Annotated in this window: 39 protein-coding genes, 2 tRNA genes and 3 CRISPR repeat arrays (1 of these 44 running past the window's edge); of the genes, 13 read left to right on the top strand and 28 right to left on the bottom strand. The window is 68.5% G+C overall.

Annotated elements, in window-relative coordinates; translation table 11 throughout:
• Positions 1-2617 carry the 3' portion of an isoleucine--tRNA ligase gene (gene ileS / locus EII34_RS09635; protein ID WP_124844949.1) on the top strand. Its footprint begins 503 nt before the window's first position, so 2617 of the gene's 3120 nt are visible here — the last part of the coding sequence; its start codon lies beyond the left edge, outside the window; its stop codon occupies positions 2615-2617.
• 227 nt (positions 2618-2844) lie between these two features.
• On the opposite strand, the gene EII34_RS09630 is transcribed toward ileS, so the two are convergent.
• Positions 2845-3762 (bottom strand): type IV toxin-antitoxin system AbiEi family antitoxin domain-containing protein, encoded by a 918-nt coding sequence (locus EII34_RS09630; protein ID WP_124844948.1) that lies wholly within the window; start codon positions 3760-3762, stop codon positions 2845-2847.
• Between the two features lie 390 nt (positions 3763-4152).
• Positions 4153-5367, bottom strand: a complete 1215-nt coding sequence (locus EII34_RS09625; RefSeq protein ID WP_185711273.1) for a YibE/F family protein — start codon at positions 5365-5367, stop codon at positions 4153-4155.
• 977 nt (positions 5368-6344) lie between these two features.
• Here EII34_RS09625 and EII34_RS09620 point away from each other — a divergent pair.
• Entirely contained in the window at positions 6345-7247 is a 903-nt protein-coding gene (locus EII34_RS09620) for a rhomboid family intramembrane serine protease (RefSeq protein WP_260425115.1), read from the top strand.
• Here EII34_RS09620 and EII34_RS09615 read toward each other — a convergent pair.
• On the bottom strand, positions 7240-9165 hold the full coding sequence (locus tag EII34_RS09615; protein ID WP_124844946.1) for a penicillin-binding transpeptidase domain-containing protein: 1926 nt from the start codon (positions 9163-9165) through the stop codon (positions 7240-7242). The two genes, EII34_RS09620 and EII34_RS09615, sit on opposite strands and share 8 nt — an antisense overlap.
• Before the next feature lie 154 nt (positions 9166-9319).
• Here EII34_RS09615 and EII34_RS09610 point away from each other — a divergent pair, with 154 nt between their 5' ends.
• Complete coding sequence (locus tag EII34_RS09610) at positions 9320-10498, top strand: TerC family protein (protein WP_124844945.1); 1179 nt, start codon at positions 9320-9322, stop codon at positions 10496-10498.
• Position 10499: 1 nt separating this feature from the next.
• On the top strand, positions 10500-11819 hold the full coding sequence (locus EII34_RS09605; protein ID WP_124844944.1) for an MFS transporter: 1320 nt from the start codon (positions 10500-10502) through the stop codon (positions 11817-11819).
• A gap of 57 nt (positions 11820-11876) precedes the next feature.
• On the opposite strand, the gene EII34_RS09600 is transcribed toward EII34_RS09605, so the two are convergent.
• From EII34_RS09600 to EII34_RS09580, 6 genes are all read right to left on the bottom strand, one after another.
• A complete protein-coding gene (locus EII34_RS09600; protein WP_124844943.1) occupies positions 11877-12119 on the bottom strand; it encodes a ribbon-helix-helix domain-containing protein in 243 nt (80 codons plus the stop codon).
• 95 nt (positions 12120-12214) lie between these two features.
• Positions 12215-12607: a hypothetical protein gene (locus EII34_RS09595; RefSeq protein WP_124844942.1), complete on the bottom strand. Its 393-nt coding sequence runs from the start codon at positions 12605-12607 to the stop codon at positions 12215-12217.
• 31 nt (positions 12608-12638) lie between these two features.
• A complete protein-coding gene (locus EII34_RS09590; protein WP_124844941.1) occupies positions 12639-13259 on the bottom strand; it encodes a DUF417 family protein in 621 nt (206 codons plus the stop codon).
• 94 nt (positions 13260-13353) lie between these two features.
• Positions 13354-15498, bottom strand: a complete 2145-nt coding sequence (locus EII34_RS09585) for a transcriptional regulator (RefSeq protein WP_124844940.1) — start codon at positions 15496-15498, stop codon at positions 13354-13356.
• A gap of 21 nt (positions 15499-15519) precedes the next feature.
• A tRNA-OTHER gene (locus EII34_RS15970) sits at positions 15520-15592 on the bottom strand.
• 12 nt (positions 15593-15604) lie between these two features.
• Entirely contained in the window at positions 15605-16546 is a 942-nt protein-coding gene (locus EII34_RS09580; RefSeq protein ID WP_124844939.1) for an alpha/beta fold hydrolase, read from the bottom strand.
• Between the two features lie 112 nt (positions 16547-16658).
• Here EII34_RS09580 and EII34_RS09575 point away from each other — a divergent pair, with 112 nt between their 5' ends.
• The gene (locus EII34_RS09575) at positions 16659-17330 is read left to right on the top strand and encodes a TetR/AcrR family transcriptional regulator (protein ID WP_221620261.1); all 672 of its coding nucleotides are present in this window, start codon (positions 16659-16661) and stop codon (positions 17328-17330) included.
• A gap of 128 nt (positions 17331-17458) precedes the next feature.
• Here the strand turns inward: EII34_RS09575 and EII34_RS09570 are convergent.
• A tRNA-Ala gene (locus EII34_RS09570) sits at positions 17459-17531 on the bottom strand.
• A gap of 67 nt (positions 17532-17598) precedes the next feature.
• Positions 17599-19968, bottom strand: a complete 2370-nt coding sequence (locus EII34_RS09565) for a DUF7824 domain-containing protein (protein ID WP_124844937.1) — start codon at positions 19966-19968, stop codon at positions 17599-17601.
• 95 nt (positions 19969-20063) lie between these two features.
• Between EII34_RS09565 and EII34_RS09560 the strand changes: the two genes are divergently transcribed.
• Positions 20064-21620, top strand: coding sequence for a GDSL-type esterase/lipase family protein (locus EII34_RS09560; protein WP_124844936.1), 1557 nt, complete (start codon positions 20064-20066; stop codon positions 21618-21620).
• A 111-nt stretch (positions 21621-21731) separates the two neighbouring features.
• On the opposite strand, the gene EII34_RS09555 is transcribed toward EII34_RS09560, so the two are convergent.
• The 4 genes from EII34_RS09555 to EII34_RS09540 all read right to left on the bottom strand — a co-directional run bounded on the left by EII34_RS09555 (position 21732) and on the right by EII34_RS09540 (position 29791).
• Positions 21732-24509: a DUF7824 domain-containing protein gene (locus tag EII34_RS09555; protein WP_124844935.1), complete on the bottom strand. Its 2778-nt coding sequence runs from the start codon at positions 24507-24509 to the stop codon at positions 21732-21734.
• Positions 24510-24588: 79 nt separating this feature from the next.
• The gene (locus EII34_RS09550) at positions 24589-27369 is read right to left on the bottom strand and encodes a hypothetical protein (protein ID WP_124844934.1); all 2781 of its coding nucleotides are present in this window, start codon (positions 27367-27369) and stop codon (positions 24589-24591) included.
• A 480-nt stretch (positions 27370-27849) separates the two neighbouring features.
• Complete coding sequence (locus EII34_RS09545; protein WP_124844933.1) at positions 27850-28767, bottom strand: hypothetical protein; 918 nt, start codon at positions 28765-28767, stop codon at positions 27850-27852.
• Between the two features lie 115 nt (positions 28768-28882).
• Positions 28883-29791: a hypothetical protein gene (locus tag EII34_RS09540; RefSeq protein WP_124844932.1), complete on the bottom strand. Its 909-nt coding sequence runs from the start codon at positions 29789-29791 to the stop codon at positions 28883-28885.
• A 174-nt stretch (positions 29792-29965) separates the two neighbouring features.
• On the opposite strand from EII34_RS09540, the gene EII34_RS09535 reads away from it, so the two are divergent.
• Entirely contained in the window at positions 29966-31324 is a 1359-nt protein-coding gene (locus EII34_RS09535) for a hypothetical protein (protein WP_124844931.1), read from the top strand.
• Complete coding sequence (locus EII34_RS09530) at positions 31321-32664, top strand: hypothetical protein (RefSeq protein WP_124844930.1); 1344 nt, start codon at positions 31321-31323, stop codon at positions 32662-32664. Before EII34_RS09535 ends, EII34_RS09530 begins: the two co-directional genes overlap by 4 nt.
• A gap of 1638 nt (positions 32665-34302) precedes the next feature.
• Here the strand turns inward: EII34_RS09530 and cas2 are convergent.
• The 10 genes from cas2 to cmr1 all read right to left on the bottom strand — a co-directional run bounded on the left by cas2 (position 34303) and on the right by cmr1 (position 45854).
• On the bottom strand, positions 34303-34587 hold the full coding sequence (gene cas2, locus EII34_RS09525; protein ID WP_124844929.1) for a CRISPR-associated endonuclease Cas2: 285 nt from the start codon (positions 34585-34587) through the stop codon (positions 34303-34305).
• On the bottom strand, positions 34578-36620 hold the full coding sequence (cas1, locus tag EII34_RS09520) for a CRISPR-associated endonuclease Cas1 (protein WP_124844928.1): 2043 nt from the start codon (positions 36618-36620) through the stop codon (positions 34578-34580). The genes cas2 and cas1 overlap by 10 nt, the downstream gene beginning before the upstream one ends.
• Before the next feature lie 76 nt (positions 36621-36696).
• Positions 36697-37447: a CRISPR direct-repeat array (repeat unit 37 nt; unit sequence GTTTCAATCCGCTTTGGTTCTCGCGGGTGTCTCAGAC).
• Between the two features lie 147 nt (positions 37448-37594).
• Positions 37595-38314: a CRISPR system precrRNA processing endoribonuclease RAMP protein Cas6 gene (gene cas6, locus EII34_RS09515; protein ID WP_185711272.1), complete on the bottom strand. Its 720-nt coding sequence runs from the start codon at positions 38312-38314 to the stop codon at positions 37595-37597.
• Between the two features lie 167 nt (positions 38315-38481).
• Positions 38482-40368, bottom strand: a complete 1887-nt coding sequence (locus EII34_RS09510; RefSeq protein ID WP_124844926.1) for an SAVED domain-containing protein — start codon at positions 40366-40368, stop codon at positions 38482-38484.
• Entirely contained in the window at positions 40368-41090 is a 723-nt protein-coding gene (gene cmr6 / locus EII34_RS09505) for a type III-B CRISPR module RAMP protein Cmr6 (RefSeq protein WP_124844925.1), read from the bottom strand. Before cmr6 ends, EII34_RS09510 begins: the two co-directional genes overlap by 1 nt.
• Positions 41090-41488, bottom strand: a complete 399-nt coding sequence (cmr5, locus tag EII34_RS09500) for a type III-B CRISPR module-associated protein Cmr5 (RefSeq protein ID WP_185711271.1) — start codon at positions 41486-41488, stop codon at positions 41090-41092. Before cmr5 ends, cmr6 begins: the two co-directional genes overlap by 1 nt.
• On the bottom strand, positions 41488-42291 hold the full coding sequence (gene cmr4, locus EII34_RS09495; protein WP_185711270.1) for a type III-B CRISPR module RAMP protein Cmr4: 804 nt from the start codon (positions 42289-42291) through the stop codon (positions 41488-41490). The genes cmr5 and cmr4 overlap by 1 nt, the downstream gene beginning before the upstream one ends.
• A 17-nt stretch (positions 42292-42308) precedes the next feature.
• Positions 42309-43391, bottom strand: coding sequence for a type III-B CRISPR module-associated Cmr3 family protein (locus EII34_RS09490; protein ID WP_124844922.1), 1083 nt, complete (start codon positions 43389-43391; stop codon positions 42309-42311).
• Entirely contained in the window at positions 43388-44896 is a 1509-nt protein-coding gene (cas10, locus tag EII34_RS09485; protein ID WP_124844921.1) for a type III-B CRISPR-associated protein Cas10/Cmr2, read from the bottom strand. The genes EII34_RS09490 and cas10 overlap by 4 nt, the downstream gene beginning before the upstream one ends.
• Positions 44889-45854: a type III-B CRISPR module RAMP protein Cmr1 gene (cmr1, locus tag EII34_RS09480; RefSeq protein WP_124844920.1), complete on the bottom strand. Its 966-nt coding sequence runs from the start codon at positions 45852-45854 to the stop codon at positions 44889-44891. Before cmr1 ends, cas10 begins: the two co-directional genes overlap by 8 nt.
• Positions 45855-46209: 355 nt before the next feature.
• Positions 46210-47039: direct repeats of the CRISPR family, unit length 37 nt; unit sequence GTCTGAGACACCCGCGAGAACCGAAGCGGATTGAAAC.
• A gap of 229 nt (positions 47040-47268) precedes the next feature.
• Between cmr1 and EII34_RS09475 the strand changes: the two genes are divergently transcribed.
• Both EII34_RS09475 and EII34_RS09470 read left to right on the top strand, forming a co-directional pair.
• Positions 47269-48012, top strand: coding sequence for a hypothetical protein (locus EII34_RS09475; protein WP_124844919.1), 744 nt, complete (start codon positions 47269-47271; stop codon positions 48010-48012).
• A gap of 439 nt (positions 48013-48451) precedes the next feature.
• Positions 48452-49067: a CRISPR direct-repeat array (repeat unit 37 nt; unit sequence GTCTGAGACACCCGCGAGAACCGAAGCGGATTGAAAC).
• 198 nt (positions 49068-49265) lie between these two features.
• Positions 49266-51797 carry a hypothetical protein gene (locus EII34_RS09470; RefSeq protein WP_124844918.1) on the top strand — a complete coding sequence of 844 codons (2532 nt, stop codon included), beginning with the start codon at positions 49266-49268 and terminating at the stop codon, positions 51795-51797.
• On the opposite strand, the gene EII34_RS09465 is transcribed toward EII34_RS09470, so the two are convergent.
• Positions 51761-53326: a hypothetical protein gene (locus EII34_RS09465; protein WP_124844917.1), complete on the bottom strand. Its 1566-nt coding sequence runs from the start codon at positions 53324-53326 to the stop codon at positions 51761-51763. The genes EII34_RS09470 and EII34_RS09465 overlap by 37 nt on opposite strands.
• Positions 53327-53363: 37 nt before the next feature.
• On the opposite strand from EII34_RS09465, the gene EII34_RS09460 reads away from it, so the two are divergent.
• A complete protein-coding gene (locus EII34_RS09460; RefSeq protein WP_124844916.1) occupies positions 53364-54539 on the top strand; it encodes a CHAT domain-containing protein in 1176 nt (391 codons plus the stop codon).
• Here EII34_RS09460 and EII34_RS09455 read toward each other — a convergent pair.
• Positions 54501-56045 (bottom strand): hypothetical protein, encoded by a 1545-nt coding sequence (locus EII34_RS09455; RefSeq protein WP_124844915.1) that lies wholly within the window; start codon positions 56043-56045, stop codon positions 54501-54503. The two genes, EII34_RS09460 and EII34_RS09455, sit on opposite strands and share 39 nt — an antisense overlap.
• 117 nt (positions 56046-56162) lie before the next feature.
• Positions 56163-56705, bottom strand: a complete 543-nt coding sequence (locus tag EII34_RS09450; RefSeq protein WP_124844914.1) for an NADAR family protein — start codon at positions 56703-56705, stop codon at positions 56163-56165.
• A 178-nt stretch (positions 56706-56883) separates the two neighbouring features.
• On the opposite strand from EII34_RS09450, the gene EII34_RS09445 reads away from it, so the two are divergent.
• Together EII34_RS09445 and EII34_RS09440 are read left to right on the top strand one after the other, a co-directional pair.
• Positions 56884-57324, top strand: a complete 441-nt coding sequence (locus tag EII34_RS09445) for a helix-turn-helix domain-containing protein (RefSeq protein WP_124844913.1) — start codon at positions 56884-56886, stop codon at positions 57322-57324.
• Positions 57325-57330: 6 nt separating this feature from the next.
• Positions 57331-57528 carry a hypothetical protein gene (locus EII34_RS09440; protein ID WP_124844912.1) on the top strand — a complete coding sequence of 66 codons (198 nt, stop codon included), beginning with the start codon at positions 57331-57333 and terminating at the stop codon, positions 57526-57528.
• The last annotated feature ends 143 nt before the right edge of the window (positions 57529-57671 follow it).

The following is a 57671-nucleotide window of genomic DNA, read 5'->3' as shown; positions in this document are numbered from 1 at the left end:
CTTCGACAAGGGGCTGCTGCAGGAGGACCACCGCGTCGCCCCCTACTGCCCGCGCTGCGGCACCACCCTGTCCGACCACGAACTGGCCCAGGGCTACGAGGACGTCACCGACCCGTCGGTCTACGTCCGGTTCCCCGTCACCTCGGGTCCGCTCGCCGGGTCGGCCGACCTGCTGGTGTGGACGACGACGCCGTGGACGCTGGTCTCCAACACCGCCGTCGCCGTGCACCCCGAGGTGGACTACGTGGTCGGCACCCATCCTGAGCTGGGCCGCCTCGTCGTGGCGGAACCGCTGTTCGACGCCGTGCTGGGCGAGGAGTGGAGCCGTGGCGAGACCTTCCGCGGCACCGAGATGGAACGCTGGACCTATCAGCGGCCCTTCGACCTGGTGGAGTTCCCCGAGGCCGCGCACCTGGTGGTGCTGGCCGACTACGTCACCACCTCGGACGGCACCGGTCTGGTCCACCAGGCACCGGCCTTCGGCGAGGACGACATGCAGGTCTGCCGCGCCTACGGGCTGCCGTTCGTCAACCCGATCCGGGCGAACGGCACCTTCGACGAGGACCTCCCGCTGGTGGGTGGGGTGTTCTTCAAGACCGCCGACGCCACCCTCGTGACGGACCTCGAGGCCCGCGGCCTGCTGTTCCGCAGGCTCGACTACCTCCACTCCTACCCGCACTGCTGGCGCTGCCACACCGCGCTGCTGTACTACGCCCAGCCGTCGTGGTACATCCGCACCACGCGCATCAAGGACCAGCTGCTGGCCGAGAACGAGGCGACGACCTGGTACCCCGCCTCCATCAAGCACGGCCGCTACGGCGACTGGCTCGACAACAACATCGACTGGGCGCTGTCGCGCAGCCGCTACTGGGGCACCCCGTTGCCGATCTGGCGCAACGTCGACGACCCCTCGGACCTGATCTGCGTCGGCTCCCTGGCGGAACTCGGTGAGCTGGCCGGTCGCGATCTCAGTGGGCTCGACCCGCACCGTCCCTTCATCGACGACGTGGAGATCGTCCAGGACGGCGCCACCTACCGTCGCGTCCCGGAGGTGATCGACGCGTGGTTCGACTCCGGGGCGATGCCGTTCGCGCAGTGGGGCTACCCGCACGTTCCGGGGTCGGCGGAGAAGCTCGAGGCCAACTACCCGGCCGACTTCATCTGCGAGGCCATCGACCAGACCCGTGGCTGGTTCTACTCGCTCATGGCGGTCGGCACGCTGGTGTTCGAGCAGTCCAGCTACCGCAACGTCGTGTGTCTCGGGCACATCCTCGCCGAGGACGGCCGGAAGATGAGCAAGCATCTCGGCAACATCCTGGAGCCGATCCCGCTGATGGACTCCCACGGGGCGGACGCGGTGCGCTGGTTCATGGCCTGCTCCGGGTCGCCGTGGATGGCGCGCCGGGTGGGGCACTCGACGATCGCGGAGACGGTGCGGAAGGTGCTGCTGACCTACTGGAACACCGTCGCCTTCCAGTCGCTGTACGCGCGGGCCGCCGGGTGGGGCCCGAGTGGTGAGCGGGCGACCAGTCAGCACGTGCTGGACCGGTGGCTGGTCTCGGCGACCAATGAGCTGATCCGCGACGTCACCGTCGCGTTGGAGGACTTCGACACGCAGAAGGCGGGGTCGCATCTCGCGGCCTTCGTCGACGACCTGTCGAACTGGTACGTGCGCCGGTCGCGTCGTCGGTTCTGGGCGGGGGACGCCGGGGCGCTCGCGACGCTGCACGAGACGTTGAACGTCGTGACCAGGCTCATGGCCCCGATCATGCCGTTCGTCACTGAACGGGTGTGGCAGGACCTGTTCGTCACCACGGACCCGTCGGGTCCGGAGTCGGTGCACCTGGCCTCGTGGCCGAGCTTCGATCCCTCCCTCATCGACGAGAGGCTGTCGGCCTCGATGGCGACGGCACGTCGCGTCGTGGAGCTGGGGCGTTCCGCCCGGGCGGAGTCGAAGCGGAAGGTGAGGCAGGTGCTGCGTCGGATGCTCATCCCGACGGCGGCTCTGGAGCAGTTGTCCGACGAGCTGCGCGCCGAGGTGCGTGCGGAGCTGAACGTGCAGGAGATCGACTCGTTCACCTCGGCCGGTGATCTCGTGGACCACTCGGCGAAGGGCAACTTCCGCAGCCTCGGCAAGCGGTTCGGCAAGCGGACCCCGCTGGTGGCGGCGGCGATCGCCGCGGCGGATGCGGCCAGGTTGGCGTTGGAGCTGCGTCGTGACGGCCGGAGCGTCGTCGAGGTCGAGGGCGAGCAGGTGGAGGTGGGCACCGAGGAGGTGCTGCTGAGCGAGCGTCCCCGTGAGGGCTGGTCCGTGGTCAACGAGCAGGGTGAGACGGTGGCGCTTGACCTGGAGCTGACCCCGGAGCTGGTGCGGGCGGGCCTGGCCCGGGAGGTGATCCGGGTGGTGCAGGAGGCCCGGAAGTCGTCGGGGCTGGAGGTGACCGACCGGATCACGCTGCTGCTCCAGGCCGAGGGCGAGCTGGCCGAGGCCATCACCGAGCATGCGGGACTGATCGCCGACGAGGTGCTGGCGGTCCGGCTGAGCCAGGGCGAGGTCTCCGCGGTGACGGCCGAGGAGCAGGAGCTGGGTCTGAGGGTGCAGGTCGTCAAGGCCTGAGGTGTCGGGGACGGGGGCCGCCCGGCGGCCCACCGTCGCCCCCGGAACCTTCCTCCACTCCATCCTCACCCGTCGCCCTGCTTGGTTCGCCTGTCTTGTGAGGGGTTTGCCTGTCCTGAGTCCGGTTCGCCTGCCTTAAATCGAATTGCCTGTCTAATAAGACAGGCAATTCGATTTAAGGCAGGCGAACCCGTCCCAGGACAGGCGAAACTGGTGGGGCTGGGAGGTCAGGCGCGACGATTGAGCGATGTCCTGAGCGCCGGGCCGAGCAGGTGGGCCAGGGTGCTGGCGTTCGTCGCCTCTGCCCATCCCCAGTGGATCACCCGATAACCGTGCTGCTCCAGCTTCACGTCGCGGCGTTTCTCGGCGAGGATCACCGTTGACGGGGCCTGTCCCGGTTTGAGGAGGTCGCGGTACTTGATCATCCCGTCCACCTCTCCGGCCACGCCGAACTCCGGCCACAGGAAGTCCGGACGGGCGATGACCTCACCGTTTGCGTCGATGATCTCGACCTGGAGCTGAGGCTCTGGCAGCCCGGCACGCATGATGTTCAGGCGACTGAAGGACTCCGCAGGGGACTCCGCCCGCTCGTCGGCGAGATGGATCACCCGGCGGGCCTGACTCGTCCCGTGCAGTCGAGGATGCAGAGCCAGCTGGTTCAGCAGGTCCTGCCTGGTCGCGCCCCGAGCCAGGGCGGCATCGGCGACGACGAGCGCCCAACCGAAGTCCGAGGTCCGGGCGAGGTCGGTCGTGGTGCGGGCGAGCGTGGTCACCGGAAGGTTGTCGATCGAGGTGATCTCTGCATCCTCGATGGCGGTGCGGCGCACGAGCAGGCGGAGGGTTCGGTCCCCATGGCCCGGCGAGCGACGGGTCATCGTCACGGTCTCCAGTGCTTCGAACGGAACCGGGAGTCCGTGCAGCACGGCCGCTGAGACATGACTGAAGACGCTCGTGTCGTCAACCTGCTCTGCGGTCGCACGGATTCGTCGTAGATGTCCCTCTCGGGAGTCGAGGGCCTCGGTGTGGGAGTAGAAACCTCGACGCAGCCGGGTCAGGGTTCCGTCCTCGAGTTGTCGGTCGAGCTGGGAGGGGGTGAGTCCCAGCGAGGTCAGGTGGGCGCGGGTCCATACGTCGTTGTTGGTCATGCGTCCAGTTCAGCCCATGGGAACTGATGCCTGTCAAGAGGCTGGCGACAAGCTGTGGAAAACTCTGGCCTGCTGACGCGTCGTCGTCTCTGTGCCGCAGCCTGTGCGTCCGTCGTCCCCCGCCATTTCGCCTGTCTTGGGCGCGGTTTGCCTGTCTTAAATCGAATTGCCTGTCTTATTGGACAGGCAATTCGATTTTGGGCAGGCGTTTCCTCCTCAAGACAGGCGAACCCGTCACAAGACAGGCGAACCGCTCATAAGACAGGCGAAATCAAGGTATGGCTGCAGAGAGTGGGACGGGTGAGGAGAGGGTGGGTGGCTGAGAAGAGAACGGGGTGGGTGGAGACAGGGCGGGGGATGGAGAGAGCGGATGGGATGGGCGGGGGAGGGTCAGGCCGGGGCGGCGTGCTTGGCCGGTTCCTCGTCGGGCTTCGGACCGGCGACGGTGAGTGCTGCGATCCCCGTCGTGATGGGGACACTCAGGATCAGGCCGATGGCCGAACCCAGGGTGCGGACGATCTCACTGGAGAACATCTCCTTGTTGATGAGCAACAGGGCCGGCTCGGTGCTGTAGTACAGCATCAGCAGCACGGCCAACGTGCTGCCCGCATAGGCGAAGACGATGGTGTAGATGGTGGAGGCGATGTGATCACGACCGATCCGCATCCCCGCCGCGAACAACTTCCGACGACTCATCGTCGGGGCCGCCGCCCGCAGCTCCCACACCGCTGAGCTCTGCGTGATGGTCACGTCGTTGAGCACACCCAGACCACCGATGATGATCGCGACCATGAGCAGCTCCCGGAAGTCCAGGACGGTGGCGATGCTCGCCAGGTCGAAGTCGCTCTCCTCCGCGAAACCGGACAGCCTCGCCAACTCCACCGAGAGCGCACCCAGCCCCGTCGTGATCGCCACCCCGAGCAGCGTGCCCGCCAACGCCGTCGAGGTGCGGATCGAGACCCCGTGTGCGACGTAGAGCACCACGAACATGATGGCCGTGCCACCGACCAGCGCGACGGCGATGCCCGGTTTGCCGGCCAACAGCGCCGGCAGCATGAAACCGATGAGCACCGCCCCGGCGAAACCCAGTCCGAGCAGCGCGAACAATCCCTTCCACCGGGCCACCGCCGCCACCACCGCGATGAACAGCACCGCCAACGCGATGATGAACGGCAGCCGTGACGCATCGGTGTAGTGGTACAACGGCCCCGCCTCGGCGGCGATCCGGCCGACGGTGATGTCGTCGCCGGCCCGCAGCCCCGCCTGCGCCGGGGGACCCTCCAGCTGCACCGACACCTGCTGCCCGGCCTCCGGGCCCGACGTCAGCTCCACCGTCGCCGTGGCACAGGTCACACGGCTCGGGTTGGTGTTCCCGCACCCTTCCACGACCTCGGTGATCCTGCCCTGCTGGTAGGAGAAATTGGGCGCGTCCGGGATCCGGTCGATGTGGGTGGACAGCTCCTTGCCGCTCGGCCACAACCAGATCATCCCGGCAACCGCCAGCACCCCGATGACCGCCAGGAAGACCACCAACACGGTTCGCGCCCGGGCCCCGACCTCGACGTGGTCCAGGTCCTCGTGGTTGTGTGAGTGTCCAGCTCCCATGCCAGAGGACGATACCTCGTCGTCAGGTTCGAAGTGGTTCTCATCGCCGTGATGGTGCCACTGACCTCGGCGGTTCCTGCCCAGGCTGCTCCTCGGGGAGGAGGCGCCCATCCCGTGTTCCTGCACCGTGTGTCAGGGGACCCAAACGCGAACCGGCGGGGTGCCTGCGCGACACAACGCCCCTCCCACCCGGTCCTTCGACAACACCGTCCCCGCCTTGTGAGCCACGCTCCGCACCGTCGAAGGGCACCCGACTCCTGCGCGATCAAGTGATGACTGGCCCAGTCCCAAGGTGGAGGGTCTGGTGGCGGGGGTGGTTGTTCCATCAGGTGCCCCCGGCACATGGTGTGGAGCTCGACCTCGAAGGCGCTGGGCCATTGGTCCGGCGGGCTTCGGCAAGCCCGCGCTTGAGGCGCTCGTTCTGCTCCTGCAGGCTCTCGGCCACAGGCGTTGGCCCCACCTCCTGGCCGTGTCGGTTGCACCACAACCGCAAGGTCTCCTCACCGGTGCTGACCTGCGGGGCGATGGCCCGGATCAAGTGCGAACGCGGAGCTCCCCCGGCCGCTTGATGTTCCAGGACCAATCGGACCACGCGCTCACGCAACTCGGGAGGGACTTCTCGGGCATGTTCCGATTCTCCTTCAGCTGGATCGGAACCAAACCCAGGAGGTTCCATGACGCCTCGCCTGCCGCCTCGTGATGTATCCCGGGGACACCGTGGTCGGCTGCATGGAGCCGTACCGACCCAGCGGTGAGGACGCGGCCCTGAAACTTGAGGCACGGCGTTTTGGCGGCCCGGCTCCGTGGCGAGAAACGCCGACGCGGGCACACACACCACCCACACCGCCTGACGTTGCCGGACGAGCAGGACGACGATTCGTCCCCGGATCGGGGCGATGCCCGGCGGAGTCGGGGAGAGGACCGGGCCGGCGAGGTGGGATGCCCGACACCTCCACATGGACGGTAGCCTGAACCCCATGACCTCGAGCGCGTGCTACCGGCATCCCGGTGAACTCACCGGCATCTCCTGCCAGCGTTGCCAGCGTCCGATCTGCCCGCGTTGCATGATCCCCGGAGCCGTCGGCTTCCAGTGCCCGCTGTGCGTGCAGACCGGCATCCGGCAGACCCGGCAGGCAGAACTGCCCTACGGTGGCACCCGCAGCCGCCAACCGGAACTCACCTCGTGGGTGCTCATCGGCATCAACCTGGCGGTGTGGCTGCTGATCCTCGCGACGGGGAGTTCCACCAGTCCACTGCTCCACCTGCTGGCCCTCCAGTCCGACGGCATGTGCGTCATCGACGGCCGCTACGTGGTGGATGCCGCGGCCTCACAGTGCGCCGGGGTCGGGGGACAGTGGTGGACCGGTGTCGCCAGCGGTGGCTGGTGGCAGGTCCTCACCAGCGCGTTCGTCCACCTGCACCTGGTCCACCTGGGATTCAACATGGTGGCGTTGTACTTCCTCGGCCCACAGCTGGAACGTGTCCTCGGCCGGATCCGGTTCCTGGCGCTGTACCTGATCTCCGCCGTCGCCGGGTCCGCCCTGGTGATGTGGCTCACCGAACCCCACGTCACCACCCTCGGTGCCTCCGGTGCCATCTTCGGGATGATGGCGGCACTGCTGTTGCTGGCCTGGAAGCTCGGTGGCAACTACCAGCAGATCCTCCTGTGGATCGGCATCAACATCGCCATCACCGTCTTCGGTGCGGGCACGATCTCCTGGCAGGGCCACCTCGGTGGGTTCCTGGGCGGCCTGGCCGTCACCGCGGCGCTGGTGTTCCTGCCGAAGAAACTCCGTCGCACCTGGCAGTGGCCGCTGGTCGGGGCGGTGGCGCTGCTCTGCCTCGCCGCCGTCGTCGTGCGGGTCCTGGCACTCAGCTGAACAACTGCTCGATCAGTGGGGCCGCGGTCCCGGACCCCGAATCACCGTCCTCCACGAACGCCGCCACCGCGTACTCCTCGTTCCACGTGATCATCCAGGCGTGCGCGGTCTGACCGGCCGCGTCACCGTACTCGGCGGTACCGGTCTTGCCCCCCGTCATCACCTGACCCAGCCTGGAGCCCCGTGAACGATCGAGCACCGCCTTCATCACCGCCTGCAGCTCCTTCGTCTCCGCCTCGGTCAACGGTGTCGCCGTGGAGCTGGCCTCATGCCCCTTGACCAGCCACGGGATCGTGGTGCGTCCGGAGGCGACGCTGGCCGCCACCGAGGCCATCCCCAGCGGCGACATCCGGACCTGACCCTGACCGATCATGCTGGCCGCCAGGTCGATCTTCGAGTTGCGCGGCTCCACCGTCCCGAAGTTGGAGGTGAAGCCGGCGTCGTGGTCGACCCCGACCCCGAGACTGGCGGCCGCGCTCTGCAGCTCCTCCGCACTGATGCGGTCGTGGTTCAGACCGAACGCGGTGTTGCAGGAGTACGCGACGGCGTCGGCCAGCGTGATGCTGCCGGTCTGGGAACTCGGATACCCCGGATAGTTGTTCTGCGTGTAGTCGCCGAGGGTGAAGCTCGGCGGGCACTCGACGGTGGAACTCGCCGTCGCCCCCTTGCGGATCATCGCCAACGAGGTGACGATCTTGAACGTCGAGCCCGGTGCGAAGGCCCCGTAGGTGGCATGCGGGTACTCACCCGCGGCCGGGGAGGTGGCCGCCGCCAGCACCCCACCGGTCCGCACGTCGAGCACCACCATCGCAGCCACCCCCGAGGTCGGGAAGTTGGTGGCCAGCACCGTCTCCGCCTTCTCCTGGAGGGTGCGGTCCAGGGACAGCTCCAAGGGCTGGCCGATGCTCGGCTCCTGCGTGAACAACGGCACCTCGGTGAACTGCACGCCCTTCCTGCCGACCTGGTCGATGCTGATCCCGGCCACACCCCGCAGCTGTTCGTCGTAGCGGGACTGGAGCCCGCTCAACCCCACCAGGTCGGAGGCGACGACGGCACCCTCGGCCTTGTCGATCTGCTCCTGGGACGGATTGCCGACCTTCCCCAGCAATCCGATGGCGAACGTCTCCGACTGCCCGGCCACCGACTTCACGTCGATGATGCCCACCCCCGGGATGTTCCCGATGGCGGCGGGGATGTCCTCCTGCCGGACCGTCCTGGCCACGACGAACTGCTTCGGGCCGCCCTGGAGCACCTTCTGGGTGTAGGCCTCCGGGTCGATGCCGAGCAGCTGGGCCAGCTGCTGTGCGGCCTGCGGCCACGACGCCTCCTCGAGCGTCCCCTTGTCGATACCCAGCTGGTGGAGGGTCAGCTCCTCCACCAGGGCCAGGCCGTCGCGGTCGTTGATCGGGGCACGACGGGGCTGGGTGCGGCGATGCCTGAGACGGGTCTCGGCGGTCAGCTGCGGATGCACCACCGTCGGCGACCACACCGCCAACCAGGTCCCGTTCACCAGCTCCAGCGGCACCGTCGTCTGGAAGGACCATCCCTCCTCACCGACGGGGTAGGAGTGGGCCAGGACCGCCGTCGCCGTGGTGCCGTCGGGGTCGTAGGTGATCTCACCGGGGGTCACCGTGGGGGTGATCCCGTCCATCCCCGCGAAGATGGTCGTCAACTCGGTGGTGGCATCCGACGGCGACGAGGTGAGCTGCACGCCGCTCAGGTCCGACGTCTGCAGCCCCTGCGCCAGCCTCGCCACCAGGGGGGCCGCGTCGGGAGCCCCCTTCGGCGGGACCGACGGATCCTGACCCGACTGCGGGGAATCGCCCGCCGGGGCACACGAGACGAGGAGGAACGCCGTGACGAGCAGGGCCGTCACCCAACGATGCATGACCGATCGGCCGAACCCCGTCCTCGACATGGCTACACCTTCCTCCGAGTTCACACACGAGGGTACCGGGAGGAGGTGACAAAATCGTCAGTTGGTCAAGCCCCCTGCTGCCGGTACCCTTGACGGGAGCCCCGCAGCCCGCGGGAACCCAGCTCAACCCCCACCTCCCAAGGAGTGAATTCGGTTGTCCGTTCCCCTGTGGGTCTGGGCCCTGACCATCGTCGTCATCGTCGGTCTGCTCGCCTTTGACTTCTTCTTCCACGTCCGCAAGGCCCACTCGCCGACCCTCAAGGAAGCAGCCGTCTGGTCTGCGATCTACGTCGGACTGGCCATCGTCTTCGGCATCTTCGTCCTCGTCTTCGGCGGACACGAGATGGGTGCCGACTACTTCACCGGATGGCTGGTGGAGAAGGCACTGAGTGTGGACAACCTGTTCGTCTTCCTCATCATCATGGGGTCCTTCGCGGTGCCACGTGAGGACCAGCAGAAGGTGCTGCTGTTCGGCATCGTCTTCGCCCTCATCGCCCGCTCCGCGTTCATCGCCGCGGGCAAGGCCATGGTCGAGGCCTGGTCGTGGACCTTCTACTTCTTCGGTCTGATCCTCATCGTGACCGCCGGGAAGCTGCTGGTGCCGGAGGGAGCGGAGTCCGACGAGGCGGACAACTTCGTCATCCGCCTGGCCCGCAAGTACCTGCACACCTCCAACCACTACGACGGCGACAAGCTGTTCACGATCGAGAACGGTCGCCGCGTCCTCACCCCGATGCTGCTGGTGATGGTGGCGATCGGTGGCACCGACATCCTCTTCGCCGTCGATTCCGTCCCGGCCATCTACGGCATCACCACCAACGTCTACATCGTGTTCACGGCCACGGCCTTCTCCATGATGGGGCTCAGGCAGCTGTACTTCCTCATCGACGACCTGCTCGACCGGCTCATCTACCTCAAGTACGGGCTGGCCGCGATCCTCGGGTTCATCGGTGTCAAGCTGATCCTGGAGGCCCTCCACACCAACACCCTGCCCTTCATCAACGGTGGCCAGCACGTCCCGGTGTTCGTCTTCGACAAGATCCAGGCGCTGCTGGTGGTGGTCGGGCTGCTGACCATCACGGTCGTCGCCTCCCTGTTCAGCCGCAAGGGCGCCGTCGCCAGCGTCGTCAAGACCCTTGACCGGAAGTGTCACGCCTACCTCCACGACGAGTACCACGGTGCGGAGGAGGAACGGACGGCCCTCTACGAGGACATCCTGCGGCGTGAGGCGAAGCTGAAGACCCTCGACCCGGAGCTCGTCGAGCACTACATGAAGGTCACCGGCGCGGAGCTGGCGCTCGCCAAGGTGCATTCCGTGCACGGCGACGTCTGAGATGGGGGCTGGCGCAGCACTGCGACGACTCTGGCGGCACGCCGGGTTCCGGCGGCTCCTGACGCTGCGTGCACTGTCCCAGTCGGCCGACGGGACGGTGCAGGTGGGGATGGCCGCCTACCTGCTGTTCTCACCCGCGAGTCAGCCCGACGCCTGGTCGATCGCCGCGATCCTGGCGATCACGTTCCTGCCGTTCACGCTGCTCGGACCGTTCGTCTCGCCGCTGCTGGACACCTGGTCGAGGCGGCAGGTGGTGGTGGTCTCGGACCTGCTCCGGGCCGCCCTGTCCGTGCTGGTCGGGGCGCTGATCCTCGTGGGGGCGACGACGAGCGGATGGCAGGTGGCGCTGTTCGCGGGGCTGCTGGCCCTGCTCAGCATCAACCGGTTCATGCTGGCGGGCCTGACCGCGGGGCTGCAGCACGTCGTCGACGAGGACGAGTACCTCACGGCGTCGTCGATCCTGCCGATGGTCGGGCCGATGGGGGTGGTCGTCGGGGCGCTGCTCGGGATGGCGGCCCGGCTGGGGCTTGCCCCGTGGCTGGGGGTGGATCCGGCGAATGCGGTGGTGTTCTGGGTGGCGGCGGCACTGTTCCTGGGGTCGGTGGCCCTGGGTCTCGGGTTCCGGCGTGACGCCCTCGGTCCGGTGCCGGGAGCGGCGCGGGTTCGGGCGCGGCAGGTGGGGCGTGAACTCGCCGTCGCGCTGCAGCACCTGGCCGGGCGGCCGGTGGCGGGCCTGGCGATCGGGGTGCTGTTCGGGGTGCGGATGCTGTTCGGGCTGTTCTCGGTGGCCGTGATCCTGGCGTTCCGGAACCTCCTCAACGACGATCCGGTGGCGGCCCTGGCGGACCTCACGTTGTGGGGGACGCTGGCCGGGGTCGGGTTCATCGGGGCGAGCGCCGTCGTGCCGCCGCTGGTCAGGCGTCTCGGGCTGCGGTGGAGCGCCGTGGTGGTGCTGGTGGTGGCCGCGGTGGCGACGGGGGGTGCGCTGAGCGGGGTACGGCCCCTTCTGCTGGGGTTGTCGGTGCTGGTGGGGCTGGGGACCCAGTGCTACAAGATCGCGGCCGACACCTTCGTGCAGGCGCACGTGGCGGAGGAGTTCAAGGGTCGGGCGTTCACGTTCTACGACATGGCCTTCAACGGGGCGTTCGTGCTGGCGGCGGTCGTCGCGGCCGTGCTGCTGCCGACGACGGGCATCGGGCCGGGGGTCGCGCCGGGGCTGGCGGCGGCGTGGCTGCTGCTCGCGGCCGTGTTCTGGTGGGCCTCGGGCAGGACCGGCGCGGCGGAGTTCGAGAAGGGCACCGAGGACCTCCTCCGGCGGTGACCGGCGTCATGGATCCTGCAGGGTACATCACCACGAGGTGAGGCAGTGGGGGACAGCTCACAGGGGAGGCTGCCAACGCGGCGGGTCCGTGGCGATTCCGGTGGTGTCGGCGATGTTGGTGACGTCTCCCTTCAGTCCCACGTCGGCCGTGCGTTGCTCGAAACGGGTGGTCTGTTTCTTGTGCGACAGGCCGGCTCGGGCCAGCTCGTTCACGGCTTCGCCCAGGCCGATGTGACGCTGCGCGCGCATGTGCTCCACTGCGGCGGCCACTTCAGGGTCCAAGCGCACAGTCGTTCTCATGCACAAAGCATAGGTCGATGATCCTGACACGCCGACGTCGGTGATGAGGACCTCAGCCAGTCTCGAGTTGGCAGTGTGACCGGTGGGTGCCCTTTTCAGGGCAGTTGGGGCGAGGGCCGCAGCGCCACGGCCTGGCTCACGGCGAACAGGGCGATGTCGATGGCGACGGCGAGGACAGCGATCACGACGAGGGGAGTGGCAGCGGCCACCGACACCAGGCCGACGGCGATGGCAGCCACGGTGTTGGCGACCATGACGACTCGAAGGGCCAAGGACAGGCTCAGTCGTTTCAGCATCCACACGATGCCCGCCGCCCAGATCACCACCGCCACACCGATGACGACGATCAGTGGAGGAGGGAGGGGGAGACCGTGGGTGATCCAGCCTGAGGAACAGACGAGGGCGACTCCCAGCACGGTGCAGTAGCCAGCGTCGAGGCGAAGGCTCCACCGCCCCAGCCGGTCGCGGTTGATGCGTCGTGGCGTCATGGTGCCATTGTATGAGCGACCGAAAGTCCTGTCAGGCCGCCTTGGCCTCGCGGCGCTTGAGGGCCAGCCTTGCGGAGTCGACCAGGAGCACGAAACCGGCCCCGATCTGGATGCAGTCCTTGAGCACCAGGCGACCCCTGCCCGACAGGAAGGGGAAGCCGAGATCCGCGTCGGCTGCGCCCTGGGCCGGGGCCGCCACCCAGACCTGTGGGGTGGTGACCAGGAACGAGAGGGTGACGACGCTGAAGCCGATGAGGGCGACGGCGCCGATCACGCCGATCTCGGCACGCACCCAGTGCAGGGCGATGAGGACACCGATGCCGACGATGCACACCCCGACGAAGATGGACATCGGGTAGGTGCCGTTCGCCTCGTGCCAGGCTCGGTTCGCGTCGATGAGGGCACCCTCGGGGTTCATGTGGGCCTTGTAGTTCGCGGGATCCCCGAGCATCCACTTCATCAGCGGTGAGTTCGCGACGAACGGGACGATGCCGTCCGCCTCGTACTTGAACCACTTCAACCCGCCGATCCAGAACAGGACGACGAGGACACCGATCCTGAGCAGGGTCATCGACAGTCGGTCCCAACCCGCGATGGTCCTCAGCACGGCGTTGATGCGGCCAGGGGAGGCAGGGGCCAGGGTATCGGACATGTGTTTCCTCCCACGTGGCGGAGAACGCAGGTGCTCCGCGTCGACAGTCCGGTCAGGCTACCGGGAAGGCATCACGACGCGTCGGATCCGGGGGTCACCGACGGTGGAACCGGACCCCACCGACATCCCACCCCGTGAGCGGGACCACCGTCTCACCGCGACGACACGCCGCCAGTCCCGCGACCACCTCGCTGGGCGGCCACCGCCGGGCCAGCGGATCCGCCATGATCGCGTCGACGACGGCGTCGTCACCGGACATGGCCTGGAAGAACAGGGCCTGCCGCCAGGCGATGGCGGCATTCTTGACGGTGGTCTGCGGGTACTCCTGGCGCTGTGCCAGGCGGAGCAGCCGGAACGCGTGCCGCGCCGCCCGCAGCGCGAGCTCTCCCCACCCGTCGCGAGGCTCGACCCCGAGGCTCACCAGCACCGCCAGGTTCCCGGCGGTGAGGATCTGCTGCCGCTCGATGATCCGGCCGTTGTCGGCCAGGGAGCGCCTGGGCACGGCGTCGCGACGACACAGCTCGTCGAAGGCGGGAACCTCCCTGCCGACCGGTTCCGGCAGCGCCTCGACCCGAGCGAGGTCGAGACCGTGGTAGCGCTCGTACAGGGTGCCCTGCAGCAGGTCCGCCGCGACCTTCGCGGCCCGCTGGAACTTCGGTGTGAAACGGCCCATGAAGATGTCGACCGCCAACTCCTCCGTGAGTGGCAGCTCCACCCCACCGAGGCGCAGCAGCACCCCGAGTTCGCGGACCAGCGGGTTCGGCAGCAGCGTGCCGGGGAAGTGCTCCACCGCCAGTGTCGCCAGCCGACGGGCGACCACCACCGGGTCGTCGGCCACTCCCGCCGTGCCCTCGAGCAGGGCCGCCACCCACGGGAACTCCTCGAACCGGGTCTGTGACTCCAGGTTCAGCAACAACAGGCTGCGGGTGCGACGGAAGGCCCGGTAGGTCGCGGCCAGCAACGCCCCGACGTCACCGTCGCCGACGTGGGCGGAGACCTGGGCCGCGGTGAGTTGCGGCACCAGCTGGGCCAGGGTCTCCGCGGAGGGAAGCACCCCGAGCTCCACCAGCGAGCCGATCTCCGCGACCGCACCCTGCCGGATGACGCGCACCGCACCCGGCGGCACCTTCGTGCCCGCGGGCACCCGGTCGGTCGCCTCGTCGGCCCGGATCGGGGCGAGCGCATCGGCCAGATCCGTGATCCCGATGTCACCGCGCAGCCGGTCCAGCCGCGCGGCCAGCACCACCGCGACCTCCTGGTGCAGGGGCCGGGCGGTGGTGGCGGCCTGGCGCTGCCGCAGCGTCGTGTTCGTGGTGCTGCCGGGCAGTCCCCGTTTGGCGTCGACGCGGGCCAGCCGGTGCCGGACCCGGTCACGGACACCGTCGGTCAGGGTGCCCGCGACGAGGTGCCGCAGGGCCTGGAGCAGGACGGGCAGGGTCTCGCCGTCCCGCCGGTACCGGCGGCAACGGGTGTGGTGTCGCAGGGCGGTCTCGTACGAGTCGATGAGGCCGCCCGCGGCATCCAGATCGGAGGCGGTGGGCGCGGGGTCGTCGATGATGCGGGCCCACAGCGCCACCACCTCGTCGGTCAACGGCGCCCACACCGTCAACGCCTCGTGCTCGGCCGCGACCTGTCGTCTCGGGCGCATCGCCCGGAGCGCGTCGCGGACCTCGGCGGTCGTCGCCCGGAACACGTGACCGTCGGGAAGGCTCACGGGGGCCGCGGGTGGGGGAGCGAACCGCAGCGAGTCGACGAAGGGCTCCACCTCGTCGAGCAGCCGACGGGCCGCCTCGTGGTCGCCGCGACGCAGCAGCACGGCGACGGCGGGCAGCATCGCGTGCTGCGGCCAGTGGATGCCGTACCCGCGGGTGGTGAGCATCTCCTCGAGCTCGGCCAGGCCGTCGGCGGTCAGCCAGGACTCGAAGATCGCCCGGCGCTCGGCGGGGATGCCGAGGCGTTCGGCACGCAGTTTCTCGTCGTGTTGCGGTGGTACCGCCGCCACGGCCCGCCCGGTGCTGAACCCGCCCCGCAGGACCCGCTGGGTCACCCAGACCGGGACTCCGGCGACCGGGGTGCGGCTGCCGATGGTCAGGGTGCCGTCGGCCATGCCGTCGATGACCTGCTGCCACTGCGCCACCCGGTCCCGGGCCGCGCTGCGGATGGTCTCGTCCGGGTGGGCGGCAGCGGTGTGGGCGGCCCTGTCCTGCTGCCCTCCGGCATACCCGGGGTTGATCTCCATGGTGGTCTCCGCGTCGTCGGGTCGGCGTGGCAGGTGCTGCCCCTGCTCCCTTCGGGTCCCAGCCCGATGCTCTGGACTGTTGAGCTACACGCCGTGGGGCAGGAGTCTACCGGGTCTGGTGCTCTCCGGGCGGTCCTGGTCGTTTCGTCCGGTCGAGGAATTCCAGGACCGCCCGGGCCGCCGCATCGGGTTGTTCCAGGGGCAGCAGGTGGCCGGCGTTCGGGATCACCCGGAGTTCCGCGTCGGTGAGCAGGGAGACGGCGTGGGCCATCTCCTCCTGGCTGACGAGGGTGCTCTCGGCGCCGCGCAGCCACAGGGTGGGGCAGCGCAGGGCCGGTATCTCGTCGAGGAGATTCCAGGAGAGTCGGAGAGCTCCGATCGCGTCGACCTGCCAGTCGTCCAGATCGGCCTCGGCGTACCTGCCCTTGCCGTCGATCTCCTCCTTGAGGATCTGAGCGAGCCGCTCGGGGGCGGTCGGCGTCGTGCCCCTGGTGAAGAACGAGGCGAGGGTGCGCATCAAGGCGGTGGTGTCCTTGCCCCGGTGCAGCCGGTTGAACACCCGTCGGGTGCCCGGGGTGTGGAGGTAGAGCCAGAGGGGGAAGTGGTGCCTGAGGCGACGCCCGAGTCCGCCCGGCTCGACCAGCACCATGCTGTCGACCTGGCGGGGGTGGCTGGCGGCGTGACCGATCGCGAGGGCCCCTCCCATGGACAGGCCGACCAGGTGGAAGGTGTCGAGGGCCAGGTGGTGGAAGGTCGCCTCGAGGATCGTCAGGAGGCGACGGTGCGTCAGGCGTCCTGCCCAGGGGCGCGAGGAACCGTGGCGGGGGGTGTCCACGGCATACACGTGGTGGTGCTCGGCGAGCGTGGGGAAGAGCTGATCCCAGGAGAAACGCGCCTCGTCGTACATAGCGCCGTGCAGCAGCACCACGACGGGGCGTCCTTCCACTCCTGCCTCATGGACCGACATCGGTCCTCCGGCGACCTCGAACAGGTGGTGTCGCCAGCCGGGTGTGGCGACGACGCCTCCGGTGTCGTTTCTCGTGGACATCGGGTCCTCCCATCGTAGTGACCAGAAGTTTACATCAGGTCACTACATGGGGGAAGACCATCGCGTGGATAATGACGTGGATGGAACAGAGTGCGACCGGGAGTGGCCAGTGATGCCGCGTCCAACGATTCCCAACCGGCGATCGGTGCTGCTGGATGTCGCCGAGGAGCAGATCCTGCAGCAGGGATTCGACGCGGTCCGGATCGCTGACGTCGCCCGTCAGGCCGGGGTCGGGAAGGGGGCCGTCTATCTGGAGTTCCGGTCCAAGGGGGCCCTGCTGGAGGCGTTGCTGACCCGCGCCATGGGACGGATGATCCGCCACAGCCAGCGCGCCCTCGACGAGGTGCCCGACGGTGAGCTGAGTTTCGCGCTCCTGTACCGGGTGGGCATCGAGGCGCTGCTGTCGGATCGACTCGCGACGGCGGCACTGCTGAGCGATCGGGACGTCCTCGGGAGCCAGGTCGAGGCGATGGGATCGCAGCGCTATGCGTCGCGACTCGGCTGGGTGCGGGTGCTGCTGGGGGTCTTCGCGGAGTCCGGGGCCATCCCGCCGGACCTTGACCTCGACGGGCTCGCCGTCGCCCTGAGTGCGACCACCCTGGGGCTGCTCCAGGCCTCGTCGGCCTTCGGGCCGCTGTCGAAGGAGCAACTCGAGGGGGCGCTGGCGGCCCTCACCCTGGTGGTGGAACGGGGCATCTTGTCCGGACCGGTCCGCAACCCCCGGGCCCTGCGGCAGGCGGTCGTCGAGTTCCTGGGACGGCTCCGGGACCAGGTCGAGCGGTGAGTACGGTGTTTTCTGCCATTCCTCGGCCGTCATGGGGGCCTCGGGGCTCGAGGAATGGCAGAAAACACCAGAACCCATGGAAGGAACAGGAGGAGCCCCCGGCCGGAGGTGATCGGCCAAGGGCTCTGTGGAGCATAGGGGACTCGAACCCCTAACTTCCACCTTGCAAAGGTGGCACTCTACCAATTGAGTTAATGCCCCGAGGACCACGACAGCATAGCCGGTGCCGGGCTGAAGTGGGAACTTCGCAGGTCGGCCGGGTCGTGACTCAGGTCCTCGCGATCTGCTTGGCGGCCCGGACGGCCTTCGACGACGACCGCCGCCTCGCCAGGGCCGCGACGGCGGGCATCGGTGGGACCTCCGGGACCTCCGGCAGGTAGCGGAGCACGGCCTCGAGCACCGCGAAGGCGTCCTCGGGGAGGGGGTCCATCGCGGCGATCTCCTCCGCCGCCGTGACGAGCAGCGGCCACGCCAGCTGCAGCCCACCGGACTCGGCCACCATGATGAGTACCCGGGCCAACGGCCTCGGGTCCCGCTGGCCACGCCACCACCACTCCTGCCACCACGGCGACCGCCAGGCAGTCATGAGATCATCGGCGGTGACCCGGCCCTCGTCCCAGGCCTCGACCAGGGCCGTCGCCATCTCCTCCTCCCTCTCCCGGTGCCCGATCACCGTGATGACCAGCGCGACGAAGCTGCCCAGTGCCCCGAATCGGGGCACCGTCCCCCCGATGGTTCCCAGCCACGACGCAGCGGACCACGATCTGCGGGACTTCAGCAGATACCCCCACGCCTGGCCGGGATGCCGCGGCAGCAGCCGGGTCCCCCAGCCCCAGTCGGCCAGCTGTGGCCGCCACCACGGCGAGCGATCCCACGGCGATCCCAGCCCCAACACCTTCACCAGCGGCGACTCATCACCTGTCACCTTGATGCCGCGACGCTGCCCCTTGAGCATCCGCATCAGCACCGACTGCTCCGCGACCACCGGCTCCGGCTCCCCGGGCGGGGTGGCCCGCCACGCCCGGACGGCCTCCTCGGCGATGGGCACCGGCGACCCGTCATCGTCGAAGACCCGCCCCAGCGCGACGTAGAGGTCCGAGGCGACGGGCTCCACCCCCGCAGCCTCGTACCTCCCGAGCCGCTCCACCAACACCTGCCAGGCGAGATGACCATCGCTGTGGGTCGGGGTGGACAGCAGACACGGCACCCGGCCCACCGCGCCCAGCGCGTCGAGGATCCGCGCCTCAGCCCACAGGTCCAGTCCCTTGCGCCACCCGACGGGGGAGAGCTTTCTGGCCTCGTGCTCGGCCGCGACCCAGTCGTCGAGGATCTTTCGCGGCAACGACAGGTCGAGGCCGCGCTCGAAGGTGGTGGAGACCACGGTGACGGTGTCCGCCCGGCCGTGCTCGTACCCGTGGGCGACGAGCGCCGCCAGGACCTGCTCCAGCCACGTGAAGTTCTCGACGGGAACGTGCAGATCACCCTCGACCGGCTCCTGGAGCAGCAGCCGGGGCAGGTCCGTCGCCGTCGTCTCGGCCAGCTCCGTCGCCTGCGGCAGCGACGGATCCTGCCACAGCCCGAGCCCGGAGGCCACCTCGGCACCCCAGCGCTGACTGAGTCCGACGGCGAGTGCCGCGATCTCGGCATCCGGGTCCGAGGCGGCCAGCGTCACGGCATCCACCAGCTCCGGCGAGGGCTGATCGAGGCGCTCCAGGGCACGCAACACCTGCCGTCGCATCGTCTTCTCCCTGCGGCTCAGCACCTCCGGGGCCAGACGCCCCAGGTACTCCGGCGAGGCGTCGCGCAGGGTCTGGGCCAGCAGCTCCTTCACCACCGTCGAGTCCAGCAGCGGCACCGCCCCGACCAGCAGGTCGGCCTTCTCGTGGAGGCGGGGCAGCAGACCGAGGTCCTCCAGCCAGATCATGAGGTGCCGTTGGTTGGCGGGCCGCTCACCCCGGACGAGGGCGGTGACCAGGGCGTGCAGCAGGGCGTCGTCGTCGATGGGTTCCACCGCGCGCAGCTCGTCGATCCGGACCAGGCGACGGTGTTCGTCGCGGGTGACCCGGGGGCCCCGGAACGCCTCGGGGCTGGCGCAGGCGGCGAGGAAGAAACGCTGCCACTCGCGCCCGGGCCGGGGGAACCCGTCGCCGAGCACCCACTCGACCCAGAACCGGGGCTCGGTGGGCAGCGGCAGGCCGAGGTGAAGGATCAGCTCATGCACCCCTCGATGGGCCACCAGGGGCAGGGCGACGGCGGTGATCCGTCGCAGGTAGTCCTCCAGCCAGTCCCGTCCCCGGGCCCGGAACAGGTCGAGGAACCGAGGTCGAGACCCCGGGTCGACGATGAGGTGGCCCAGGTTCACCGCCGAACTCACCCTGGTGAACTGGAGGGGAGTCAACGGCAACACCAGCGCGAGCGCCTGGTACCGCAGCTCGCGGTTGAACCTGACGTCGTCGTTCCTGCTGCGGAGCCATTCGAGGTCTCCGCCCGTCCCCTCGGCCTGGATCACCCGGAGCTGCTGCATAGCCTCCTTGGCGGTCAGTTCCAGCCGTGCGGCGAGATCGAGCATCTCCGTGAGTGGCCGATCGGTCAGCACGAGGTCACGCAGATCGATCGGGCCGGGCGGAGTGGTGGTCATGGGAAGAGCATAAGCAGCGACTCGGACAAAAATGTCAGGGCCATCACGTAGCCTCATCCTCAGATCACCGTGGATCGATCAGCAGGAGGTCGAGGATGAACAACAGCAGGATGACGGCGGTGCTCGTGGCCGTCGTGATGGCTCTCACCGGGTTGTCCGGGGTGCGTGGTGTTCCCGCTGAGGCCGCCCCGGAGCGACAGCTGTCGGTGGTCGTCATCGGTGACTCGTACTCGGCGGGCAACGGGGCCGGGGCCTACTACGGCCCGAAGGGCTCCTTCCGCAGTCGGAACAACTGGGGGCACAGATATGTGGAGTGGCTCAACTCCTCGGGGGTTCACGCCACCTTGACCGTGCTGGCGCACTCCGGGGCCACCGCCGAGCAGGTTCAGCACGGACAGGTCCCGGACGTACCGCAGTCGGCCGACCTGGTGATGCTCACCGTCGGGGGCAACGACGCGGGATTCGCAGACATTCTCTCGCAGTGTTTCGTGGTGGGGTTGCGTGATGCGACGGGCTGCCGGGACGCGGTGGAGCGGGCACGCTCCCTCATCCGCGACGGCGTGTTGAAGGAGCGGGTCACCGCGATGCTGCGCGCCCTGGACGAGCGGCTGCCCGGGGACCACGCCCAGATCGTGCTCGTCGGGTACCCGCATCTCAGCCTCGACCGTCCGGGGTATGTGCTGAGCGAGTGCGTGAAGCGGCACTGGGGGCGCTGCAAGGAGCGGTTCTCCTACCCGGCGGCGACCGAGGTGCGGGCCGTCGCGAAGGAGGCCGCCGAGCTCCAGGCCACGATCGTCGCCTCATGGAACGAGCACTCCGGGCAGCGGGTCCGCTTCGTCGACTCGGTCCTGACGATGTTCGCCGGGCATGAGCCGGATCCCAGCTCCGGGTCCCGCAACGCCCACCGCTGGCTCAACGAGTTCCTGGAGACCGAGGGACGGCTCGGGGCCTCGGGGCAGACCGAGTCGCGGTTCTCGTGGGAGAGCCAGGAGTGGTACCACCCCAACCTGATCGGTCATGAGCAGCTGGCCGAGGCGGTCAGGGGCGGCGTGGGGGTTCCGGCGAACGCCCGCCCGGTGGCTGCCGGACACATGGTGACGACGGCGGACGGCGCGCAGCAGGCGTCCTTGCAGCCGTTCGCCTGGATCCAGGGCCCCTACGTCGTGGCGACGGGACAGGAGACGGTGCTGGACGCCCGGGCCTCGTTCACGCCGACAGGTGCGTTGACGCGGTTCGAGTGGGACCTCGACGGCGACGGCGTCTTCGAGACCGTGGGCGACGGCCCGACCCTCGCCCACACCTGGCAGGCGGAGTTCAGCGGCGAGGTGGGGCTCAGGGTGACCGATGCCAGCGGCCAGGTCGCCGTCGCCACCACGACGGTGGACGTCTCCCGGGACGGCGACGCCATCCCCGATGCGCAGGACAACTGCCCGGATGTCGCCAACCATGCCCAGGCGGACGTCGACGGCGACGGGATCGGCGATGTCTGCGATCCGGAGCCGGGCATCCTGACCACGGACGAGGCCGAGGTGATGGAGGAGACCGTCCCACCGGCCCCGACCCCGGAACCGTCACCGACCCCGTCGGCGGTTCCGATCTCGGATGCGCCTGCACCATCGAAGTCGTCGTCGGCCCCAGCGGCCGAGGTGTGACGTCCCGGTCTGCCGAGGACAGGAAGGAGGTGACCGGTTCCCCACACCAGTGGTCGTGACGTGTCGTTCCTGACGGTTCGAGACCGGTTCGTGCTGGTGGGAGCAGCGGGGTCAGCGTCGCTTGAGTGCTGCCGCGATCCCTCGGGCCAGGGTCACGGCCTTGGAGGTGCCGCGCCGGTCGGCCAGGGCCGTGATGGCGGGTAGCTCCACGGGTCCGGGGACCTCCGGGAGCAGGGCGAGGACGGCCTCCAGGATGGTCGCGGCGGTGCCGGGGATCTTCGACCGGGCCGCGATCTCCTCCGCCATGGCAGCCAGCAGCGGCCAGACCAGGGCCAGGCCCTCGGCCTCCGCGATGCCCAGGAGCATCGGGGTGATCTTCGGGGCGGACAACGGCCAGCCGTCTCGCCACGGGGAGGACCAGGCGACGGTGAGGTCATCCGGACCGAGACGGCCCTCCTCCCAGGCAGCCAGGAGGGCCGCGGCCAGGCCCTCCCGCTCCCGCAGTGAGCTCTGACCGGCCAGCACCAGGGCCGTGAACGCCAGCACCGGGCCGAACGGGTCCGCCACCTCGGCCAGGGCCAGGAACGGATCGAGCACCGGTGCCCCACGCTGCAGCTGCTGCAGCTGGACGGCGGCCCCGCGCGACGGATGGTTCGGCAGCAGCGCCAGCGCCCAGACGACGTCATCACGTTCAGGGCGGAAGGGCGCGGTCCACACCGAGGTGACACCGAGCAGGTCGAGACCGCCCGGCTCATCCCCGGTCAGCTCCGGGGTGGGCCACGAGGTACCAGGCCGTGACAAGGGCTTCAGGGTGGCAGGTGTGACGGGCGTGTCGCGCCAGGCCGCGAGCACCTCGTCGAGACCATGGGGGCAGTCGGCGATGGGCAGCCGGTAGCGCGAGAGGTCGTCGGGGATGGCTGCCCGCTCCAGACGGCCCAGCGCGACGGCGACATCCGTCGGCAACGCCGCTCGACCCGCCTCGCGATACTGCGCGACGCGTTCGGCCAGCACCTGCCAGGAGATTCTGAGCCGGGTGTGCGACGGCGCGGAGAGCATGCACGGCACCTGGCCGAGGTGGGCGCCGAGCTCCCCGGTGCGGCGATGCAGCAGCCGGGAGAGCTGGTCCGGGTGGTGGTGCTTGTCCGCCTCCCAGGTGCTGAGCGGATGCAACAGCCGTCGCCGGAGCGCCTCGGGTGAGGGGTCGGCGTGCTTGCCGCCCTGGTCCAGCTCCGCCAGAGCCCCGAATCCCCGGGCGTGGGCGGTGGCGACGAGAGCCGCCACGGCCTGCTCCTGCGGGACGATCGGTTTCGGCCACCGTGCCAGGCCCGCCAGCAGCTCCTGCCACTGCACGGCATCGACCACCAGGTGGTCCGGCTCGAACTCGGGGCTGGGCTGGGGCGTGGTCCTTGCAGGGTCCCGCCACAGCCCCAGGAGCTCCGCCTGAGCCGTCGCCCCGGCCGCGGGGGCGGCACCCCAGCGGGACAGCAGGTCAGCGGCGAGCCCCGCCGTCGTGACGTCCGGGTCCTCGGCCAACGCCGTGACGAGGTCCTGCAGGTCCGTGGAGGGGACATCGAGGCGACGCAGTGCCTTCACCACCTGTCGCCGCAGTCCCTGCTCCGTGCGGGGCAGAACGGCCAATGCGATGCGCCCCAGGTGGTCGTCACTGAGGGTGTCGGCCTCGAGCAGCAGCGTCACCAGCTGTTTCGCGACGGCCCCGTCGGTGCTGGACAGCGCCTCGATGACCCGATCGGTGTGGGCGGTGAGCGCGGCCTCCAACTGAAGCCCGACGATCCACTGCCAGGCCGACCGCTGCGCGCCGGGACGATCCCCCCGTTCGAGTGGGCCGAGCAGCGCGACCACCAGGGCGTCGTCGTCGACGGGTTCGGCGGCACGGAACTTCTGGAACGTCGCCCTCATCCACTCGGGGAAGCCCCCGTCGGTCGCGAAGGCGTTCGGGACCCGGCAGGCGGCGACGAACCGCTCCACCCAGCGGATGCCGGGCCTCGGCTCGGGGCAGGAGCGCAGCCACGACCCCAAGTAGGCGGGGGAGTCGGGGATCGGCAGCTGGCGGGCCTCGAGGATCGGGTCCAGCAGCATCACCTGCCCCGCGACGCCCCGGGACCTCAAGGCCGCAGCGACGAAGTCGCCGACGGTGTCGTCGTCGCGGGTCAGCAACTGCCGGGTGAGGTGCTCGCGTGGGGCGGAGCCGATCCGGCTCCACCGCACGGTGAGCGCGCGGACTACCTGGGCCGGGGTGCCGCCGATCTCCAGCATCAGCGGTACCGCCCAGCCCTGCAGCGGATCACGCCACTGCTCGTGGGCGCTGCTGACCAGGGCCTTCTTCAACGCGGTGACCGCCGAGCGACGCTCCCCCGGGGTAAGGGTGGCGAGGTCCGCGACGATGTGGTCGAACAGGGCACGTTCCTTGCCGGATCGTGGTGGGCGGAACCTCCCCAGCCACGAGCCGAGGTCGTCGGGCTGCGGCAGCTCGGCGGCAGTGGCGACACGGCTGGTCAGCGGCCAGAACCGGCAGGCCTCGGCTTGACCCCGGGTGGCTGCGGCCAACAGCTGTCGGCACCACTGCTGCCCCCGGGACGCGGCCGCCCCGGCGATGTGGTCCAGCGCGGCGGCATCGCGCGCCAGAGAACGCCAGACCTTGGCGGTCAGCGCGGCGAGCAGCAGCTCCGGCTCGGTGTCGAAGGAGCCCGCGAGCATCGCGAACCGGGTCAGGGCCCCGACGGCGAACAGGTCGTGCTGGATGTCGCGGTGGTGCTGCTGCCACTGCTGCGCCAGGGCTGCGTGCTCGTCGTCACTGAGATCCTGCAGCCGCTCCGCCAGGGCGGCACTCGACGAGGCCCGCCTGGCCAGTTCCACCAGTTGCCCGGACATCACACCTCCACGCCGTCGTCAACGACAGGGGAGACTGTACAACGGGACCGACAACCGTGTCCCGGGAGCCTCGAAGGACTCACCTGCGGTGCAGCTCCGCCACCACCCTGCGCGCCATCTGGGGGGCCTTGGCCTTGCCGCCCCGCTCCGCCAGCGCCGCGACGTTGGGGAGGGCGACGGGGCCGGGCACCTCGGGCAGGTAGCCCAGCAGGGCCTCCAGGGTGCTGGCCATGATGCTCGGGACCTTGGGTTGGCCAGCCATGTCCTCGACCAGGGCCGCCAGGCTCGGCCACGCCAGCGCCAGCCCACCGTTGTCGGCGATGAGCCGCAGCAGCATCGCGAACTTCGGGACGGAGAACGGCCAGCCCTCCCGCTCCGGGGATGCCCAGGCGGCGGCGAGGTCATCGGGGTGGAGACGACCCTCGTCCCAGGCGTCGATGAGGGTGGCGGCCAGGGCCTCGCGGTCCGGGGAGGTCGCATCGGCGGCGGCCACCACCGTCGCGAGACCCATCACCGGCCCGAACGATCCCGCCACCTCCGCGAGGGCGAGGAAACTCAACAGCTGCGGGGTGTGGGTGCCCTCGAGGGCCCGCAGCTGCACCGCCGCCCCCCGCGACGGATGATTCGGCAGCAGCGCATGCTCCCACGGGCCCTCGTCACGACCGGGGCGGAAGGTGGAGTTCCACGGCGAGGTGATCCCGAGCAGGTCGAGACCACCCGGCTCGTCGCCCGTCACCTCCGGGACCGAACGGATCGACGACACGGAGCCGTGCAGCGGCTGCTCCGGCGGTGGCAGCAGCGTCAGGGCAGCGGGGGTCACCGGGGTGTCCCGCCAGGCGGTCAGCACCTCGTCGAGACCATGGCCGCAGCCGTCGATGGGCAGCCGGTACCCGGAGAGGTCGTCGGGGACGGTGGCCCGATCGAGACGTCCCAGCGCGACGGCGACATCCGCGGGCAGCGCTGCCCGGCCGGCTTCGCGGTACTGCGCGACACGCTGCGCGAGCATCTCCCACGACAACCGTAGCCGGGTGTGCGACGGCGCGGAGAGCATGCACGGGACCCGACCGAGGCGGGCCCCCAGCTCGGCGGTGCGACGGTGCAGCAGCCCCGCGAGCAGGTCCGCACGATCCTGGAGCCCGACCTCCCAGCCGAGCTGCCCCAGCAGGGCCGCGTGGGCCTCGTCCGGGGTCTCGTGATCCGGGGTGAACTCCAGCAACGCCTCGACCCCCCGGGCGTGGGCCGTCGCGACGAGTGCGGCCAGGGCCCGCTCCTGCGCGACGACGGGCTGCGGCCAGACCTGGGCGGTGGCGAGGATCGTCGACCAGCGGTCGGCATCGACGACAAGGGCGTCGGTGTCGAACTCGGGCAGTGGCCGCGGTGGTCTCCCCACCGGGTCCCGCCACAGACCACGGGGAGAGGCGGGGGGCTCCGGGGCAGGTTCCTCACCGAACCACCGGGACAGCAGATCGGCGGCGATCACCGCGGTGCGGGGGTCGGCGTCGGAGGCCACGGCCCGGACGGCGTCGATCAGCTCCGGTGAGGGGGACCCGACGTGGCTGAGGGCGCGCAGCATCCTGCGTTTGGCCTCACGTTCCTTGCGGGGCAGGAAGGTCAGGGACAACCGGGTGAGCTGCTCCTGGTCGAGGGCGCCGCTGGCCAGCAGCACCTCGGCGACGCTGCGCAGCACGGAGGAGTCGGTGTGGCGGGCGGCGTCGATGGCACGGTCCCGGTGCGCGATGAGGGTGCCCGTGAGGCCCAGCCCGGTGAGCCACTGCCAGGCCTGGCGTTGCGGGCCGCGCCGGTCGCCGCGTTCCAGCACCGACAGCAACGCGATCACCAGGGCGTCGTCGTCCACGACCTCCTGGGAACGCATCCGCGCGACGTCGGCCTGCATGGAGTGCTGGAACTCGGGCAGCCGGACCAGCAGGTTGGGGACCTGGCAGGCCGCGACGAAACGCTCCACCCAGCGGGTGCCGGGGCGGGGCCGGGAGTGGTCCTGCACCCAGTCCTCCAGGTAGTGCGGATGATTGGGGATGGGCAGGTCCAGGGCGTCGATGAGGGGGTCGAGGAGAGGGACGGGCAGGGTGGAGAGCTGGGCCTGCAGCATGGCGTCGATGAAGGCGCGGATGTAGGTGTCGTCGCGGGTGAGCAGGGCCCGGACCAGGTGGTCGCGGGCGGCGGTGCCGCTCCAGGCCAGACCGACGGAGGTGCGGGCCACCTGGCCGGGGGTGCCACCGATCTCCAGCATCAGCGGGGCGGTCCAGCCGTGCAGGGGCTCCCGCCAGGTCTCGTGGGTGCGGCTGGTGAGGGCCTTCTTCAGAGCAGCGACGGCGGAACGGTGCTCGGCGGGGGTGAGGGTGGCCAGTTCGGCGACGATGTGGTCGAAGAGCCTGCGGTCCTGTCCGGCGCGGGGTGGGCGGAGCCTGCCGAGCCAGGAGCCCCGGTCGGTGGGCAGTGGGAGGCGGGCTGCGGTGGCGACGCGGCTGGTCAGTGGCCAGGCCTGCCGGGCGGTGTCCTCGTCGTGGGTGGCCAGCCGGATCAGGGCCTCGCACCAGGCGCGGCCCTGGGCGGCGCTGGCGGCGGCGATGTGGTCGAGGGCGGCGTCGTCGCGGACCAGGGAGCGCAGCCCCTTGCCGCCGAGCTCGGAGAGCAGCGGCTCGGGTCGGGTGCCGAAGCTGGCGGCGAGCATCATGTGGCGCGCCTGGGCCCCGGCCTCGATCAGCTGGGTCCGGATGTCGCGCTGGTGGGCGAGCCACGTCGCCTGGTGGGTGGTCCGCTCGGCACGGCTGAGCCCCTGCAACCAACGCGCCAGCGAAGCACTCGACGGGGCCTCGGTGGCCAGGGTCACCAGCTCGTCCATCACCACACACCTCCACTCACGTCACCGTCAACGCGCCCAACGTTACAGAAACCGGCCGACGAAAAGGACAGAAGTTCGGTACCGAAGGTGAGCGGGTGGGGTTCTGCTTCGTGGTCCCTTCCGGGGAGGTCACGGTCGACGACGGGAGTGGGATGGCTGTCCGCGCGGAGCCGACGATGTGGATCGCCTTGACCCCTGGAGCGCGACGGTGGGCAGATCGGGAGGAGCAGCAGATGGTTCCCGAGGTGATGACGGGGGCACCCAGCGGCTGATCGTCGAGACCACGCCCGGGCCCCCTGGAGCTCATGCCCGGGGCTCGAGGCGGACTGCTCGCTGACACTCGCGCCCCGGTGTGGGCAGTGGAAGAATGCGACGCGGACAATGCCCGGAGGTTGCTGACCTCACCGAACCTCGGGTGGTTCTCCCGCCTGTCGCTCCTCGTTTCGGCCTCGTGGTGTCAGGTCCGTCAGACCAGCCTGATCAGGGGTGGGGTCGATGTGACCTCACACCCGGTCCCTCGATGGTCGTGTCCCACTCGGCCTGCCGGAACTCCGCCAGGGCCTCACGGAGCTCCCGGCCCACGACGACCTCGATACCGAAGATCTCCCGGACGGCCTCCTGCAGGGCGTCCTCCTCGCAACGCCCCGTTCGTCGGAGCCGGGCGTAGCGGGACAGCACCATGCTCAACCCGACGTGGTCGATGGTGGGTGGCTCGGCCAGGGCACTGGTGTCCGACAGGGCCTCGCAGTGACCACTGCTGTATATCGGCAGGGTCAGGTGGTCGTGGACCCAGACATCCCCCAGGGTCGCCCGGGCCACCCGCAGCACCGTCTTGATGTCGGCCAGCACCTGCGCCTCGTCGAGGGGTTCCCCGTAGGTCTTCCGGTGCTCCGTCATCAGTCCGCTGACCGGCCAGTGCCCCGGCACGTGGTTCGCCCCGAAGGGGTAGGAGCGCAGGATCCGGAAGAGCTGCACCAGCCACGGCCCGCGACGATCCCCACCCGCCAGCAGCGCCGCATTCACCCGGCCGGGAGCGCCGTCGTCACGATGGGTCTTGGCGGGAAACCCGCGCCTCACCCGCTCCTGGCGTCTGATGTCGGCCAGCCTGCGGGTCACCATCTGCCGGATGTAGCCGCCGAGGTTGTCGACCCGGGGCAGCCCACCCTTCGCGGACCTCCTGTCCAAGGTCTCCGTGACATGACGCCACAGCTCGTGGATCAGATCCAGGCAACCGGCCTGGATGCACTCCGCGGCCATCAGCTCCGCGCGGGGATCCTCGTGGCCGTAAGGGACCCGGGTGGTGGGGCAGCGTCCGCCGTCGTGGCAGGTGGTGACGCGCCACGCAGCCGTGGCCTGCCACGTGATCTCCGCGAACTCGGGGAGGCTGATCGTCGTCATCTGCAGTCCCTTCTGACATCCACCGGCCGCCGTGGCCGGTGTGACTCCAAGCCTGATGGACGACATGGCCGAAAGGGAAGGGTTCGGCGACGATTGTCAGGGATCTGTCAGCAGATCAGTCATCCATGAACCAGCGGACACCGGCCGTGCATCCCAACCGGATTTCCTTGAACTCGATGCGCTGGTCACTTGCGTCAGGGACGATCCGGTGGGTGATGTCCTTGTCAGGCACGTTCTCCAGGACGGCTGTCGTCTCGAAGCACTCGATCCGGGAGGGCAGGTGGTCGCCGAAACGGATGTCCACGACGGTGTCGAGGGTGGTGTTGGAGGGACGGAACCTGATCTCGGGCCGGAGCGAGGTGTGGTCCGGCAGACGCATGGCCGTGGAGAAGGTGTGGGTGTCACCCTGCCACAGCGGGTGCGGGAAGCTGTGGCTGACACCCCACATCCCACCTCCCAGGGTGGCGACATGGTCCACGGAGCAGCCACCCAGATCCCGCCACACGGGAGCACCCTCGCTGAGGTCCGGGATGGTGAACTCTTCGTAGAACCCCTCCATGTGAGGAGCCAGGACCTTGATGGTGCGTTGCTGGGAGAGGACCGGACGGGGCAGACTCAGGTCCAGCCAGAGGTGGAGGTGTGTCACGGTGAACCGGGAGGCCTCGACCGCGTGCTCCTCGCCCTCGAGCAGACGAGCGACGAGCAGGGGAACCGCCTCGATCTCGTTCCGGCGGATGGTCCGCTCCGAGACCTTCTCCAAACTGGCGGCTTCCTGGAGGCGGACGTTCCTGCGGGTCGATGAGCCGGGGCGAGCCCCGGAGGCCACGAGGAAGGCGTCGCGGATCTCCACCGGGAGCCCGCTGATGGCGTTCATGATGCCCTTCCGGAGCTGGGGCAGGGCCTGTGCATCGGAGAGGTCGCCCGGAATCCTCAACACGTCACGAAGCCCAGGAGTGGCGGGCGGATCACTGTTCCGCAGGCCATGGCGACACAGCGCCAGGACCTCCTGCTCCAAGGCCTTCACGTCCACTTCTGTTGCGCGTCCCGCCACTGAGATTCCTCCCCCTCGGTCATCCTTTTGGATCTTAACTCTCGGCAACCCCTGTCGCGTGGGCGAGGTGGCCGTGGCGGAGGAAGTGAGCGGGCAGGCTGTCCGTCAGATGCGTGTGTAGACATGCGACCTGAGGAGGTGAGACCCATGACCGAGAGACTCTCCCGGCTGTGCGCCCAGTGGCTGGAGCAGTTGCAGGACTGGCGTGTCCTCGCCCCCCGGGGTGGAGGGTTGAGCGCCCCGTTGGCGACGAGGCACTGGCTGTTGCGCGTGTACCGGAAGAACTTCCCCGACTCTCTGGTCAAGGAGGACGAGGACCGACGCCTGGGATCGTGGCTGGCCGAGCACGAGCCGCAGATCCTGGTCGACCTGAGGCTGGTGCGCCGTGTCGTGGACCATGCCATGGACGAGGTGAGGCGACGGGGACTGGACGTCACGGCCGGGACGGCCGCCGAGTGCCTGGTGCGGGCCGTCGCGAAGGGATGGCTCAGGGACGAGCCGTTGGGGGAGATGGAGCTCGAGGCCGTGGTCAGCACCCACCTGGCCAATGCACCGTCACTGGGACGGATGCTTGAGCGGGAGGAGTTCGGCCGGTTCCAGGAGCTCTACGACCAGCTCTGGCTGGCCGAGGGTGAAGCACACCTGTTGGCCCATCCCCACAGCCGGGTCATGCTGGGCGACGACGAACGTCCGCCACTGACCCGCTCCGGGCGGGAGAACACCTGGGACGGCCTGGCCCGCTCCGTCCACTCCCGGTTCCGCCTGGCGGTCAAGGACACCGTCGTGCCCGGGGACGGTGAGGAGCTCGCCCGTGCCGAGGTGGCCCGGGCCTGCGGACGGCTGGGGCTCCACCAGGAATCAGCCCTGGTGGTGCTCTACAGCCTGCTGAAGGGGCTGCTGATGGGGCGTGCCTCCGTGGCCGACCAGCCCTGCCAGGACCCTGACGAGGACCGCTCCTGGGAACGGACCCCTGGCCCGGTCACCGCCACCGGGACGAGTGATCTCCCGGTCAACGACGAGCTCACGGCGCTGGCGGAGGCCATGATCCGCACCTTCTGCGCCAGGCAGGAGCAGGGCCGCTACCTGCTGCGGAACGAGCAGATGGAACGCGCCCACCAGCACGCGATGCGACGTGCCTGGATGGACTGCCTCATGCAGGATCGTCGTCGCCGTCCCATCGAGGCCACCGAGGCGCGGAGGATCGTCACCCGGGCCGTGTTCAAGGGGATTCCCTCGGGGGAGGAACACCGACGGCGTGCACTCACCCTGAGTGTTGCGGACCTCACCTGCCCTGAGGCCGATCCAGCCGCCGAGGTGCTCTTCTCGTCACCTGATCCGGATGCCCTCAATCGTGCCTATGCCTGGTTCGTGAAAAACCCAGAGGTGGCTGAAGGGCTCCGCGAACACGACCCGGAACGGATGGAGGAGTATCGTCGTGCAGCCGAAGAATTCCTCCTTCCTGACCTCGACTACATGATGAATCTTGTTGAAAAGGAAAATCCATGACGTTCGACCAGCCCCGAGAGGTGGTGATCCGTCACGTCGGATTCGGTGCCGTCATGATTGGTGAGGAACCGGTGGCACCGGCCGGGGCGGTGACCTTGGACATCTTCGGCGCAACCCTCGAACTCGATCCGTCGCGCCCGGACCGGTTGCCGTCCTGCCTGGTGGCCGACCCCGGCCTGGCCGTGCCCGTGCTGGAACAGCTGTACGGCAACGCCGTCGCCGATGAGGTGTTGGAGCGTGCCCTGCACCGCGACGACACACATGTGACCTGCCCGGTCGTCGCCCAGCCGTCGTTGGCGCTGCTCATCCGCCTGGCCGAGAACCGCTGGTGTCAGCGCAACGCGGCCCTGCCCCTCGACCCGGCGTTGCTGCTGTTGGAGGAGATGACCCTGCTGGCCGAGCTCAGGGGCATCGTCGAGACCGACGACGACTGGCTGTCCGATCTCCAGCAGCTGCTGGGGGCCCTGATGTCTCGTCCCGTGGCCGTGGGCGCGGCCATGGCCCAGCCAGCGGTCCGTGCCCTGCTCACCAGGGCCCTCGACCTCCTCATCGCCGAGACCAGCCCGCTCAGCGACGCCCATGCCACCGCCGTCACGTGGGCACACGGCATCGAGTCGGAGGCCTCCACACCCCGCTCGACGGGTGTCGTCGACTGGGCAGGGCAGTTGCGGCCCGAATTGGCGCTGGCAGCGGGCGGGGCGACCGTGGTGGGGACCTCGACGGTGGACTGGCAGGACATCCCGCTGGGGCTGGTCTCGCGGCGTGAGGGCAATGTCAGCTGGCAGGTCGAGCAGGGTGACGGCTCGGGGCGGGTCACGGTCACCGTGGAGGGGACCGGGGAGGTGTTCCGGCTGCTCGGTGCGGCCCCGAACCCGCCGGGGGGGATGCTCTTCGACGTGCTGGCTCCCGGATGGCCGATGCCGATCGCGACCGGGGGGCTCACCCGCTCCGACGACGGCGGGCCGTGGAGTGGGGTGGCGGAGCTGTCCGGTGAGCAGGTCGCCCTGGCGAACCGGCTGGTGGGTGACGGTGCCCGGCTGGACGTTCGGGTGCGCGGAGCCGGTCCGTCGCCGCAGCGGAATCCGTTGGTGGCGGAGGCCGAGCGGTGGTGTGCCCGTGCGGTGTGCGCCCTGCGTCTGCGCAACGTCGTGGCCGACCTCGATCTGCTGGGCAGTGCGGAGGCCGCTCTGGAGCAGGCGATGGGTCTGTGGGCACTGGCTGAGCGCCCGGCGGAACACGACGCCACCCGGGAGCTGCTGGAACTCGCCCTGGCCGATGCCGGGGAGTGGACCGAGACCCTCACCGTCGCCGAGACCATCCTCGTCGCGGAACAGGCCTGAGACGGCATCAGGGGTCGGCACCCTGCGGTGCCGACCCCTGAGCATTCATCAACCAAGGTCATGTGCTGGTCACCAGACGATCCACATGTCGGATTCCTTTCGCGTGGCGGGACATCTTCTGCCCTGACCTACGCATCTGGAATCCACCGACAACCGGGGCCAGGTCCTGGTGGAGGACTGGCCCCGGTTGTGCAGACAGGGATGGCCACGGTTCGTCTCACCAGAAGAGCCACATGATGAGCTCCTTCGTCGGGTCCAGTGGTGTTGTCGATGATGCCAATCCGGCAGATGCGCAGGCCGCTGCGGACCACTCTGAAGCAGGGCCTGGGGACGGGGTCATGGGGTCGGTACCCTGTGGTACCGACCCCATGCCTGTCGCCGTCGATTCACTTCATGCTGGTCACCAGACGATCCACATGGTGTGCTCCTTTCGTAGGTTCGGTGAGCAATCCGCTCGCTTGACCTACGCATCCGGATCAGGGCATTGTCCGCTGGCCGGGTTGGGCCGAGGGGAAGGGAGGCCTCAGGGGCCTGATCACTCACTGTGCCTGGGGCTGGCGTGGACTGGCTCCTGGACACGGTCGTCCTCGGCTGGCCAGCAGACCTGGGGTGAATACGACGACAAGGAGGTGACGATGTCTGACCAGGACTTGGATACCCGTCCCTGCTCGGTGTCTGAACCAGCTGTGCGGCATGACGAGACCGGACGTCGGATCGCTGCAAACGTGCGGAGCGTTCTTTCGGAAAGCGCTCTCAGGAGCAACGCTCCGCACGTTTGCAGCGGGATGAGGGGGCAGGTCTGCCGTCAAGTTGCAGCTCAGTCCACCATGCCGGCGGGGACGATCCGTCCTGCAAGGTGGTGACATGGAAGCCTCGTCCTGTCCAGTAGGTGCAGGACTCATGGGAGCCGGGGGTCTCGGCGTCGCTCCGGCCCGGAGGAAGCATCAGGTGCTCGTGGTCTGCAACTCGAGGCGATGGGTGATCTCCTGGCTGTTTCTGGCCCTGACCTTGCGAGCTGCCCATCCGATTCCGCTCTGGTACTGGATGTGCTGGAAGGTCTCGTGGCCCCGTCGTGAAGTGGTGTTGCCACGCCTCGATCATGCAGTCCGCCACAGGGTACTCCACTGTGAAGAGCAGGTGGTGTGTCCACCTCCACGGGAGGAAGGACATGGCGGGTTGCAGTTCCTCGATGGTCTCCTCAGGCAGCCAGTCGGGCCGGGAAGGCGGTTCAAAGGTGAGGAACTCAGGTGTGGGTTCTGAGTGGAAGGAGGATGGGTGGGAGAAGCCCGCGAATCGGTTGCCTGTGGAGGCAAACAGGGCAGATGTGAGGCACAGGGTCGTGGGAACGCCGGGGCCGTGGAGCTGATCTCGTTGAATCATGGCTCACTCCCTACGTTGTGTGGTGCAGTAGGCCCTCATCCAGCGTGACCGTGGTGCGCATGCCCGCAACGCAACATCGACGATTTTCGTCAAGATTCGCTCGAAAGGTGGTGGATGAACTCGACCTCGTGGGGGAATGTCGGGTGACGAGTTGCCCGGAAATCGTGCTGCTTCAGATTGCCAGACGGCATACACTCCGCAGCGGGTTTTCGGTCATCCCGGGAGCACCCTGTTCTGGGGGAGCCACAAGAACTGGCCTCACAGCACCGCGTAGTGGAGGACCCGGGCGGGCGGTGCTGCCTGACCGATGCAGGAGACATCGTTCCAACATCCCGCGCACTGGCGGATGATCCACAGTGAATCGGTGTCCTCGTCGATGATCTCCGCTGCCCTGGTCTTGATGTGCTCCAACTCCTCCGGGGTGGTGTTGAGCAGGAACACCGAGTACTGGATGCGGTCGCCGAAGGCTTGGAGGAGGGCCGCCAGTTGGGCCCGACGTTGATCCTCCGTCACGTCGTAGGCAGCCAGATGGGTCACCGCCATGCCAGCCCCGTCCATCTCTGTGTCGGATCCATGATGGCCGCACGCAAGCGCTGGGCCTGCCGGTACAGGTGATGACGACGGGTCGCACGCATGTCGTCGAGAGCCCCGGCGACATGGGTCAGCATCCGTTGCTCGAAGGCCGCGATCATCGCCTCACGTCCTGCCGCCGTCAGGTACACCCCGCCCTTGCCCTCGATCTCCCGGCCATGGGCAGCGGTGAGGGTGCCGCGACGTGCCGCGGTCAGCACCACGTGATCCACCACCAGGGGCCGGAACTCCTCCATCAGGTCCAGGGCCAGGCTGGGGCGGGTGTCGTGATCGGCGTGCAGCACCCCGATGTCCGGGTCCAGCCCCGTCGCCCGGATCGCCGTCACCGCCTCACCCAGCAGCAGTGTGTACAGGAACGACAGGGCCGCATTCGTCACATCCCGCGGCGGCTGGCGGGAACGCTCCACAAAGCTCACCTCCGGTGGGGCGAGGGCCCCGAAGCGCGGCCAGTAGGCCTTCGCAGCCGCCCCCTCCAGACCCATCAACTCGTCGCGGGTGTTCGCATCCGGGATCATCCTGGCCAGGGCCTGGATGTGCCTGGTGACCTCAGCGGTCCGCTCCGCCTCGGTCCGTTTGGAGAACTTCCTGAGCAACGTCACCTGGTGGCGCAGTTTCGCGGCGACGATCTCACGCGCAATCTCCACCTCCCGTTGCGTGCCGTCGATGGACAGCTGCGCCAGGAGCCGACTCCGGCGGGCGGGCCACGAATCATTCACGATGGCCCCCATGTAGCTTCCCCGTCGCGAGGCCAGCAGGATGTCCACGTTGTTGCGCAACGCCCAGCTGCGTGCCCAGGCCGAGATCCCGACGGAGCCGAAACAGACGATCCGGGAGATGTCACTCACCGGCGCTGACAGCAGTTCACGATCATTCAGCACCACCTCCAGGCGGCCCTTCGACACCTGGATGCGGCTTCCCTGACGCGCCACGTACAGCACCTTCTTGTCAGGTTCCTGAATGCGCGCCTCGCCCGTCGACGGTGGGTAGCGTGGCCCGAACTCCTCACCCAGGAAGGCGAACCCGTCCTCGAAACTCGTGATTCCAGTCTTCTCAGCACCCAGTTCCATGTTGATTCCTCTCAGCACAGTTGTGGCGACCCGCAATGCCTCGGCGCCGTCGCCGGGATCCTCAAGCCCGACGACGAGGTCGTCGGCATAGCGGATGACAGGGAAACCGGCATCCATGAGCGCCTCATCCAGCGGGATGAGGGCGAGATTGGCCAGCATCGGTGACAGGGCCGCGCCCTGCGGCAGACCGGGGAAGGCCACCACCCGGCCACCGGGCAGCCGGGTGGTGCGTTCCAGCAGCAACCCCACCAGGTGGCGGATGGTCGGGTCGTCGATGAGGGCCTCCAGCTGACGGCGGATGAGATGCACCGGCAGCGACGGGAAACAGTCCCGGACATCGGTGCGCAGCACGTGGGTGCAGCCCTCCTCGCGGAGCCGCACCACCTCGGCGACGGCGTCTGCGACCCCGAGCCCAGGGCGGTACCCGTAGGCACTGCAGCCGAACAGCGGGTCGAGCCGGGGGGTGAGGTGCTCGTGGATGGCGCGCTCCACGATCCGGTCCCTGACCGGCGGGATGTCCAGGAAACGCTGCCCACCCTTCTTCGGGATCACCGCCCTGGACAGGGTCCGGGGTCGGTAGGTCCCGTCCGCCAGCTCATCCGCCAACGCGGCGAGATGTGCCTCGGCATCCTCGGCGAAGCGTTCCACACCGGTGCTCAGGTCCCCGTCCTGTGCGTCCTTCCTCAGCACTCGCTCCCACGCCCGAGCCAGTGCGGCACGTTGCAGACAGGTCGGTGGTTCGGAGCGGTGAAGAGCTTCAGTGCTCATCATGTCCTCCTCGACGGTACGAATGGTGGTGTTCTCGTTCCTCGGCTGGTCGAGCCCGACCGCGAGCCTCAGTGAGCAGTCCGGTTCGAGACCCCGGCGATGAGCCCCAGCACACGGCACTGAGGCCTCGACGCGCTCGCTCTGCTTCATGGCTCGACCAGCGGGGTTGAAGGATCGCGGGTGTCTCAGCTCGTCACTCGCTCGACACTCCCGGTATCGACGCAACGTTTCAATCCGCTTTGGTTCTCGCGGGTGTCTCAGACTGGATGGGAAGGGCATGTACTGGACCCGCGAGTTTCAATCCGCTTTGGTTCTCGCGGGTGTCTCAGACTTCCCCATCTCGATGGTGCGGGATGAGCAGGGCGTTTCAATCCGCTTTGGTTCTCGCGGGTGTCTCAGACCTGAACATCGACCGGTCGACGACGAAGCAGATGTTTCAATCCGCTTTGGTTCTCGCGGGTGTCTCAGACGACCTGCAACACGCGATCGCCTTCTGGTGTCACGAGGGTTTCAATCCGCTTTGGTTCTCGCGGGTGTCTCAGACGCGAACCAACAGTCACCCTTTCCGTGTCAGACGGTTTCAATCCGCTTTGGTTCTCGCGGGTGTCTCAGACCGGGCGCAAGATGCTTGAGAATTTCATTAGTGTGGGCTACATGTTTCAATCCGCTTTGGTTCTCGCGGGTGTCTCAGACCGGCAGCGTTTACTTGGGCCATCATAGTGATGGCCAGTTTCAATCCGCTTTGGTTCTCGCGGGTGTCTCAGACTAGAGAAGGCAAGGACCGCCCTCTTGTGGCCGTTCGTTTCAATCCGCTTTGGTTCTCGCGGGTGTCTCAGACCGGAACTTTCCGGGTGATTGAGTCCGACTGACGTTTCAATCCGCTTTGGTTCTCGCGGGTGTCTCAGACGCCGGGGAAGAGTATCACTGCATGTGGTGCGGGGTTTCAATCCGCTTTGGTTCTCGCGGGTGTCTCAGACCTACCCCGCCGGAGGGTAGGTTGACAAGGGGGTTTGCGGACCGTTTGCACACCAGGGCTGTCTCGGGCGTGTCGCGGAGGCCCCCAGAGGGCCAAAAACGGGTGTTTGGGCTTGTCAGGTGGCATACACACCTCAGCCAGTTTTCGGTCATCCCGGGACCACCTTCTGCAATCGGGTTGCAGAAGAGGGACGGGTCACCTCCAGGGCTCCTGCTCCCCACGTGGTCCTGGCCCCGACTCCTGTGAGCTCACCCGCCCGGAGCAGCAGATCGACGATGGCCCGGATCTCCTCATCCCCACTGGCGACCCACTCGAGCTCTCCCACAGCCAAGGAGACATCACGCCCCCGGCCACCGCGACCCTCCCGCCACCGACGGGTGGTCAGCTCGGTCCGGATCGGGGCGACGGCCCGAACGGCCTCCCGCATGACAGCAGCCTCCGGCTCCCACCCCCACGTCTCGACCAGACGACGGCGAATGCTGCCCAGCACCGCCTCAGGGGAGGGCCACGGCATGAACACGTCACCACGTTTGAACGTCACCCCGCTGGGGAACCGGAGCAGCCACCGTGTGCCCGGCACGCCTGACAACGAGGTCAACGCCGTGGCACCGAGCTCCTCGACAGCTGTCACCAGCAGGGCGACCTGCCCCAACCGCTCTGCACGCCCGAGGAACAAGCGTCTGACCAGAACAGCCGACAGCTCATCCCGGAACAGGTGCAGCGTGATGGTCACGGTGTCAGGGGAGCACCGCCGCCAACGGGCCGCATAGGTGTGAGGACCGTGATGGGCCTCCCCCGCCGGGTCGAGGACACTGCTGTGCAGCCACGAGGAGATCAGGGAATGGATCCCTGCCGGGACAGGACTCAAGGACCACCTCTGATCCGGCACCGCTTTCAGCGTCACCTGCCACCGCCGTACCTGACCCCTCGGCAGGGCAGTGCGTCTCGACGGTGTGGATGAGGTGCGATTCGGGAGCAGCCGGACCGGGGCAGGAGGAAGCCCGCCCCCGGCGTGGATGAGTGAGATGCCCATCATCACCCCTCACGATCCGGCAGCCACTGGAGGTAGGGCCGCACCTCGTCCGAATGGGCGGGAAAGCTGCCCAACCCTCGACATCCCACCACCACGTTGCGTCCATCACGGACCTCCCCGTCGGGGAAGAAGAAATCACCGCGACGCGCAGCGGCCGCACTGATCCGGGAGACGATGAATCCCGTCCCTTCCTCGGCCGTGGGCAACCCCGTGAGAGAGCCGGGGATGACGTGGGTGTGCGGCACCTCGACCCCCTCGACCTGCAGCGGAGCCGACGGGACACGACTCTCCCCCTGCCGAACCCAGGGCGTGTTCTCCCCGGGCCTCTCCCAGACATGGATGGGCTCGTCCTCCCAGTACAGCGTCACAGCATGTGGAGTGAGGTTGACCAGGTGGGTGATCCCGCCGTCGCTCGCCCCCTGCTCGAAGACGTGCGTCACGGGATGTTTGACACCGGAAACCGTTGTGAGCACGGGGACGTATCCGTCCGGCCGGCCATCGGTGTGATGGGCGAACTCGTAGATCTGAACCGCGACGGTGTTGCAGTGACGTGCGGTCAGTGCAGCCAGCGGTACTGCTCCGGAGAAGCTGAGATGCAGTGGCTCCGTCCCGGCCTTCGCCAGGTTGCGGAGCACGGTGCCCAGCAGGCGTGCCAGCTTCTCGCCCTCCTCCGGTGGCACCCAGGCGTTGCGTCCCGCCGCGGCCTGAGGTCCCACCACGTCGAGGACGACGATCGGTGCGCCGCCCAGATGCCGGGCCAGGTCGGCCACGGGCTCAGTGTGGTGGCGTCCCGTTGACAGGTGCACCACGATCCCCAGGCTGGGATCGGCATTCCCCAGCAGGGTCTTGAGCTCCTCAGCAGAAGGGGGCCGATCCAGATTGATCGGTACAGCCTCCGCCTCGCCGACCTTCATGTGAATCGAGGAGCTCACCGGTTTGTTGGACTGCGAGCTCCAGACCTGCTCCGGATCGTAGGCGTCCTGCCAGGAGAACTCCTTCAGGCCACGCGCATCCGGCAGCGACGCCCCGAGCGCCCAGGCGATGCTCGGATGACACCCTCCCGAGAAGGTCACCTTGTTGATGCCTTTGTTGTGGATGGAGTCGATGAGGATCGGCAAGGTCTCCCGCAGACACCGGTAGTCCAGCTCCGCCGGGATCTGGGTCCTGGGGTCCTGTCGCATCCGGATGGTCAGGTCAGCACTTCGCCGAGCACCCCGGGTGGCCTCCTCACTGCTCGGTTCCGGACGGGTCTGAACCGCGATCTTCACCTCCCGGTCCAGCAGGTTCGGGCGACGGGCGCGAAGTCGGTGGCGCAGCAGATCTCGCAGCAGCTTCTCAAGCTCCGAGACGGCTGAGGCATCCCGGGTCTGCTCCAGCAGGGCGTACTGTTTCGCATTCTGCAGCAGATGATCCGCAGCCCGCTTCCGGGTCAGCAGCCCTTTCTCGATGCGTCGACGACGCGGGGAAGTCCTGGCCTCGGCGGTGAACTTCAGGAGCCGGTCAGGGGCTCCGACGTCGAATCGCTTCCCGCCCGCAGCGTCACGGATGGTGTTGATGACGTAGAGGCGGAACCGACGGGGATCGCTGCGCTGCATCTCCAGGAGTATCGGCACCTCGTGGTCGCGGACGAAAGCGCTGTTGCCCAGCTCGGGGGTCACGATGAGAATGCCCGCGCTGATCCCGTCCTCCATCGCCTCCTGGACGGACCGGGCCACCTCACCCGCCGGGAGGTCGGCGAGGTCCCGCCACGGAATGATCCCGCCACACCTCAGGTAGGTCTCCACGAAATTCGCGATCCCGGTGCCGTCGCTCTGCCGGTACGAGATGAACACCGGTCCGTCGTGACGCCCGAGCCGCCTCCCGGTCCGGGTCAGACTGCGACCGATCATCACGACTGCCCCTTCCCGACCGGTTCGACGGTGAAACGCCCGTACCCGGAACTGGTCATCCCTCCCAGGCCGAGCTTCTGCAGGCCGAAGGCCAGGATGGTCATGGCGGCCTCGGCCCAGTCCCCGCTCTCCGGGCAGTCCAGCGTCACCAGGAACCGGGTGTCCTTCGGGACCACCAGGAACTGGATCGGAACCGGTTCCCGGGAGTCATCCGGGGCTTCTTTCCCCTGCGACGAGTAGTACTCGCCCGCGTGCGGGGTCATCACATCCAGCTCGAACAGCGGCCTGTCCGGGTCGGGCAGCAGCCAGCCGTCGTCGAAGTTCACATACCCCCGGGAAGCCGTGGTGCCGAAGATCACCTCCGACTCCAGCTCGCTCAGCCCGAACCGGACAGCCGCCCGCAGTGCCAGCCCCTTCAGGGCCGCCCCCGGCAGGTACGGCACCCCCCAGGTGCCGTGCAGGGTCAACCCGTTCTCCACCGGGGAGAAGTTCCCGGTCCCGATGGCCAAGGAACTGCTCGTGGTCACCTGCCGCTGCACCACCCCGGGAAGACCGGCGGACAGCCGGGCCCAACGCGCAGCGGCCACCCCGTAGTCACGCGGCGAACGCAGCGTGGTGAAAGGCAGGAGGTGATCCAGCCAGGTCTTGCCCGTCGGAGGCGGATCGACGGTGGCCAGCGCGATACCGGCGTGCTGGCACCGGGAGACATCGGATGCCTTCATCACACGGCCTCCCCGTCGTCCTCACCGCCGGATTCGACCTTGAGGATGGACACCGCGAAGCGACGCATCATCGCCCAGGTGTGCAGCACCTCGTGGGTCCACGCCATGAGCGTCAGGGCATCCTGCTGCCGGGTCAGGGTGCCGACGACATCAGCATCACCCAGCCCCAGGACCCGGGCGAGATCCGAGAGGATCGCCTGGTGCGCCTTCGCGCGGGCATCCTTGCCGGTGCTCTTGCTGTCGATGAACAAGGTGGCGGTGATCAGCCCACCCTGCATCACCATCATGGGGAAGCGGTGGCACAGGCGGCCGTACACCGTCGCCTCGTCCCGGCCCAGACGGGAACTGACCAGGTCGTGGGCCAGCCTGACGCGCTGCTGGGACAGGGTCTCGATCATCATGCCTCCTTCGCGGCCACGGTCAGCACCAGGCCTCGTCCGACGGTGCCCTTGCCGCCGACACGTCGCAGCTGTCGGGAGCGGAAGACGCCGGCGTCGGTGCCCCGGCGGCAGATCACGAAGTTGGTCAGCAACGACTCCGCAGGGATGCACTCCTCCCACCACAGGGCGCCGTGCTCCACGGTCTTCGAATCCGGGTTGAGCCGCACGTGCGGGGAGATGTCCAGGCTGGTCTCGCACAGGAACGAGAACACCTGATCGCTGACCACGCAGAGCCGCTCGGTGACCGTCTGCCGGTCCGTCTCCGGCAGACCCGCCAGCAGGATGTCCGCGTACCGGCCCAGCCGTGTGGCGGAGCCTGCCCGGGGCAGCCGGTGGTCCCGCAGCCGCACGTGCTCACCGGTCACGAGCGCATCAGGGGCGATGACGCCGTCATCGTTCACCGAGATCTGGGGCAGTGTGCCCTGACCGGGGAGCAGGTACTCGCGGTCCCGGCGCAACCGGTGGAGCACGAGCGGGCAGGTCACCAGCGCGAACGTCCCCTTGAAGGAGGGGACCGCCAGGGCGAACAGTCGGGCGTCGGTGAAGGTCACATCACCCTGCTTCTCCGTGGTGCCGTAGCGTGCGTTGGCCGCCTCGTCGTACACACCGTCTCGGAAACCACCCTTGATCCCCGAGGCCGGGAGGATCGGGAACCCGGTGGCGGCCTCCCGGGCCACCGGCAGGTCGACGAGACCTCCGCCGTCCTGCCCGGTGCCGACGTGCAGTGGCGTGATGGCCTGCCAGAGAAGGTTGAGGGTCACCTGTTCAGTCATTGTGTTCACACTCCCCACAAAGCGACGCCGAAGCCGTCGCGACGGTCTTGTTCGTTGTCAGAGATGCTGCTCAGCCACAGAGATGACAGCTCGTCGTGGCTGAGGGGCCGATCGAGCTGGATGAAGTGGACGCTCCCCGCAGGGGCCAGGCGCCGGGCGGGTTTGGGGCCACGTGTCTCGTGGTCCCACCCGCTGAGCGCCATGGGAGCCCCGACGGCGGCTGCGACCAGACGAGGACCGGCTGCGGCCAGCGGTGAGTCGCTGAGCAGCCACTGCGGCCGCCAGCCGTTGGTGAACACCGCCGGAGTGGTGAGGACGCAGCGCAGGGTCGTGGCCCGGGTCAGCGCCTCCCACAGCTCCGCATCGGGCTGCGGCAGGTCCCCCTCCGAGGGGCTCAGCACCACAGGGCGGGTCTCACCGCCCAGGTGGGCGATTCCCGTCGGATGCTCGGAGGCATCCACCACCAGCTCGAACTGGATCAGGTCCTCGGTCGAGGAGCCGTGCTCCCAGGCCCGGAACTCGACGGTGAAGAGCATCCCCTCGGCCACGGCACGACGGGTGGGGTCGATGGCCACCTGGACCCGTTCATCGACGGGGGGATGCGGTTGGACAGCCGGGACCACGACGTGCCCCTTCAGCCAGTTCAGCACGTCCGGCCAGGCCCACAGGTCGTGGCCCGGTTCCGGTTTGCCGGTGGAGTCGTCGGCCAGCAGGGCCAGGCCCGGGGGCAGGTCACTGCCCTCCCCGTCGGCCAGGGTGAGGGGGGTGAGCTTCGCGGTTCGAAGCGTCTCGCCGTCGCGGTGCACGACGGCATCTGCCGGGGCGGGAAGCAGGAATGTCGTCGTGTCGCCCCGGCAGACCCGCAGTCCGTGGAAGCCGATGGAGATGCCCCGGGCCTGCTCAGGGACCCCGGGCCGACTCCAGTCCCACCCCTGCTCCGTGCCGTGAGCGGTGCGGATGAGCCCTGCCACCACGGACGGCGGCGGCAGGAGTGGGCCGCGGGCCCGGCTCTCGTCCGAATCGGCGGTGAACGGCCGCCCGTCTCGGAACAGCAGTGGGGCGAGACCGGTGACCTTCGTGAGTTTCATCTGTCCCCCTCCTTCTCCTGGATGGTTCCGGCGAGGAACCGCGCCATGGTCAGCTCCTCGGCGATTCGGGTCAGTGCCTCTGCGGGGTCCTCCACCGCCAAGGCCTCGGCGATGAACCGGACCAGCGAGGCCTTGACCGCGTCGCTGTCCTGGGTGCGCTCGATCTTGCGGTCGATGACACGTTCGGCCTCTGCTGCGAGGGCCGCCGCGGGAAGCCCGGTGGGCCAGCCGACGGCGAGCTGGTGCAACTCGTAGGGCAGCCCGGCGGGCAGGTGGTCCTCGGCGAAGTGCCGTTGCCAGTCGTCCAGCCGGAGATGCTCCCAGCGGCAGGTGATGACGCGCGGGAAACCACCCCGGGTGTGGATGGCCACGCAGACCGCGTCGCGCAGCCGCTTGGCCTCCTGCTCGGCCCGGCGTGCGCGTGCCAGGCCCGTGCTGAGCGGTTCCTTGTAGTGGACGACGGCGATGCCCGCTGACAGGCTCGAGGCATCGCCCAGCGTGTTGCGGAACTCGACCGCCAGGTCCCGGGTGATGGTCAGTGCCGTCGTGACGGGCAGGAAGGCCATCACGTCGTCACCACCGCAGTAGACCGGCTGGCCGGAACCGCGGAGCCGCTGACGGGCCGTGGCCGCGAACCGGTCCAGCCGCCTGCCGATGTCAAGGTGCTGCTGGACGCCGTCCGGGGCACTGGCCAGACGCCCCAGCAGCTGACCCATGCGGTCGCCGTCGGCCACCACGATGGCGAAGTAGGCGTGATCGGGTGGGGTGTCGTCGCCGTCCCGGTCGTCGTCCCGGGTGGGGGAGTCCGTCGCCTCCGGGTCCTTGGCACGTTGGGCCAGGGCGCGTGTGCTGAGCACCTTCTGGCCCTCGGTGACCCCTTTGATGCGTTTGAGGAGGGAGACCGCGTCCAGTGACTCGGTGCGTTTCAGGAACAGTGGGCCTTGCCCGAGGGCGTGGTCGTGCTCCTTGCCGGGACGGCGGATCGTCGGCAGGGAGGGGTCGAGTGGGGATTTCGGCAGACCACGGTCGTCCTCGCTGGCAGGGGAGAAGTCCCGGGTGGCCTTGCGGCCCCGCAGCAGGAGTTCCACCCGTTCCCTGGCCTTCCCGTACTCGGCGCGGGAGGCAACGGGGACCCAGGCCCCCATCACGGTGAGGAAGTCACGGATCTGGCGGCCACCCCGGTCCAGGTCCAGGGCTTGACGTTGGGCGTCACTCAATCTGCCGGTGTGGATGTCCCAGGACCGGACGAGATGGTCCCGGGCGGCCTGTTCCGCCTTCCGCAGGGCGGCAGCGGGATCGTCGTCGACGAAGGTCAGGATGCGATTGGCCCCGCCGCCTCCTGGGTTCTGGGGGAAGATGCGGTCGGTGTCGTCGAAGGTGGCGGCGGCCGCCCCGACGGTCTCGAGCAGCAGCTGTGACCCGGCCCACAGGTCGGCGGTGCGGCGGGCTGCTGCGATGAATTCCTGCACCGGGCCGATGTGAATGGCGAGCAGATGTTCAGTCATGGGGGAACTCTCCGATGGGGAGCGTGCGGAGGCCCTCGGCGGTGGTCAGTTCGCGCCAGACGTGGTCGATCCGTCTGCGGTCGGGGGTGGCGGGGGCCTTGAGCTGGCAGGCGACGGGCCAGAACACCGTGTTGTGGCGGGGATCCGCCACGGCCTTCACCACCACGGGTGAGGCCAGGCGGCCGCGGGGCTTGGGGCCTTGTCGTTCCTGCGCCTTGAACGTGTCCAGGATCCAGAACCACGCCTTCTCGCCGGCCTTGGAGGAGTCCTCGCCTTCGGACGGGGACATGCGGGGACCGACGAGCCAGTGGGTGGGAAGCAGCGAGTGTCGCGGGGCATGGCGGACATCACCGGGAACACCGAGGAGAGCCCGCGCCTGGTGATACTGCCGAAGGGAACCGAAGCCCCGGCGGGTGCGTCGTCCCACGCCACCGAGGAGGCTCCAGGCACGGATGGCGGGAGCGACATCGGTCTCCCAGAGTTCGTCGTCGCAGGTGGCCACCACCTCGAAGGCGAAGCGTTCCACGCCCTCGACCGGGGTCTTGGAGTCGAAGAGGCCGTAGCCGCCGTAGGCCACACCGTCGTGATGGCGCAGTTCCCTGCGACGTTTGCCGGTCAGAAGTTCCGGGGCGTTCCGGAGATTGACCGTGATGTCCACCCGCGAGGGATTGCCGTGGCTGGAGGCAGCGCTACCCCAGATGCGGGACTCGGCCTGGAACAGCTGGGGAAGGGAGCTGAAGCGGCCCCCGTTGAGGGCGCGCCACCAGAACCGCAGATGTCCGCGCACGGTCCGGGCACTCACGGGGTTGCTCAGGTCCACCTTCGTCGGTTGCGGTGAGCCTCCGAACATCGGTGTGATGGTGGAGAGCACGATCGTGTGTTCCCGGGCAGCATGCCTGGGCAGCACGTCCGAGGGGTTGAGAACCGGGGGAGCAACCCCCGGTGGCTTCCGTGCCATGTTCACTCCTTTCGAGTCTGTTCGCGCTGTACATCTCACTGACGGACAGGCCCCCAGAGGTCCCGGGACATGGCATCCTGAGCAGGTCACAGCAGGAGCTGAGCAGCGGGACCGCGTCCAGGCACAGCTGTGGCGGGATGACACGGGAGGTGAGGACCATGGCAGCCGGGACGTGCGACACCCCGGGACAGGGTGGTCCCGGGATGAGCGAAAACCCGCTGAGGTGTGTATGCCACCTGACAAGCCCAAACACCCGTTTTCAGCCCTCTGGGCACCTCCACGACACGCCCGAAGCCCCTCCGGTGTGTAAACGGCCCGCAAACCCCCTTGTCAACCGGCCCTCCATAGGGGTAGGGTCTGAGACACCCGCGAGAACCGAAGCGGATTGAAACATCATGACGCAGGGGCACTCAACCCCTGCGTGTCTGAGACACCCGCGAGAACCGAAGCGGATTGAAACCGCTCTTCAGGTGGCACCCCATGAGATCCTCGCGTCTGAGACACCCGCGAGAACCGAAGCGGATTGAAACCTCGCGCCCGGAGGTCGCCCATGTCGCTACCTGAACCAAGTCTGAGACACCCGCGAGAACCGAAGCGGATTGAAACCTCTCCTTCTCCGATGTCCCGAGGGTCTTTGTCGAGGTCTGAGACACCCGCGAGAACCGAAGCGGATTGAAACAGGCCTGGCAGTAGATGTCGTCACCGTCGACGACCTGTCTGAGACACCCGCGAGAACCGAAGCGGATTGAAACACTTTTGATAAAAGTGATTCGGCTCATAGGGATTGTCTGAGACACCCGCGAGAACCGAAGCGGATTGAAACTCGTCGCGGACCCAGGCCCGGAGGTTCTTCTCGCTCGTCTGAGACACCCGCGAGAACCGAAGCGGATTGAAACGCCATGCCATAGCTGTGAGCAGCAAGTAGCTCCCGTCTGAGACACCCGCGAGAACCGAAGCGGATTGAAACATACCGGATCGCCCCCATGGTCGGGCCAGAACAGGTCTGAGACACCCGCGAGAACCGAAGCGGATTGAAACCGGATGTCCTCACGGACCCGCGACTTCACCTCTTCAGGTCTGAGACACCCGCGAGAACCGAAGCGGATTGAAACAACTCAGCACGGAACTCCTCATACGTTTGCCCACGCGTCTGAGACACCCGCGAGAACCGAAGCGGATTGAAACCGACTGTCACTCGCACCAACCGGAACGCTACCTGTCTGAGATACCCGCGAGAACCTTCTTCCCGCTGGTTGAGCCGGGTCTTGGCTCAGGTTGTCCCGCACACTTGCCCCTCCGGCTCGACCAGTGGGGGTGGCCGGGTTTTGACACGGTGGTGCTGGGGCTGGGCTGGGAGAATGTCGTTGTGGTGGTGGACAGCGATGAGTGTGGTCCTGCCAGGGTGCATGCCTGCATGGCCACGTACGCGCAGAGCAGGAGGTACCGGGACAGGGTGGTGGCGGACAAGGAGCTCCGGGTCGCCCTGGAGCAGCTGGACCGGCAACGGTTCCCGGGTACCTGGGCGGCCGGGATGTTCCTGGTCGTTCAACTCGCCGTGCGATGGTTCTCCCCTCGCCCCGAGGTGATGGTCCGGGAACTGGTCGAGGTGTTCGCCCAGGCCGGGCGGGATCACGGACCCATCTGGTGGTTGGGGAGACACATCACCTCGGTCGAGCTGCAGGAACGCACACTCGAGGTGGTGTGGGACATCACGCTCATGGAAGGCATCCTCCAGCTCGCGGATGCGGACAAGCTGGAGCCCAGCTGCATCGAAGAAGTGGTGGCTCTCCTCGAGAAAGGTGTCACGCTCGCGGAGCTGAGGGGAGACCGGGCGAAGGTGGTGGAGAGCTGGATCAGGTTGAGCAGCGCCAAGGTTGCCATGGGGTCGACGCGGGATGGGCTGGATCTCGGTGAGCAGGCGCGCCGGGAGGCTGGGATGCTCGGCGACGCCGGGCTCCTGTGTCGGGCGCGGCTTCCCCTCGTCGTGGCGGCGCTTCGCCACGCTGGGCTCGAACAAACCCTCGCCCTGATCTCGGAACTGCGTCGGGCGAGCTGGAAGGCGCGTGACCAGAGGTTGCTGACGTGGTCCCGACGACATCACAGGAACATCCGTCGCGCGCAAGGACATGTCAGACGAATGCGCAGACGCCGTGTGTGATGACCTCGCTGAGGTACGACGAGATGACTGGATCGGCTTCACGTGCTCATGCCCCATGGCACGGGTGGGAACCTCCTGCCGTGAAAGTCCTCCCCACGCTGACGGCCCGGGCTGCCGGAGCGGAGACCCCATGATGAGACCTCGACCGCGTTGCAGCGAGACCATGAGGTGGCGTGAGTACCTGTCGGTCCGTGAGCAGAGCGGAGCGGGGCTGTACTGTGGTGAGGCAGGAGGTGAGGATGGCTGTCCAAGGTCTTGCGACACCCCTCAAACAGGGTGGTCCCGGGATGAGCGAAAACCCGCCGAGGTGTGTATGCCACCTGACAAGCCCAAACACCCGTTTTTGGCCCTCTGGGGGCCTCCGCGACACGCCCGAGACAGCCTTGGTGTGCAAACGGTCCGCAAACCCCCTTGTCAACCGGCCCTCCACAGGGGTAGGGTCTGAGACACCCGCGAGAACCGAAGCGGATTGAAACTCGTCCCGATACGTTGGCCATGCCGGACCCAGGTCTGAGACACCCGCGAGAACCGAAGCGGATTGAAACAAAACTTCATCGCCTATACAGGTGACTCTCAGGTCTGAGACACCCGCGAGAACCGAAGCGGATTGAAACTCGTCCCGCACCATCCCGGCCGGGAAGATGAGGTCGTCTGAGACACCCGCGAGAACCGAAGCGGATTGAAACAACCCCCGGGGCGACCTCGGCCCGATCACCCCACGTCTGAGACACCCGCGAGAACCGAAGCGGATTGAAACTCGTTGAGCCAGCGCTCAACGGTCTCCATAGCCGCCGGTCTGAGACACCCGCGAGAACCAAAGCGGATTGAAACGGCAGCGACCATCTGGGAGACGATGAGGAACACTCCCGGTCTGAGACACCCGCGAGAACCAAAGCGGATTGAAACCCGGCATACTGGGCCAGGTCGTACCGGTCTGCAATTTCAGTCTGAGACACCCGCGAGAACCAAAGCGGATTGAAACGTGTCGGGTGGGTCGATCTCGATCTCCCATGTGCCCGTCTGAGACACCCGCGAGAACCAAAGCGGATTGAAACGGCGTGGCTCTACCGTTGAGCTACATCCCGGATCTGAATGCGCTTGCGAGAACCAAAGCGGAGTGGAAACTGTTGACCGAAGGGTTGCCGGTTCGAGCCGCTGTGAGGTCTTGAGCAGGCGGTTCGGCCAGTGGGTCCGGTCTGCGTTCCGGGTGACGGGAACAACGGCATCGTCGATGTCAGCTGAGAGGATGGAGTGTGGCCAGAACTGATACATCGAGGGACAAACCGTCCTGGTGGCGTTCGTGCTGGGAGGAGATCAGGCGGTGTGCCCGCATTCTCCTCGGCAGGAGCGACGTCGGTGCAGCAGGTCTGCCGTGGCACGGGCGGATCGGGCGGCTGTGGGTGCGGCTCGGACGCTTCGATGACCAGGGCCGCATCCGTTGCCTGCTCAACCGCCGGGTGGTGCCAGGTGGCTCGGCAGTGGTCTTCCTCAGCCTCACCTTCCTCCTCGTGCTGGCCGGGGGCGATGGGTGGAGCGGCATCACGCAGGGCATGTTCATGGGTGCCCTGCTCACAATCGGAGGAGCGACGGCCTGGTTCCTGCACCGTGGCGTCCCCCAGTGCAACCGCTACTGCATCCTGGCCGGGCTCTCCATCTATGTCATCTTGCTCGGCAGCTACGCCATGCGCGACTGCTTCACGGGCAGGGTACCCATCTTCGCCCACATCTACTACTCCCTCCTGCTGTTCACCGGCAGCACCGGTGCCGAAGCCTGCCAGGAGGTCCCCTTCAGCCTCCAGGTTGCTGAACTGGGCGGCCTCATCGTGCTGTTCGCCACCGTCCTCGCCGTCATCAACGAGATCAGCTCCGGACCCATCGCCCGGTGGCGCGCCAGCCTCGCCTCCCGGGTCATCCTCGTCACCGGGCTGAGCGACGACACCCTCCCGGTCATCCGGTCCCTCACCGCCGACCCCGACCGCTGCCTGGTCGTCGTGGCTGAACCCAACCCCGACCATCCCCTGATCCACCAGGCCCGACGCTACGGAGCCCGCGTCATCAAGGGGGAGATCTCCACACGAACCGCGGAGCAGCGCTGGCTCAAGGGCATGTGCAAGGCGTGGGGTAGACGAGTCTCACTGCGGCGGGCCTACCTCCTCGCCGACGACGAGCAGGCCAACCTCCAGGCCGCAGAGGTGATCCGCGAGGTCCTCACCAGGCTCGGCCCCGACTACCGCGACGAGCACCGCGCCCCCACCAGGCTCATCGTCCGGATCGACCGCTACCGCCCCGCCCGCCACCACGCCGCCGAACAGACCAGCTGGTGGCGCATCGACGACCGGCCCACCACCGAACCAGAACCGGACCTGCACACCGGTCCCCGCGTGTTCATCTCCACCCTGGGCACCACCCAGGTCACCGCCCACGCCCTGGCCGAGCACATCGCCACCCGCGGCAGACCCAGCCACCTCGTCGTCGTCGGGGAATCCGACCTCTCCCACGCCCTCGACGACGAATGGCGGCTCCAACGCGCCTCAGCAGGGCTCCTCCTGGACAGGATGACCACGGACCCGACCTGGCGCGACGCCCTGGAACGACAGGCCCGGCTCCCCGAACCCCACCACCGCCCCACCCTGCCCGACGCGGCGGAGCTGCAACAGCTCTGCGTGGACGGACGGGACGGACGGGACGGACGGGTCAGCGTCATCCTCGCCCAGGAACCCGACGAGACCACACGCTCCCGGCTGGAGAGCCTCGCCGTCGAACTGACCGGCCAGCCCATCCGCATCTTCATCCCCACCACCGGGGTGCGGGGCCTGACACGCGCCCCACTGCTCGGCTGCCTCCACCTCTTCGGGCCCAGCCTCGGCGGTGGTGTCGTCGAACCACACGAGCAGGGCGGATCCACCCAACCCACCCCACTCCACGGCGTCCCGCAGGACTCCTGGTTCCGGGCCGCGAAACTGGTGGCCGACTCCTACGGCATCGATGAGTCACCGAGCAGCTGGGACAGCCTCACCGCCACCGACCGCGACAGCAACCTCCGGGCCGTGTGGAGCCTGCTCACCTGGCTGGCCGAGCTCGGGTACACCTGGTCGACCACCCGTCCCGAGGGCCACCAACCCCCGAGCGACGACCTCCTCGGCCTGCTCGTCCCCCTGGAACACCTGGCCTGGATGACCTTCAAGCACGACACCGGGTGGATCGGCTCCGACGGGGAGAACAACGACCGCGACCGTCGCCTCAACCGGTTCCTGCACCCGCTCGACGAACTCGACGACACCCGCCGTGAGGAAGCCGTCAGGAACACCCGTGACAACCTCCGTGGCCTGCTGGGCATCCTCGAGATCCTCGGCTTCCACCCCGTCGCCCCGAAGGAACCACACGACCACTGGTGGCGCTTCCGCCGCGTCGGCGACGTCACACTGCTGGAGACCCTGACCGAGGCCAGGACATGGCACGACGACAACGGCAACGACCTGACCGCCGCCCCCGGTGACCTGTGGATCGCCGACGACACCGACCCACCCGGCAGCCCACGCAGCATCACGGCCGAACGCTTCACCGCCACCCACCGGCACGTCGGAGAAGACCGGTACGAGCGCACCGGCACATGCGACGCCAGGGTCGCCGCCGTCGGGGAACGGGTCGACTCCACGGAAGGCCCCCAGGTCGCGGGCCCGGACTCCTGGGTGATGAGGGATCCCTCCGGGGCCCGCTGGATCATCACCTCAGCGGAGCTGGCCCAAGGTCACGTCATCGAGGAACCGGTGCGCCCCACCTCGTAGATCTCCAGCCCGGCATCGGCCAGGATCGCAGGGACCGCCCGCATGATCATGAAGTCGTACTCCCGCAGGGCCTCTCCCAGATCTCCCCACGGCCTCGCCCACGTGTGGTCGGGACGTCCGTGACGTCGCTCGTGGATGGCCCAGCGGCGGTTCTCCAGGCGCCCCAGGCTCTCCACGTGAGGCTCGATGTCGACCCCGCCCTGATCGGTGACCCGCCGCCACGCCAATCCCTGCGCCGCATGGGCGACGGCGCAGCCGATGATGGTCGCCCGGTTGCTGGCCTGCTCGAACTCGCTCAGCCCCGCCCACAGCTGCAGCGCCAACGGAGAACCCGACGCATTCCCGGTCTCCTCACTGACCTCCTGGTAGGCCAGATGCACCTGCGGGGCCAGCAGCTCCACCAGCTCGGGGGTCAACAACACGTCCTCACCGGTGGGCACCAGCACCAGCCCTGCCCGCGCCGCCAGCACCGGCAGCCTGGCCACCAGCTCCAACGCCGTCAACCACGACCCCTCGGTGCGCCCCTGGCCCAGCACCGCCAACAGCTGCTCCGCCATTCCCGACAGCCGTGACGGATCCAGCACCACCGCATCCGGGATCCTGGCCCGACGACGCACCTCCAGCCCGCCTGCGTCGAAGATCCGCGGAGCCGCCTCCGCCACGGCCAGGAACCGTCGCCGGGTCTGCTCGTGCTGTCCCTCCCAGAGCGCCCGCCCCGTCGCATCGTGCACGACCTCGGGAAACAGGGGCTGATCAGGTGCGGTCGCCGCGGCATCCGGGGCCGCCAGCCACGCCACGTCCTCGAACAGCAGCTGAGCCAACCGCGCGGTCGGGTCCTCCGGCTCCCGGGACAGGCGGTCGCGCACCTCGGCGACGGTGAACACCCCGACCCCGTCGGGCCGCGGCCAGGTGATCTCCCCGGAGAGCACCACCACCACGCGCGCATCCGGCACCTCGGCGGCCACCGCCCGGGCCGCCGCCAGCGCCTGAGACTCCGGCGCGGCCACGACGTAGATCGTCGGTCCGGTGGGGGTGCCCCGATTCGGTTGCGGCCGCTGCCACTGATCCACCAACGACGACACCGCCGCCACCACCGATGCGGGCTGCAACGGGGCCGACAACCACGTCACCTCCGCATGGCGGGCCGAGGCCGCGGCCTCCTGCGCCCAGAGCGCGTCACCTCCGACACAGTGGACGGTGACGGCCTCGGCGCCCCCACTCCACCCAGCGGTGATCGCCTCCACCAGCCGACGGGCCAGGGCTGAATCCCCCACCACCACCGGGGGCGGGGCCACCCGCTCCAGAGGCTGCGGCGGGAACGCCGTCAGCACGTCACGCACCAGCGTCGGTGCCCACGCCCGCGCCGTGACCCCCGGCCGTCCCTCCCACAGCTGCGCCACCTGGTCGTCCTCGAACAGCACCGTCACACCCGCCCCGGGGTGTTGTCCCAGGTGCTCGGTGAGCAGTCGGGCCGTGTGGTCGTCGTCGTGGCCCCACAGGACCTCGGGGTCGGTGGCATGCTGTGACATGCATCCAGTGTGACACCGACGGGGAGGAGGTGGGGCGATGACGGACGACCGGATACCACCGGTGCTCCAGATCATCGGAGACGGCATGCAGGGCCACTGGCTGACCTGGCGGTGGAGTGACCGGTCCCACCCCGTCGGGGTGCAGCGACTCGAGGATTTGCACAGGGTGCTGGAGCGCTTCCGTGTCGCCCTCCCGGCAGAGGGACCTCTGGCCGCCCTCAACCTCGACGGCCCCCTGACCCACCCGGATGCGGAACTCGCACTGATGCAGGACCTGGCGACGGCGCTGCTGCCGGAGGACCTGCTGGCTCAGCTCCGCAGCCGCGAGGAACGGATCCAGGTCCGGGTGATGCCCAGCCCACCACTGGCGCAGGTGCCGTGGGGGCTGCTTCCCGTCGACGGGGAACGCCGACTCCTCGAGGTGGCCGACGTCTCCTGGATGGGGCCGATCCTGCCCCGCGACATCGATACGGTGCCGGATGCTCCCCCGCGCTTCGAGACCGGACAGGACCTCTACGTCATCGACCCCTTCGCCAAGGGCCTGGGAGCGGTGCTCCCCCAGGGCGTCCGGCCTGAGGACTGGGGAGTGCGCGGCGACAGCCACCTCGTCGGGCGGATCCCGGGAGGACGACGCCACGACCGGATCCTGCCCGAATCCGTCGCACTGGAGCTGATGGGCAGGGCCGACTGGCTGGGCCTCGTCGGCCACGTCAGCCACCACCCCGACCACCCGGGCGAGACCTTCTTCCACACCAGCGTGGACCGGTTGGGGGCGAAGGACCTGATCTTCGACGACACGGTGATGCCCTCCCGGGTGGCGATCATCGCCTGCGCCTCGGGGGTGGACCTGGCCGCCCCCGAACCGCTCGGACTCGCCACCGGATTCCTCCACAGAGGGGCCGAGACGGTCCTGGCGACGCTGTGGGTGCTCCCCACCGCACACGGGCTCGACCAGCAGGTGGACGGCGCGGGCAAGGCCTTCTCGGAGCTGGTGGCGGGCTTCGTCAGTGCCGGTCACACCGACGACCCCGTCGCAGGTCTCTGCCGGTACCAGCGGGACCGGCTCCGGGCCTGGCGGGACGAAGGTGGGCTGCGGAACTCGCCGATCCTGTGGGGTGCGGCGATGGCGCTGACCGCGCCCCGCGAACGCCACCTCGGCCTCGACCACGGTGGGTCACAGGAGACGGCAGACCGCGGAACCACCGAACCGTGACGGTGTGCCGTCGATGTGGATCAGCGTCGGCACCTGCTGCAGGGGCACCTCCTGGACCCGGTCCCCGGGGGACGGGTCACCACGCCCGTCCGGGGTCACCACCCCGGCCAGCCGGGAGGCGATGATGAGGTCCGCGGCGAGATCATCGCGACCCAACCGGTGGGCCAGCTCGATGGTGGCGGCGAACGGTGGGTCCTCCACGGACTCACGCCAGGTGCAGCGGTGAGCACGTCGACGCATCCGGTGCCGCTGCTCGCTCAACCCCGCCACCGCGGCGACCAGCAGCTCCAGGGCCTGCTCCGGTCGTGACGGGGTCAGCAGCAGACCCAGCTCGCACCGGCACCGGGCCTGCCACAGCTGTGTCCCCTCCAGGTAGGTCAGGCGGGCCAGGGCACGCCGGAGCAGCCGCGCCGCCGTCGGGTGGAGGTGCTCCGGGCCGCGGGCCAGCAACGTCCCGGCCTTGACCAGGGCCAGGGCCTCGGAACGCTCCTCGCCGGGGATGCCGTGGAGCAGCTGGGTGGCCTGTTCCAGCGCCAGGGCGTGCCGGGATTCGAGACGGGGCAGACGCTGGACGTCGTTGATCAGCTCGGCCACCGCGCGGCTGTCGGGGAGCCTGCGGGTCAGGGGAGTCGGTGTGATCCGGGCCGGGTGCCGTGGGAGCGGGACGACCGCGCTGCGGGTGGGGGCGGGGCGTGACCAGGTGGTCAGCTCCTGCGCCAGCAGCCGTTGCTGCTCGGCCTCGGCGGTCAGCTGCCAGTCGTCGAGGCAAGCGGCGCGCAACCGGTGCAGGTGCGCCAGCAGCCGGTTCAGCCCCGACCCGCGTCGCAGCAGTGTCTCGGCGTCACCGAGGGTGTCCAGCGCTCGGTCGATGTGCCCGAAGCGACGCTCGTGTCCGGCGCGGGTCAGCAGGAAGATGGCCCGCCGTCGCGGGGAAAGGTCCAGGGTGACGGTCTCCTCGGCCACGCGGTCGGCGTCCAGGATCTGCCCGGCCCGGCTGAAGGCCTCCAGGAGGAGGATCGGGGTGACCTCGTCGGACTGCCGTGGGAAGCCCGGTTCCTCGGCGACGGAGTTCAGCAGGCAGGCGATGGCCTCGGCCATCGCGCGTCGTCCCAGGGCGGTCTCGCCGAGGAGGCGCCATGCCCGGGCGGCCACGCCCGGTTCGGTGTCGCGTCCGGGCCGGACGAGGGGGAGCGTGATCTCCTGGCACCCTGCCTCATCGCCCAGGGCGAGCAGGACACCGGCCTGGGCGAGGTGCGCGTGGGGCAGCAGGTGATCCGGGGCGGTGGGCAGGCGGGACAGCCGGACTGCCTCATGGGCGGCCGCCTGGGCCCGCTGCAGGTCGTCGCCCAGGCCGCGGTGTCGCAGTGTCCGGGAGAGCCGGATGAAACGGGTGATCCGCTGCTCGACGGGATCGTGGAGCAACAGCTGCCGGGCGGCCAGGTGGATCGCCTGGTCGAGGTCGCCGTGGTGGTCGGCCTCGACGATGCGTTGCTCCAGGGTGGTCATGCCGCCTCCTTCGGACCCCTGACCCACGTTATGTCATTTCAGTGAGTTATCGGGCATGTTTTCGACAAAACGTACAACTGATGCCCGAAAAGTCTATCGAGCGGGCCGAGAAACCGCTCAGCGCAGCTGGTCGCGGGTCTCCATCAGGGCGAAGCCCAGCAGGTTGAGTCCCCGCCAGTTCTCGGGGTTGTGGACCTGCTCGTTCTTCGCGCCCATCCCGATGCCCCAGATGCGGTCGCGGGGGCTGGCCTCCACCAGCACCCGCTCGCCCGTGCCGAGCAGGAACCGCTTCAACTCGGCGTTCTGCGAGAACTTCGCGACGTTGCCCTCGGTCACCAGCCGGAACCGGTGCTCCTTCCAGACCTCCTCGTCGAAGCCCCGCACCTGGCGGCCGAGCTTCTTCGCCTGGTCGGGGTGGCTGGCGGCGACGATGCGGGGCACCATCTCGTCGTCGCCAAACAGGCGGGCCTTGCTGGCCATCATCCAGTGCTCGGCGGTGGCGTAGGTGACGTCGTCGATCACGAACTTCGAGGCCCACCACTGGCTGAGACAGCTGGCCGTGATCTCGCCGCTGGGGCTCGGCCGGTGCCCCCAGAAGAAGAGGTACTTGAAGCTCCGCTTCCGGGCATACTCGCGGCGGAGCCATTCGATGCTGTACATGGGACCTCCAGTAAATAGTGTTGGAGTGACAGTATATAGGGCCCCGGCCTCCTCGCAACCACGTCGAGAGCGTCACGCTCCATGTTTCGATTTTTTCGATTTACTGTAGAGTAGTCCCATGGGAACAGCAACGAGGGCAGACCAGGCAACCGTACTTCCACCTCGCGATCTGGAGCCGATGCTCGACCTGTCACAGTTCCTGGCACAGGTGACTGAACCCGCGGTGCTCGTCGGCCCCGACGGGCAGACGGTTCCCCTCCCTCTGGAGGTCTTCACGATCCTGTGCCGCGTCGCCGACGCCATGCGCCAGGGAAAGGCCATCACCGTTGCGCCTGTGGATCAGTTGCTGACCACCCAGGAGGCGGCTGACTTCCTCGGCATCAGCCGGCCGACGTTGGTGAAGCTCCTCACCGCCGAGGTCATCCCCCATGAGGCCCCGGGGATGGGGCGGCACCGTCGTGTTCGTCTCTCGGACCTGCTCGAGTACCAGCAGGAAACCAGCAACAGGAGACGCGCTGCCCTCGACGAGTTGACCGCGGAGGCGTCCGAGGCGGGACTCTACGACGAGGAGGTCGACTACTCCGAGGCCTTGCGTCGGGCGCGCGGCAAGGAGAGTTGACGCGTCGTGACCCGATTCACCGCTCTGCTGGATGCCTGCTCCTTGGTGCCGGTCACTCTGGCAGACACCCTCCTTCGTCTGGCCGACGCAGGCCTGTTCCGCCCTCTCTGGAGTGATGAGATCCTTGATGAAATGACGCGTGCGGTGGTTCACATGCATCCCCATCTGGCGGACCGTGTGCAGCATCGCGTGCAGACCATGTGAAGTCATTTCGAGGATGCTCTCGTCACGGAGTGGGAGGATCTGTTGGGTAGTATAGCCCTCTTTAAACAAAACCTGACGGGGTGATGGGGTGACAGAAGTTTCCTCTGTTTTCATGCTGGCGTGTGTTAGATTTGTGGGGTGTC

This window comes from Arachnia propionica (genome assembly GCF_003859805.1).
GTDB classification, from domain to species: domain Bacteria; phylum Actinomycetota; class Actinomycetes; order Propionibacteriales; family Propionibacteriaceae; genus Arachnia; species Arachnia propionica_C.
The sequence above is the reverse complement of the archived record's forward strand: the minus strand, read 5'-3'. Positions and strand labels throughout refer to the sequence as shown.

What these genes read in the sequence shown, in the direction of transcription:
- EII34_RS09630 (WP_124844948.1), bottom strand. Translation starts at nt 3,762, where the DNA reads ATGACCAACAACGACGTATGGACCCGCGCCCACCTGACCTCGCTGGGA.
- EII34_RS09625 (WP_185711273.1), bottom strand. Translation starts at nt 5,367, where the DNA reads ATGGGAGCTGGACACTCACACAACCACGAGGACCTGGACCACGTCGAG.
- EII34_RS09620 (WP_260425115.1), top strand. Translation starts at nt 6,345, where the DNA reads ATGACCTCGAGCGCGTGCTACCGGCATCCCGGTGAACTCACCGGCATC.
- EII34_RS09615 (WP_124844946.1), bottom strand. Translation starts at nt 9,165, where the DNA reads ATGTCGAGGACGGGGTTCGGCCGATCGGTCATGCATCGTTGGGTGACG.
- EII34_RS09605 (WP_124844944.1), top strand. Translation starts at nt 10,500, where the DNA reads ATGGGGGCTGGCGCAGCACTGCGACGACTCTGGCGGCACGCCGGGTTC.
- EII34_RS09600 (WP_124844943.1), bottom strand. Translation starts at nt 12,119, where the DNA reads ATGAGAACGACTGTGCGCTTGGACCCTGAAGTGGCCGCCGCAGTGGAG.
- EII34_RS09595 (WP_124844942.1), bottom strand. Translation starts at nt 12,607, where the DNA reads ATGACGCCACGACGCATCAACCGCGACCGGCTGGGGCGGTGGAGCCTT.
- EII34_RS09590 (WP_124844941.1), bottom strand. Translation starts at nt 13,259, where the DNA reads ATGTCCGATACCCTGGCCCCTGCCTCCCCTGGCCGCATCAACGCCGTG.
- EII34_RS09585 (WP_124844940.1), bottom strand. Translation starts at nt 15,498, where the DNA reads ATGGAGATCAACCCCGGGTATGCCGGAGGGCAGCAGGACAGGGCCGCC.
- EII34_RS09580 (WP_124844939.1), bottom strand. Translation starts at nt 16,546, where the DNA reads ATGTCCACGAGAAACGACACCGGAGGCGTCGTCGCCACACCCGGCTGG.
- EII34_RS09575 (WP_221620261.1), top strand. Translation starts at nt 16,659, where the DNA reads ATGCCGCGTCCAACGATTCCCAACCGGCGATCGGTGCTGCTGGATGTC.
- EII34_RS09565 (WP_124844937.1), bottom strand. Translation starts at nt 19,968, where the DNA reads ATGACCACCACTCCGCCCGGCCCGATCGATCTGCGTGACCTCGTGCTG.
- EII34_RS09560 (WP_124844936.1), top strand. Translation starts at nt 20,064, where the DNA reads ATGAACAACAGCAGGATGACGGCGGTGCTCGTGGCCGTCGTGATGGCT.
- EII34_RS09555 (WP_124844935.1), bottom strand. Translation starts at nt 24,509, where the DNA reads ATGTCCGGGCAACTGGTGGAACTGGCCAGGCGGGCCTCGTCGAGTGCC.
- EII34_RS09550 (WP_124844934.1), bottom strand. Translation starts at nt 27,369, where the DNA reads ATGGACGAGCTGGTGACCCTGGCCACCGAGGCCCCGTCGAGTGCTTCG.
- EII34_RS09545 (WP_124844933.1), bottom strand. Translation starts at nt 28,767, where the DNA reads ATGACGACGATCAGCCTCCCCGAGTTCGCGGAGATCACGTGGCAGGCC.
- EII34_RS09535 (WP_124844931.1), top strand. Translation starts at nt 29,966, where the DNA reads ATGACCGAGAGACTCTCCCGGCTGTGCGCCCAGTGGCTGGAGCAGTTG.
- EII34_RS09530 (WP_124844930.1), top strand. Translation starts at nt 31,321, where the DNA reads ATGACGTTCGACCAGCCCCGAGAGGTGGTGATCCGTCACGTCGGATTC.
- cas2 (WP_124844929.1), bottom strand. Translation starts at nt 34,587, where the DNA reads ATGGCGGTGACCCATCTGGCTGCCTACGACGTGACGGAGGATCAACGT.
- cas1 (WP_124844928.1), bottom strand. Translation starts at nt 36,620, where the DNA reads ATGAAGCAGAGCGAGCGCGTCGAGGCCTCAGTGCCGTGTGCTGGGGCT.
- EII34_RS09510 (WP_124844926.1), bottom strand. Translation starts at nt 40,368, where the DNA reads ATGATCGGTCGCAGTCTGACCCGGACCGGGAGGCGGCTCGGGCGTCAC.
- cmr6 (WP_124844925.1), bottom strand. Translation starts at nt 41,090, where the DNA reads ATGAAGGCATCCGATGTCTCCCGGTGCCAGCACGCCGGTATCGCGCTG.
- cmr5 (WP_185711271.1), bottom strand. Translation starts at nt 41,488, where the DNA reads ATGATCGAGACCCTGTCCCAGCAGCGCGTCAGGCTGGCCCACGACCTG.
- EII34_RS09490 (WP_124844922.1), bottom strand. Translation starts at nt 43,391, where the DNA reads ATGAAACTCACGAAGGTCACCGGTCTCGCCCCACTGCTGTTCCGAGAC.
- cas10 (WP_124844921.1), bottom strand. Translation starts at nt 44,896, where the DNA reads ATGACTGAACATCTGCTCGCCATTCACATCGGCCCGGTGCAGGAATTC.
- cmr1 (WP_124844920.1), bottom strand. Translation starts at nt 45,854, where the DNA reads ATGGCACGGAAGCCACCGGGGGTTGCTCCCCCGGTTCTCAACCCCTCG.
- EII34_RS09475 (WP_124844919.1), top strand. Translation starts at nt 47,269, where the DNA reads ATGGCCACGTACGCGCAGAGCAGGAGGTACCGGGACAGGGTGGTGGCG.
- EII34_RS09465 (WP_124844917.1), bottom strand. Translation starts at nt 53,326, where the DNA reads ATGTCACAGCATGCCACCGACCCCGAGGTCCTGTGGGGCCACGACGAC.
- EII34_RS09460 (WP_124844916.1), top strand. Translation starts at nt 53,364, where the DNA reads ATGACGGACGACCGGATACCACCGGTGCTCCAGATCATCGGAGACGGC.
- EII34_RS09455 (WP_124844915.1), bottom strand. Translation starts at nt 56,045, where the DNA reads ATGACCACCCTGGAGCAACGCATCGTCGAGGCCGACCACCACGGCGAC.
- EII34_RS09450 (WP_124844914.1), bottom strand. Translation starts at nt 56,705, where the DNA reads ATGTACAGCATCGAATGGCTCCGCCGCGAGTATGCCCGGAAGCGGAGC.
- EII34_RS09445 (WP_124844913.1), top strand. Translation starts at nt 56,884, where the DNA reads ATGCTCGACCTGTCACAGTTCCTGGCACAGGTGACTGAACCCGCGGTG.